The organism is Micromonospora sp. NPDC049903 (assembly GCF_044460945.1).
Lineage (GTDB): Bacteria > Actinomycetota > Actinomycetes > Mycobacteriales > Micromonosporaceae > Micromonospora.
In genome coordinates this window covers 70,410-128,080 of the sequence record NZ_JBITKL010000003.1, presented here as the reverse complement: position 1 = coordinate 128,080, position 57,671 = coordinate 70,410, and the positions used below count along the sequence as shown (strand labels likewise).

The following is a 57,671-nucleotide window of genomic DNA, read 5'->3' as shown; positions in this document are numbered from 1 at the left end:
GGATCAGGTAGGCCACCCGGGGGCGTACCTGCCGGAGCGAGCCGAGCATCAGGTCGGCGTCCCAGCCGGTGGCGTCGGCGGCCAGGCCGTGGGTGGTGATCCGGGCCCGTCGGGCGGCCAGCGCGGCCAGCGCGTTGGGGTAGCTCGGTGACTCGACCAGCACCCCGCCGCCCGGCGCCAGGGCCAGCCGGAGCACCAGGTCAAGGGCGTGCTGGGTGCCGTTGGTGACCATGATCTGGTCGGGTGAGGTGGGCAGTCCCCGGTCGGTGTAGCCCTGGGCCACCGCCTCCCGCAGCTCGATGATGCCGGTCGGGTGGTAGCCGGCCCCGCCGAGGTAGCGGGGCAGGTCCTCGGTCGCGGCCTGGGCCGCCGGCAGCAGCTCCGGTGGGGCGGCCAGCGCCGCCACCCCCAGGTCGATCATGTCCCGGTCGTCGAGCGGGATCCAGAGCCCGTTGGGCGCCACCCGGTGCGTGCCGGGCAGCCGGGTCCAGCTTCCCGCACCCCGGCGGCTGGAGAGGTGCCCACTGTCGCGCAGTTCTCGGTAGGCGGCGGTGACGGTGGTCCGGCTGATCCGCAGCGCCTCGGCCAGGTCCCGTTCCGCCGGCAGGCGTACGCCCAGCGGCAGTCGTCCGTCGGCGAGCAGGCCGCGTACCGCGCCGGCCAGCGCGGCGTAGTCGGGACTGCGCCGTCGCCCGGGCAGGGCATGCCACTGACCGAGTAGTCGGGCCAATTGCGCCCCACGCACCTGACTCGCCATGGCCACTCCCCGAAAATTGGCTCTATGCGTGCCCAGATTGGCCCCTAGAGTGGCATGCGTGACCCTGATTGGCAACCTCCGCCACCGGCCGGTCCGGCGACTGACCCAACTCCACGTCGGCCTCGTCCTCTACGGCTTCAGCATGGCGCTGATGATCCGTTCCGAGCTGGGCCTGAACCCCTGGGACGTGTTCCACCAGGGGCTCTCCCGGCTGACCGGGCTGACCATGGGCACCACGGTCATCCTGGTGGGCGCCCTGGTGCTGTTGGCCTGGATCCCGCTGCGGCAACGTCCCGGCATCGGCACCGTTGCCAACGTGGTGGTGATCGGCCTGGCCGTCGACGCCACGCTGGCCCTGCTGCCCACCGGCGGGCCGCTGCCGGTGCGGATCGCGCTGCTGGTGGCCGGCATCGTCGGCAACGGCGTCGCCACCGCCCTCTACCTCGGCGCCCGACTCGGGCCGGGGCCCCGCGACGGGCTGATGACCGGCCTCGTCGCCCGCCGGCCCGGCTGGTCGCTACGCCTGGTCCGCACCGCCATCGAGATCGGCGTGCTGGCCGTCGGCTGGCTGCTCGGTGGGACGGTCGGCCTCGGCACCGTCGCGTACGCGCTGACCATCGGCCCGCTCGCCCAGTTCTTCCTGCCGGTCTTCGACACCCCCGAGCCGGGACCCGCACCGGTCGAGACCGCGCCCGCCACCTGACGGCGTCACCGCGCCACCCCGCGTACCGGCAGCACCGCCGACCGACACGCGACATCGACCCTCGGCGATGGTGTCTTGACGCAGAGTCGCAGTGGGTCGGGCGGTGTTTCCTTCCCGCCGCACTGACGGCAGAATCTCCACATGGGGGAGAACGCCTGGCGACGGACCGACGCGTGGATCTTCGTCTCGTTGGTGATCGCCAGCGGCGCGGGGAGGCACCGGCGTTCCCCGACAACCCGCAGGCCCGAGGGCGTACGCCTGGCCGACGTGATCTCCACGGCCGACCACCTCGACCGGACACTCCCCGAACGACACGACATCGAGGGCGCGATCCGCCGACTGCTCGGCGCCGGCCTGGTGGACGTCGCCGACGGCTGGTTCCGGATCACCGCCGACGGGGAGCGGCTCTGGCGTACCCGACCCAGCGCCGGGCTGGCCACCACCGTCGACACCGTGCAGGGCGTGCTCAGCCGACGGCACCCGCCCGGCAACGCGGACTGGCACCTCGACGAGGCCGAGCACACCGCCGCCGTCCAGGAATACCTGGTCCGTTCCGTGCCGATGCCCCGCCGCTCACCCGAGGGCCATTCCGGCCGGGGCTGAGCGCCCGGACAGCGACCGAGGCTGGCCGACGGGTCAGCGGACGGGGTGACCCGCGCCGCGCAACGCGTCCTTGACCTCGGTGACGGTCAGCTCCCCGAAGTGGAAGACGCTCGCCGCGAGGACCGCGTCGGCACCCGCGCCGATCGCCGGAGGGAAGTGCGCCACCTCGCCCGCGCCACCACTGGCCACCACCGGCACGTCGACCACCCGGCGTACCGCGGCGATGAGTTCGAGGTCGAACCCGGCCTTCGTGCCGTCGGCGTCCATCGAGTTCAGCAGGATCTCCCCGGCACCCAGCTCCGCGCCGCGTGCGGCCCACCACACCGCGTCCAGCCCGGTCCCCCGCCGGCCGCCGTGCGTGGTGACCTCGAAACCGCTGTCGGTGGTGCCGGCCGGTGCCCGCCGCACGTCCAGCGAGAGCACCAGCACCTGGCGGCCGAACCGGTCCGCGATCTCGGCGATCAGCTCCGGCCGGGCGATGGCCGCGGTGTTCACCCCGACCTTGTCGGCACCGGCGCGCAGCAGCGTGTCCACGTCCCCCACCGCACGCACGCCACCGCCCACGGTCAGCGGGATGAAGACCGACTCGGCGGTACGCCGCACCACGTCGAGCATGGTGCCCCGGTCACTGGAGGAGGCGGTCACGTCCAGGAAGGTCAGCTCGTCCGCGCCCGCCCGGTCGTACGCCGCCGCCAGCTCGACCGGATCACCGGCGTCCCGCAGGTCGAGGAAGTTGACCCCCTTGACCACCCGACCGGCGTCCACGTCGAGACAGGGGATCACGCGCACCGCCACCGTCATGCCGGAAGCCTATCGCTCGGTGCCGGTGCGCTGACCGGCCGTACCCGGGCCCTCGGCCGGCTGACGTGTTAGCAGGGGACCCTTCCTCTACCGCAGGCGTTAACAAGGTGCCCTTCCTTACCGCTCGGCGAGGGTTTCCAGGGCCTGGGCGACGGTGAACGCGCCCGCGTAGAGCGCCTTGCCGGCGATCACGCCCTCCACGCCGATCGGCTCCAGCGTCGCCAGCGCCCGCAGGTCGTCCAGGGTCGAGACACCCCCGGAGGCGATCACCGGGGCGTCGGTGCGGCCACACACCGCCCGCAGCAGGTCCAGGTTCGGCCCGCGCATGGTGCCGTCCTTGGTGATGTCGGTGACCACGTACCGGGAGGCGCCGGCCTTGTCCAGCCGCTCCAGCACCTCGTACAGGTCACCGCCGTCGCGGGTCCACCCGCGCGCCGCCAGGGTCCGACCCCGCACGTCCAGCCCGATCGCGACCCGGTCGCCGTACTCGCCGCAGATCCGGTCGCACCACTCCGGGTCCTCCAGCGCCGCGGTGCCGATGTTCACCCGCTCGGCGCCGGTGGCCAGGGCGGCCCGCAGGGACGCGTCGTCCCGGATGCCGCCGGACAGTTCGACCCGTACGTCGAGCCGACGCACCACCTCGGCGAGCAGCGCCGCGTTGGAGCCCCGGCCGAACGCCGCGTCGAGGTCGACCAGGTGGATCCACTCGGCACCGTCCTGCTGCCAGGCCAACGCGGCCTCCAGCGGATCGCCGTAGGTGGTCTCGCTACCCGCGGCGCCCTGCACGAGTCGGACGGCCTCGCCGTCGGCGACGTCCACGGCGGGCAACAGGGTGAGGCTCACGAATCTTGGTCCTCTCAGATCAGGAACGGCGGTTCAGGGCGATCACCACGATCACCGGCAGAACGAGCAACAACAACACGATCAACAACAGCCGCAGCCCCAGGTCGGGCACGAGCAGCCAGATCAGGACCAGCGCCGCCAGGGTCAGCGCCACGATCGCGGCACGTTCACCCCGGGAGTACCGGAGCAACCGACCGGTCCGGCCCCGGCGGGCGGTGGGCACGAGCCGGCGGACCAGCGCACGACGCCGGGCCCGGCGGGCCATCGCCCGTTCCCGGACCACCTGACGTCGGGCGGCCTCCGCCTCGCGGACCGCGCGACGGCGGGCCCGTTCCTTGCTCACCGGCGCCTCCGCGTACGCCCGGTCGTCCCCGGCCGCCGGGCCCTGCCCCGGTCAGCCACCGACGGGCACCGTGGCCAGCCAGTTGCGCAGCAGGGCGGCACCGGTGTCGGCGGACTTCTCCGGGTGGAACTGGGCGGCCGACAGCGCACCCCGTTCCACCGCCGCGACGAAGTCACGGTCGTGGTGGGCGGTGGTCACCTTGGCGCCGGCCTCGGTCAGCGCCGCCACGTCACCGGCCGCATACGAGTGCACGAAGTAGAAGCGGCTGTCAGCGGGCAGGCCGGCGAAGAGCACCGAACCCACCGGCGCCTGCACGGTGTTCCAGCCCATGTGCGGCAACCGGGCGGCGGGGAGCCGGGTGACGCCACCCGGCAGCAGACCCAGCCCCTTGGTGACCACCCCGTGCTCGTCACCGGACTCGAAGAGGATCTGCATGCCCACGCAGATGCCCAGCACCGGCCGACCGGCGGCGACCCGCTCGGCGATCACCGGACCCGCGCCGATCTCCTCGATGCCGGCCATGCACGCGGCGAAGGCACCCACCCCGGGCACCACCAGACCGTCGGACTGCGCGGCGGCGGCCAGGTCTCCGGTGACCACCACGTCGGCACCGGCGGCGGCCAGCGCCCGTTCCGCCGAGCGCAGGTTGCCCGACCCGTAGTCGAGCACCACGACCCGGCAACGCGCGTCCTCGGCACCGGCCGGGCGACTGGTCACGTCGGCCACTATCCCTCCCCCGGCAGCAGCCACAGCACACCGGCGACGCTGGCCAGCAGCGCCAGCAGACCGCAGACCACCACCGCACCCCGGGGCGCGCCCTGCCGGTGCAGCGAGAGCGTCCCGCCCACCAGCACCCCGGCGAAGATCAGCAACAGCGTCGGCAGTACCCCGCCCATCAGCGGCACCCCCGCCCGGTCACGCCCCGGCCGGTCACAGCGCGCCCTTGGTGCTCGGGATCGCGCCGGCGGAGCGCGGGTCCAGCGCGGTCGCCTCGCGCAGCGCCCGGGAGACCGCCTTGAACTGCGCCTCCACTACGTGGTGGGCGTCCGGGTGCCCGCCGGGGCGGGCCGCCCGCAGCACGTCCACGTGCAGCGTGATCCGGGCCGCCTGACCGAACGACTCCCAGATGTGCCGGGTCATGCTGGTCGGGTAGACCGGCCCGATGTACGGCGCCAGCGCCGGCTCGTCGTGCACCACGTACGGCCGGCCGGACAGGTCGACGGCGGCCCGGACCAGCACCTCGTCCATCGGGACGACGGCCGAGCCGTACCGCCGGATGCCGGCCTTGTCGCCCAGCGCCTGGTCGAACGCGGCGCCCAGCGCCAACGCGGTGTCCTCCATCGTGTGGTGGGCGTCGATCTCCAGGTCACCCACGGTCTGCACGGTCAGGTCGAAACCGCCGTGCCGGGCGATCTGGTGCAGCATGTGGTCGTAGAAGCCGACCCCGGTGCTGATCTCGACCGCTCCGGTGCCGTCGAGGTCGATCTCCACCAGGACCTTGGTCTCCTTGGTGATCCGCTCCACCCGGGCGGTCCGGCTCATGATGTGGTGCCTTTCGGTCGCGGCGGGGCGGCCTGGCCCTCGCGCTGGGTCTCGTCCACGGCGGCAAGGAAGGCGTCGGTCTCGGCCGGGGTGCCGGCGGTGACCCGCAGCCAGCCCGGCAGGCCGACGTCGCGGACCAGCACCCCCTGCGCCAGCATCGCGCGCCAGGCCACGCCCTGGTCGCCGCCCACCTCGTAGAGCACGAAGTTGGCGTCGCTGTCGGCCACCCGCAGGCCACGCTCCCGCAGCGCGGCGACGATCCGGTCGCGCTGCCGCATGATCTCCGCCACGGTGCCGAGCAGGGCCTCGCGGTGCGCCAGCGCCGCCCGCGCGGCGGCCTGGGTGAGCGCCGACAGGTGGTACGGCAGGCGCACGAGCTGCACCGCCGCCACCACGGCCGGGTCGGCCGCCAGGTAGCCCAGCCGCCCGCCGGCGAACCCGAACGCCTTGCTCATCGTCCGGGTCACCACCAGCCGAGGGTGCCCGGGCAGGACCGCCAGGGCGCTGACCGTCCCCGGCCGGGCGAACTCCGCGTACGCCTCGTCGACCACCACCATGCCCGGCGTTACGTCCAGCACGGCGGTGACCACCGCCGGGTCGAGCGCGGTGCCGGTGGGGTTGTTCGGCGAGCAGAGGAAGACCACGTCGGGCCGGTGCTCGCGGATCTGGGCCACCGCCTCGTCGGCGGTCAACCCGAAGTCGACGCCGCGCCGGGCCGGCACCCACCGGGTGCCGGTGCCCAACGCCAGCAGCGGATGCATCGAGTACGCCGGGGTGAAGCCGAGCGCGGTCCGCCCCGGCCCCCCGAACGCCTGGAGGAGCTGCTGCTGGATCTCGTTGGAGCCGTTGGCCGCCCACACCCCGTCGGCGGTGAGCCCGTGGCCGACGTACTCGGCCAGGTCGGCGCGGAGCGCCACCGCGTCACGGTCCGGGTACCGGTTGAGGTCCCGCAGCTCGGCGGCGACGGCCTTGCCGATCGCCTCCACCACCGGCTCCGGCACCGGGTAGGAGTTCTCGTTGGTGTTCAGCCGCACCGGCACGTCGAGCTGCGGCGCGCCGTACGGCGACAGCCCGCGCAGATCGTCCCGGATCGGCAGGTCGGACAGCTCGGTCATGAGGGGTCCTGAGGGAATCGGGCCGACACCGCCTGGCCGTGCGCGGGCAGGTCCTCCGCGGTGGCCAGCGCCACCACGTGCGGGGCCACCTCCCGCAGCGCCTCCTCGGTGTACTCCACCAGGTGGATACCGCGCAGGAAGGACTGCACCGAGAGCCCGGAGGAGTGCCGGGCACAGCCGCCGGTGGGCAGCACGTGGTTGGAACCGGCGCAGTAGTCGCCCAGCGACACCGGCGAGTACGCGCCCACGAAGATCGCCCCGGCGTTGCGTACCCGCATCGCCCACTCCCGGGCGTCGACGGTCTGGATCTCCAGGTGCTCCGCCGCGTACGCGTCGACCACCCGCAGCCCGGCGGCCAGGTCGTCGACGAGCACGACGCCGCTCTGCTCCCCGCCCAGCGCGGTGGCCACCCGGTCGGCGTGCTTGGTGGTCGGCACCTGCCGGGCCAGTTCGCGGTCCACCGCGTCGGCCAGCGCCACCGAGGGGGTGACCAGCACGCTCGCCGCCAGCGGGTCGTGCTCGGCCTGGCTGATCAGGTCGGCGGCGACGTGCGCCGGGTCGGCGGTGTCGTCGGCGAGGATGGCGATCTCGGTCGGACCGGCCTCGGCGTCGATGCCCACCACGCCCCGCAGCAGCCGCTTGGCGGCGGTGACCCAGATGTTGCCCGGCCCGGTGATCATGTCGACCGGAGCGCAGTGCGCGCTGCCGGCGGCGTCCACCGCGCAGCCGTACGCCAACATGGCCACCGCCTGCGCCCCGCCGACGGCGTAGACCTCGTCGACGCCGAGCAACGCGCAGGCCGCCAGCACCCGGGCGTCCGGCAGCCCGCCGTTCTCCTTCTGCGGCGGCGAGGCCACCACCAGCGACCGGACTCCGGCCGCCTGGGCGGGCACCACGTTCATCACCACGGTCGACGGGTACATCGCCAGGCCGCCGGGAACGTAGAGACCGACCCGGTCGACCGGCACCCAGCGCTCGGTGACCGTGCCGCCCGGCACGACCTGGGTGGTGTGGTCGGTGCGCCGCTGGTCGTCGTGCACCTTGCGGGTCCGGCTGATCGACTCCAGCAGCGCGGCGCGGACCTGCGGGTCGAGGGTGTCCTCCGCCGCGGCGATCGCCTCGACCGGCACCCGCAGCACGTCCGGGGAGATCCCGTCGAACCGCTCACTGGCCTCGCGGACCGCCGGGTAACCATGCTCACGGACCGCCTCCACGATCGGGCGGATGCGCTCGACGGCCACCGACACGTCGAGTTGGGCACGGGGCAGCAGGTGGCGTGGGTCGGGCTCGCCACCGCGCAGGTCGATCCGGTTCAACACCCCTGCGAGTCTAGGCGGCCCGCCGACGGGCCGACCGACGCCGCCCGCTGTCCGGGACGGTGAGCCGGGACACTCCGGTGGCGCCGAGTGGGGCTACGCTCGATCACGTGACCGCACGGCTGCCGGTGTTCCCGCTCACCACGGTGCTCTTCCCCGGTTTGGTGCTGCCGCTGCACATCTTCGAGGAGCGCTACCGCGCGCTGGTCCGCCACCTGGTCGACCTGCCACCGGGTACGCCCCGCGAGTTCGGTGTGGTGGCCATCCGCAGCGGCTGGGAGGTGGCCCCCGGCCCCGGCCGGGTCACCCCGGGCACCGGCGAGGTGACGCTGCACGAGGTGGGCTGTACCGCCGAGCTGCGGGAGGTCGCCGAGTTGCCCGACGGCGGGTTCGACATCGTCACGGTGGGCAAGCGACGGTTCCGGGTCACCGAGATCGACCCCGCCTCCGCGCCGTACCTGACGGCCGAGGTGCAGTGGCTGCCCGAGCCGAGTGGCCCGGACGAGGCCGCCTCGTTGCTCGCGGCCCGGGTCACCGCCGTGTTCCGGCAGTACCTCGGGCTGATGCGGGCCGAGCCCGAGCAGCTCAGCGAGCAGTTGCCCGAGGACCCGACGGTGCTCTCCCACCTGGTGGCCGCGACCGCCGCGTTGACCCTGGCCGACCGGCAGCGGCTGCTGGCGATCGACGACACCGCCGCCCGGCTGCGCGCCGAGCTGACGCTGCTCAACCGCGAGGCGGCTCTGCTGCGCCAGGTGCGGGCGGTGCCGGTGCCGCTGGCGGAGCTGGCCACGACGCCGCCGGCTCCGAACTGACCGGCGGCGGCACCGGCCCGCCCGGGTAGCCGACCGGCGGTGGCACGGTCCCGCCGGGATAGCCGACCGGCGGCCGTTGGGCGCCGTCCGGGTAATCGAGCGGCGGTGGCACGGTCCCGCCCGGGTAGCCGAGCGGCGGTGGCACGGTCCCGTCCGGGTGACCGGCCGGCGGGACGAACCAGGCCGGGTCGGGCTCCGGCTCGGGACGCAGCGACGGCCACCGGGACCAGCCGGCCAGCAGGGTGTACGCCACCGCGGCCCCGAACGCCGGCAGCAGCAGGTTGCCGTGCGGCACCGGCAGCACGCCGAGCACCATCTCGATGCCGCCGGCCCGCAGGTCGGCGGGTTTGGCCAGCCGGGCGCCGTCCGGCGCGCTCTCCAGCAGCCGCTCGTAGCCGCCCAACCCGATGCGCCGCCCCACCTGCCAGGCGACCAGAGCGGCGGCGAGGCCACCGGTCACCACGACGACCAGGCCGACCGGCCCCCGGTAGCGCCGCAGCACCAGCCAGACGACGAGCGCGGCGAGCACCCCGAAACCGAGACCGAGCAGGCTGAACCAACCGTCGGCGGCGATCGGCTGCTCCGGCTGCGCCTGACCGTAGACGGCCCGACCGGGAGCACTCTTGACCACCGGGGTGGCCGGGGCGAGCACCGCCCAGAGCAGCCCCAGCGGGACACCCAGCAGACCCATCACGAGCGCGGTCAGAGCACCGACCCGCAGCGTACGGGCGGGACGGCGCGGCGGTCCGGTCGGCGGCTGCGGGACGGCCGGCGGTACCGGTGCGGGCGGTTCGGCGGCGGGGGTCTCCGGGCTCACCCGTTGATCCTCGCAGTTGCCGTCGGACACCGTGCACGGTGTCGCCACTCCGTCACCACGGTCGGTGGTGAGCTGCCCGGACGCGTCACCGACCGAAGGGCTCCAGCATCGCCGCCGCCGCCCGCAGCCACGCCTGCCGGGTCTCGCCCTGGAGTTGGTGGTACTCGATCGAGGAACCGGTCTCCAGCGCCGGGTCGTACGGCACCACGGTCACCGCCCGGGTCCGGGTCGCGAAGTGCCGCTCCAGGTCACCCTGTAACGGCAGCCGGCCCGGCGTCGGGCAGGAGATCAGCGTGACCGCGTTGTCGGCCAGCTCTCCCATCCCCTCCTCGTGCAGCAGGTCGAGCATCCAGTCGGCACTGAACGCGGCGTCCTCGCGCGGCACGGTGGTGACCACGAGCTGGTCGGCGGCCTGCATGACGGTACGCCAGTTCGGACTCTCCACGTTGTTGCCGGTGTCCACGCAGATCACGTCGTGGGTGCGGCGCAGCAGTTCGAGCACCCGCTTGACGGTGAACTGGTCCAGCCGTTGGGCGAACCGGGGGCTCTCCTCACCGGCCAGCACGTCGTACGAGCCGTCGGAGGCGTGCCGCAGGTAGTCGTCGAGGATCTCCAGCAGCTCCGGTCCCTCGCGGATCTCGATCTGCACCAGGTCGGAAACGAGGTGCCGGATCGTCCGGGCGTGCCGGGCGCTGCCGGCGCGCAGCCCGAGGGTGCCCCGCAACTCGTTGTCGTCCCAGGCCAGCACGCCCCGCCCGCGTACGCTGCCGACGGTCGCCGCGGCCAGCACGGTCGCGGTGGTCTTGTGCACGCCGCCCTTGGGGTTGGCGAAGGCGACCACCCGAGGGGTGCCCAGGTCCCGCCGCAGCACGGCGGCGGCCCGTTCCAGGTCGCCACCGGAGTTCTGCGCCCGCCACTCGAAGCGTCCCGGGCGACCGCCGACCGCGCCCGGTGGCGCCGCCGGGGGCGCCTGGGCCGGCGGCCCGGGCGGTGCCGTCGGCGGCGCGGGTGCCGGCGGGGCGGGCGGCTGATAACCGCCGTTGTCCAGCAACGCGTACCGCGACTCCACCGGCGGGGCGGCGTGCCGGTAGCCGTTGTCCAGCAGCGTGTACCGCGACTCGCTCGGGTCGGCACCCCGCTGGTCGGGGCGGCGCGGCTCAGGACGACGCTCGGGACGACGTTGCTCGGGCACCGGCGGATATCCCGGATCGCCCGGATAGCCGGGCTCCGGCGGGTGGCTCCCGGGCGGCCCGGGGTACGTCGGGGCGGGACGCGGCGGCTCGACCCGGTAGCTCGCCTCGGCCCGGTAACCGGGCTCCACACCGTACGGCTGTCGGTGGGGCGGCGGAGGTCCCATCGGCGGAGGTCCGACCGGCGGGGGTCCCATCGGTGACTGCCCGACCGGAGGCGGTCCGACTGGCGCCACCCGCCCGGAGTAGCCAGGACCCGGCCCTCGGCGCGGCAGCGGATCGGGCAACGGTGGCGGCTGATCCTCGTCGGCCTGCCGCTCGGCGGGCTGGTCGCCGCCGCGACCGCCCAGGCGGGCTCGATCCAGCAGCGCCCGCCAACGCGGTGCCGGTTCGGCGGGCCGTCCCCAACCGGTCTCGCTGCCGTCCACGGCTCGCCCTCCCAGCGCTTTGGTTTCCGTCTGACAGGCTACGAACGAAACCCTATTCAGGCCACACCGGGCGACGTACCGATGTGTCCGCAACCGTCACGGTGTCGGGCTCGCTTCACTCTCCTCGGCGCTGTCCACCGAGGTGGAGGCCGTCTCGCGCGGGACGACGGGGGGTACCGACGAGGGAACCGCCGGTGATGGTGACGAATCCGTCACCTCCGGCGAAGCCGACGCGTCGCGCTCCGGAGTCGACGTCGGCGCCGGCGAACCCGTCGCGGCGGTCGGCATCGGGGACGCGGTGTGACCGTGGTCGATCGGCGGCCGGACGACGTCCTGCTGCTCGGGCAGCGGCGGGGTGAAGACGGTGCGCTCCAACCGCCGTACCTCCGGGGCGGGGTCGACCACCCGCACCCCCGGCCGGGCGGCCACGCCGCGCAACTGCGCCGGTGCGGCCCGGACCACCAGCGCATAGAGGCAGGCACAGCCGGACCGGTACGCGGTGGCCTCCGCCGCCGCCACCTGCGCGCCACTCTCGTAGAGCTCGCGCAGCTCGCGCTGCTGCGGTCCACCGCCGCCGAGCGCGGCGGCCCGGGCCCGGTAGTCGGTCGCCTCCTGCTCCTTGCGCTCGGCCAGCCGGGTCATCCCGGCGGTCACGTCCTCCGGCAGCCGCTGGGCGGGGATCCGGACGATCTCGGTCTGCCGGTCCGGCAGCGGCACCCGGCCGAAGACCACCGCCACGCCGACGTCGCCGACGACCGCCGCGAGCGACTGCGGCGTGCGGTACTCGGTCAACGAGACCAGCGCGTACGTGCCGTCGGTGCGGGACGCGCCGCCCAGCGCGGCCAGGTCCGCCGCGGCGGTGCGCTCGTAGCCGGGGATGGAGTCACCATCGGAGACCCCCACCCGGGTCACCTCACCGACGGTGCGGTCCGGCACCGGTGGGCCGTTGGTGGCGAGCACGGCGGTGGTCAGCACGGCGGCGCAGGACAGCACCGCCACCCAGCCGAGCAGCGGGACCCGGGTCGGCCCGTGGCCGAGCCGGGTCAACGCGGCGGCGAGACGGGGCAGCAGCCGCTGGTCCAACTGCCGCAGCAGGTCGCCGGCACGCACGGGCAGCCCCCTCGTCGGGTCGGTCTCCACGGGTGGGGCGCGTCAGTCGCGGAGGAGTTCCAGCGCACGTCCCAGGTCGTCAGGGTAGTCGCTGACGAAGCGGACCTCGTCCCCCGTACGGGGGTGCTGGAAGCTCAACTCTCTGGCGTGCAACCACTGCCGATCCAGTTTGAGCCGGGCGGCGAGCGTCGGGTCCGCGCCGTACGTCAGGTCACCGACGCAGGGGTGCCGCAGGGTGGAGAAGTGCACCCGGATCTGGTGGGTGCGACCGGTCTCCAACCGGACGTCGACCAGACTGGCCGACGGGAACGCCTCGATGGTGTCGTAGTGGGTGATGCTGGGCTTGCCGCCGGAGACCACCGCCCAGCGGTAGTCGTGGTGCGGGTGCCGGTCGATCGGGGCGTCCACGGTGCCGCGCAGCGGGTCCAGGTGGCCCTGCACCACCGCGTGGTACCGCTTCTCCACCTCGCGGTACTTGAAGGCCCGCTTCAGCACGCTGTACGCCTGCTCGCTCTTGGCCACCACCATCACGCCGGTGGTGCCGACGTCGAGCCGGTGCACCACGCCCTGGCGCTCGGCCGCGCCGCTGGTGGCGATGGTGTGCCCGATCGCGGCCAGCCCGCCGATCACCGTCGGGCCGGTCCAACCCGGGCTCGGGTGCGCCGCCACGCCGACCGGCTTGTCCACCACCACGATGTCGTCGTCGGCGTGGACCACCCGCAGTCCCGGCACCGCCTGCGGCACCACCATCGGCGCGGTGGCCGGCGGCGGCAGCGTCACCTCCAGCCAGGAGCCCGCCCGGACCTTGTGCGAGTTGGGCCGTACCGCGCCGTCGACCAGCGCCGCGCCGTCGTCGACGAGCGCGGCGGCGGCGGTACGGGAGAGGCCGAACAGTCGGGCCACGGCCTGGTCCAGCCGCATCCCGTCGAGGCCGTCGGGGACGGGCAGGCTGCGGTGGTCGCCGCCGGCGGCGAAGGTGGCCGTCATGCCCGCTCCCGCCGTCCGTCGTCGGTCGTCGGTCGCTCGGCCCGGGGACCCGGACCGGCGTCGTCGCCGGGCGGCGTCGCGTCGTCGGTCCCGGCCGCCGGTGCGGGCGGCTCCTCGCCGACGGCCCGGGTGCCGTCACGCTGCCGGCCGGTGAACTCCAGGCCGACGGCGAGCACGACACCGCAGACCAGGGCGCTGTCCGCGATGTTGAAGATCGGGAAGACCCGGCCGTACGGGTCGAAGACGCTGATCATGTCGACCACGTGCCCGACGAACCAGCCCGGTGCCCGGAAGATCCGGTCGATCAGGTTGCCGGTCACACCGCCGACCACCAGGCCGAGCGAGATCGCCCACGGCACCGAGCGCAGCGTCCGCGCCATCCAGGCGATCCAGCCCAGGACACCGAGCCCGATCACCGGGAAGATGAAGGTGTAGTCCGAACCCATGCTCCACGCGGCCCCGCTGTTGCGGGTCAGCGAGAAGTACAGCGCGCCGCCGAGCAGGCGTACCGGCTCCCGGTCGCTCAGTTCCTGCAAGGCCAGGTGCTTGGTGAACAGGTCGACCGCCACCGCGAACAGCGCGAGGCTGAGCAGGATCGTGACCGGCCGGCGCCGCGACTTCGTGGCGGCGCCCGGCTCGGCGGTGCCGGGCCCCGCGGGCGGTGCTGCGCTCATTCGCTCCCCATCGACGATCGCGGCGGTGCTGTCGCACCGCCGCGCACCAGTGCCGGGGAGACAGCCGTCAGCGCCGCTCCTCCAGCTGCTTGCAGGTCACGCAGAGCGTGGCCGACGGGAACGCGGCCAGGCGCTCCACCGGGATGGGGTTGCCGCACCGCGCGCACCAGCCGTAACCACCTTCGTCGAGCCGCTCCAGCGCGCGCTCGACCTGCGTGATCCGTTCCAGGATGCTGTTGGCGAGGGAGATCTCCTGCTCCCGCTCGAGCGTCTTGGTCCCGGTGTCGGCCTGGTCGTCCCCGGCCGAGTCGGTCAGGCGGTCGCGCTGCAGCTCGGTGATCTCGCTCAGCGTCTGATCGTACTCGGCGCGCAACTCGTCATGGCGGGCCGCCAGCGCGGCACGGATCTTCTCGGTCTCCGCGGCACTGCGGGTGGACTTCGGCGCCGGCTTACGGCCTGCGGTCCTGGTGTCGGCTGGCTTGGCCATAGTCGCTCCCTCGGCCACGGAGCCGCGGGAAATCCGCGGCGCCTGGACAGGGGCCGCCGGCATCGGCTGCCCCAGGTACAAAACGGGCGCGCGGCGAACTGGCCGCGCACTCCGGAGGTTGGCAAGGATACGGAACGTACAGGCGTCCGACAATCTGCCGCACCGAAACGCCCTATCCGCCCCGATTCATGCCATTACCGGGGCAGGGGGAACGCTAGCAGATCGCGACCACGTCGCCGGTCGGTTCGCCGTCCTCGTCCCCCGGTCCACCGTCGACGATGGAGGCTGTCAGCGGGAGGTTCGTGGCTCGCGGCTCGGGTGGCGGATGCCGGTCAGCCGGGCGGATCCGCCCCGTCGCGCAGCCGGGACAACCGCGACACCGGATCCGGCCCGGCGTCGGCGACCAGGAAGAGTTTGTCGCGGCTGGCCGCGCCCGCCCGCAGCGACACGGCCGCCGGCCGCACACCGAGCGCCTCGGCCAACGCACGGCGCGCCGCCTCGGTGGCGCGTCCGTCCACGGCCCGGGCGTTGACGGCGATCACCAGGGCGGGACCGTGCGGACCGTCGAACCGGCCACCCACCCGGGCACGGGACGCCCCGGGCTTCACCCGTACGGCGACGGTGAGCACCTCGGCCACGGCTCAGCGGCGGCCGGACTCGGAGAGTAGGACGGTGCCGGGGGTGCAGAGCCCGCACGGCGTGAAGCCGAGTTCCGCCGCCTCGGCGGCGGGCAGCGGCTCGTGGTCGCGCCCGACCAGATGCACGCACTCGGCCAGGTGATAGCGGGGTCGCCCGTCGACCACCCGGACCTCGTCCGGCAGCCGGGCCAGCCGTGCGGCCTGCTCCGGCGTGATCTGCTGGGCGGCCGGCTCGTCGTCGTACCCGTCGACCACCGCACCCTCGACCGGGGCCTCCGCCTCGACCGTCACCGGCGAACCGGGTGGTTGCCGCCACCCGGAGTCGCCGGTGTCGACGGTCGGCGGGACGTGCTGCGTCGGGATGCCCGACGGACTTTCCTGGACGCCCGGTCCGGTGGCGTCGTCCGGTGCCTGGTCACCACGGGCCGCCGCGCGACCGGTGGCGGCCTGACGGGCGCCGGTGACCAGGGCGACGGCGGCCAGCAGGCTGGCACCGATCGAGACGACCAACAGCGGGCTGGAGCCGCCGGCCAGACCGAGCACCAGCAGCACCACGGCGACGAGGATGAGCGCGAGACTGACGACTATCACCGCTCACCCCCGCCGCGTCGTACCGATGAGGCAGGGCGGGCGACCGCCGTGTCGACGACGGCCACCGGCCCGAATCAGCGACCGGCCTCGAGAGCGCCGGAGCGACCGCCACCGTAGGAACCGGCGAGCCCGGCGGCGGCCAGGCCGTTGCCGGCGGCCCGGGTGCCGTCCCCGCGGGTCATCTCGGCCTCCAGGCCCTGACCGCGACCGTCGAGGTCCCGCAGCTGGCTCTCCAGGTACGCCTTGAGCCGGGTGCGGTACTCGCGCTCGAACTGCTTGAGCTCCTCGATGTGCTTCTGCAGCGCGGTGCGCTTGGCGTCCAGGCCGCCCATGGCCTCCTGGTGCCGCTGGCGGGCGTCCCGCTCCAGCGCGTCGGCCTTGGCCCGCGCCTCACGGGTGACCTCCTCGGCCTTGGAACGGGCCTCGGAGAGCAGCTGGTCGGCCTCGCGGCGCGCGTCGGAGACGTGGTCGTCCGCCGTGCGCTGGGCCATCATCAGCACCCGCAGCGCCTGCTGCTCGCCGTCACCGCCCGGCACCGCACCACCGGCGGAGCGGGTCTGCTCCAGCTCGGCCTGCATCGCGCGGGCGGCCTGCTCGGCGGCGGCCTTGTCCCGCTGCACGCGGTCGAGCTGAGCCTTGACGTCGTTGAGCTCGGCGGCGAGGCGGGCGTCGCCACCGGGACCGGCCGGGGCGCCGCCCCGACCGCCGCGCTCCACCTGGGCGCGCAGCTCGTTGTTCTCCTCGATCAGACGGGCGAGTTCGCGCTCGACCTCGTCCAGGAAGGCGTCGACCTCCTCCTCGTCGTAGCCCCGCTTGCCGATCGGCGGCTTCTTGAAGGCGACGTTATGGACGTCGGCCGGGGTCAGCGGCATCGAAACTCCTCGGGTCAGTTGCGGCCGCGATAGCGCGTCGGTCATCAGGCGGTCCTGATGATCGCCGGCTCTAACACAAACCTCATCAGCACGAACAGGATAACCAGGAGCACAAGGGAGGCCAGGTCGATGCTCACGGTACCAATTCGCAGCGGAGGGATCACACGCCTCAACGCCCAGAGCGGGGGATCAGTGACGCTCCACACGGATTCCAGTCCGGCCGATGCTCCGCGACCAGGTTGCCAACGCCGCCCGTACTGCAGGACGGCGCTCAACACGAATCGGGCCAAAAGAACGATCAGAAAGACATACGTGATCAGGTAGAGAACCTGTAGCAAGATCGACAACACGGCTTGTGGCGTCCCTCGGGTCGGGCGGGTCAACTCAGGCTGAAGAACCCACCCTCAGCGATCTTGGCCTTGTCCTCCGCGGTGACCTGGACGTTGGCCGGCGAGAGTAGGAACACCCGGTTGGTCACGCGCTCGATCGTACCGCGCAGTCCGAACGCCAACCCGGCGGCGAAGTCCACCAGACGGCGGGCATCCGCCTCGTCCATCTCGGTGAGGTTGATGATCACGGGTACGCCGTCCCGGAAGTGCTCGCCGATGGTCCGCGCCTCCCGATAGGTGGTCGGGTGCAGCGTGGTGATCTGGTAGCGCTGCTCCTCCTCGGGCATCACCCGCTCACGCGGCTGCACCTGCGGCGCCAGGGCCAGGTTGTCCCGGGTGTGGTAGCTGTTCGCACCGGACGACTCGGCGGACGCCCGGGTGATCGACCGCACGCTGGACCGCTCGGCCCGCTCCGGCCGCTCGGACTCCAGCCGCTCGGAGTCGCCGAGGCGACTGCCGGCACGCTCGCTCAGCCGCCCCCGGTCTCCGAGCCGCGGCCGGGGCGCGGGCGCCTCCTCCACCTCGTCGTCGTCATCGTCGGCGAACTCCTCGGCGTACCGACTCTGCCGGTAACGCGACTCGCGGTAGCCACCCTTGTCGTAGCCACCGTCGTCGTAGGCCCGCTCCTCGTCCTCTTCGACCAGTCCGAGCCAGACCCCCGCCTTGCGCAGTGCACCCATCCCCGCGCCCTTCCCGTCCGCCGTGCGGCACACGCCCCCGCCGTGTCGCCTGTCGCGAGTGGGCCGTTCCTGCCCACTGGACCGGAACGGCAATCCTCCGACGCGCAATTCGCGTTGCACGTCACGCCCCCCGTGGCGAGGAAGACCGTTCCCGCAAACAACACTGATGTAATTTGCTTCTCTCGCGGCCAGGCTACCGCAGCGTGGGACGCATTCCGAGCAACGCGCTACCGACGCGGACATGTGTCGCGCCGTGGGCGATCGCCGCCTCCAGGTCGCCGCTCATGCCCGCCGAGAGCACCGTGGCGCCCGGATGCGCGGCGCGCACCTGCGCGGCGAGGTCGGCCAGTCGGGCGAACGCCCGCTCCGGCTCCCAGCCGAGCGGCGCCACCGCCATCAGACCGGCCAGCCGCAGGCCCTCGGCGGCGGCCACCGCCTCGGTGACCGGACCGAGCCCCAGATCCGGGTCGGCGCAGGACGGCACCGCCCCGCCCCGGGACGGGTCGCCGTCGATGCTGACCTGCACCAACACCTCCAACGGGCGGTCCCGTCCGCCGGCCGCGGCGGCCACCGTGGACGCCAGCCGGACGCTGTCGACGGACTGGACCATGTCGGCGTACCGGAGCACCGACTTCACCTTGTTACGTTGCAGCCGGCCGACGAAGTGCCAGCGGGGCGCCACCCCGGCCGCAGCGACCTCGGCGGCCTTCGGAGCCGCCTCCTGGTCGCGGTTCTCCCCCACGTCGGTCACGCCGAGCCCGGCCAGCGCGACCACGTCCGCGGCCGGGTAGGTCTTGGTCACCGCGATCATCGTCACGTCGGCGCGGTCCCGGCCCGCGGCGGCACAGGCATCGGCGATGCGGGCGCGCACCCGGGCCAGCCCGGCGGCCAGTTCGGCACGCCGGTCGGGTCGCACCAGTGCGGGGCTGTCGGTCATCGGCGCCGCTCAGGACCCGTTCTTGAGGAAGTCGGGCACGTCGACGTCGTCGAACAGCACCCGACGCGGCGACTGCGTCGGCGCCGGCACGGCGGGCGACGACACGACCGGGGTGCTCGGCTGCGCCGGCTGGTTCTGGTTGGTCTTGCGCGTCGGCTCGGCCGCCTTGTACGCCGGAGTACCACCGTCGAAGCCGGCGGCGATCACGGTCACCCGCACCTCGTCACCGAGGGCGTCGTCGATCACCGCACCGAAGATGATGTTGGCGTCCGGGTGCGCCGCGTCGGTGACCAGCTGAGCGGCGTCGTTGATCTCGAACAGCCCCAGGTCGGAGCCGCCCGCGATGGAGAGCAGCACACCGCGCGCGCCGTCCATGCTCTGCTCCAGCAGCGGGCTGGAGATGGCCGCCTCGGCGGCCTCCACGGCGCGGTTCTCGCCGCGCGCGCTGCCGATGCCCATCAGCGCGCTGCCGGCACCGCTCATCACGCTCTTGACGTCCGCGAAGTCCAGGTTGATCAGACCCGGCGTGGTGATCAGGTCGGTGATGCCCTGGACACCGGAGAGCAGCACCTGGTCGGCGGTGCGGAACGCGTCCATCATGCTGATGTTGCGGTCGCCGAGGGCCAGCAGCCGGTCGTTGGGGATGACGATCAGGGTGTCGCACTGGTTGCGCAGCTCGTCGATGCCGGCCTCTGCCTGCACCTGACGACGCTTGCCCTCGAAGGAGAACGGACGGGTCACCACACCGATGGTCAGCGCGCCCAGCTTGCGGGCGATGTTCGCCACCACCGGAGCGCCACCGGTGCCGGTGCCACCGCCCTCGCCGCAGGTCACGAAGACCATGTCGGCGCCCTTGAGCACCTCCTCGATCTCGTCGCGGTGGTCCTCGGCGGCGTTCTTGCCGACGTCCGGGTTGGCCCCGGCGCCGAGGCCCCGGGTCAGTTCGCGACCGACGTCGAGCTTCACGTCGGCGTCGCTCATCAGCAACGCCTGCGCGTCCGTGTTGATCGCGATGAACTCGACGCCCTTGAGCCCAACCTCGATCATCCGGTTGACGGCGTTGACGCCGCCGCCCCCGATGCCGACGACCTTGATGACCGCCAGGTAGTTGTGCGGAGGTGTCATCTCCGGTCCTTTCCCTTCGAGATTGGCTGCTCCCCGACCGGCTTCGGCGTGGCCAGACCTGCGGTCGACTCAGCTGTCACCCAGCGAGGGCGCGAGGCAAACCCTCACCCTCTACTAGAGGGTTACAGTTATGTCAACCACTGATCCTCTTCCGGGCAACGTAAGCGCAGCCGAGCGATGTGCCAAGGACCTTTCCGGCGTGTCGCCGGTGGAGCGGGACGCTTCACAGCCTGATCGGCCACTCACCGGAAGGTCACCACGTCCGGCGCGCTGACGTCGATCCGGTCGGCCTCCTCGCCGAGCAACGCGGTGGCGACCCGGGCCTTGTCCGCCCCGCGTGTCGCGTCACCCCAGAAGACCGTGCGGTCGTCGCGCAGCAGCACGCTGATCCGGGCCAGCCCCTCGACCCGGACCTCCGCCAGCTCACCGCGCAACTGCGGAGTGAGCTCGCCGAGCACCGTCAGCCCCGCCCGGGTGTCCGGATCGTCCGGCCCGGCGGCGGCCAGGCGCAGCAGCGGCAGCCCGTCCGGCCGCTGCGGCAGCGTCCGGAACGCCACCCCGGCCGCGTCGATCACGTCGAACTGCTGCTCGCGCGGCACCACCGCCACGCCGGTCCGCTCCGTCAGCCGCACCACCAGCCCGTCCGGCCAGTCCCGGTGCACGGTGGCCCGCTCCACCGGCGGCAGCGTGCCGATCCGGGCGGCCAGCTCGGCCAGGTCGACCCGGGCCAGCGGCGCGCCGTCGGACACCCCGGCCGCCTCCCGCACCTGCACGGCCGTGACCAGCTCGGCGCCCTCCACCCGCATCTCGCGTACTCCGAACAGGCCGGTGCCGAGCAGCGTCCACGCGACCAGACCGGCGAGGGCCAGCACGCCACCGGCCACCGCCCAGGGCAGCGCGGCGCGCATCCGCCGACGCCGGGCCCGGGCCATGAACCGCCGGGTGGAGGCGGGCACCGCGTCCCGGCCGGCCCGGACCAGTTGCCACCGCCGGGTGGGACGGCGACCTCCACCGCCGTCCACACCGGTGCTGCGCCCGCGCGCCGGGCCGGGACTCATTCCGCCGTACGGTCCACGCCGAGCGCCGTGCCGCCACCGGCCGCCACCTGCGCACCGGCGGCCCGCGCGGTCAGCGCGACCAGCAGCTCGTCACCCATCAGCGAGATCGGCGGGGCGCCCATGGTCACCACCACGTCACCGGGGCGGGCCCGACGGGCCACCTCCACCGGCGCGTCCTCCCACGAGTCGACGAAGACCTTCTGCTCCGACGGCAGCTCCACCGCCGCGATCAGCGCCGCCGACCCCTCGCCCGGGCCGCGCAGCTCACCTGGGCCGAAGACCTCCAGCAGCACCAGCTCGTCGGCGATCGCGAGCGCCTCGGCGATCTCCGCCTGCAGGTCGCGGGTGCGGTAGAGCCGGTAGGGCTGGAAGACGACGATCACCCGCCCCTCCCCGGCCACCTCCCGCAGCGTCCGCAGGGCCAGCGTCATCGAGGTGGGGTGGTAGGCGTACTCGTCGTAGACGAGCACCCCGTCCACCACGCCCTTGCGCTCGAACCGTCGGCGGACGCCGGGGAAGGCCGCCAGCGCGGCCTCGGCCGCCGTCAGCGGCAGCTCCAGCAGGTACGTCGCCAGCACCGCCGAGGCGCTGTTCAGCCCCATGTGCCGGCCCGGCACCGGCAGCCGGAACTCACCCAGCGACCGACCGTCGATGTGGGCCCGGTAGCGCACCCCCTGGGCCGACGACACGATGTCGCTCAGCCGCAGGTCGGCGTCGTCGGCCTCGCCGTAGGTGTAGACCCGACGCCCCTCGGCGCGCAGCGTGGCCGCCAGCCGCCGACCGCCCGGGTCGTCGGCGCAGGTGATGACGTAACCCGCCGGGTCGGTGAGCCGGGCGAACTCAGCGAAGGCCGCCTCCAGGGTGGCCAGGTCGCCGTAGGTGTTCAGGTGGTCGGCCTCGACGTTCGTGATGATCGAGACGAACGGCCGGTAGATGAGGAACGAGCGGTCGCTCTCGTCCGCCTCGACCACGAAGTGCTCACCGGTGCCGTGGTGCGCGCCGGAGCCGCCCTCGGAGATCTCCCCGCCGATCACGAAGGACGGATCGGTGCCGGCCCGCTGGAGCACCATGGTCACCATGGAGGTGGTGGTGGTCTTGCCGTGCGTACCGGCCACCGCCACCGTGCGCCGGCCGGTCATCGCCGCCGCGAGCGCCTCCGACCGGTGCAGCACCCGCAGGCCGCGCTCCCGCGCCTCGACCATCTCCAGGTGGTCGGCGGGAATGGCCGAGGAGTAGACGACGGTGTCCACACCCTCCAGGTTGGTCGCCTCGTGGGTCATGTGGATCGTCCCGCCGAGCGCCCGCAGACCGGCCAGGGACGGCCACTCCCGCAACTCGCTGCCGGAGACCGGCAACCCCCGGGTGAGGAAGAGCCGGGCCAGACCGCTCATCCCGACGCCACCCACCCCGATCAGGTGGATGTGGCCCAGGTCCTCGGCGGTCAGCGTGCCGGCCGGGCTGAACGTGGTCATCTGCGCCAACCTTTCGTTCGCGACTGCGGGGCTCGCAACCCCGGCTCACTCCTCGCGCTCACCGGGACCAACCTTTCGTTCGAGAGTCCGGTCCGGTCACCGGTTCACCGCCTCGTAGACGAAGTTCAGCAGCGCCTCGTCGCCGTCGCGCCGACCGTACGCGGCGGCGGCGTCACCCATGGCGTGCAGCCGCTGCGGGTCGCGGACCAGCGGGATCACCGTCCGCTCCAGCCAGTCCGGGGTCAGCTCGGCATCGTCGACCAGCAGCCCGCCACCGGCCTCCACCACCGGCAGCGCGTTGCGCTTCTGCTCCTGGTTGCTGTGCGGGTAGGGCACGTAGATGGTCGGCAGGCCGATCGCGGCCACCTCGGCACAGGTCATCGCCCCGCCCCGGCCCAGCATCAGGTCCGCGGCGGCGTACCCGGCGTCCATGTCGGACAGGTACGGCAGGGTCACGTACGGCACCGGCAGGTCGGTCGGGACCGGCACCGGCTCGTTGCGGGCCCCCATCACGTGCAGCACCTGGATGCCGTTGCGGGCCAACTCCTTGGCCGCACCGGCCACCGCGAGGTTGATCGACCGGGCGCCCTGGGAACCACCGGCGACGAAGAGCACCGGCAGGTCGGGGCGGAGCCCGAAGTGGGCGCGGGCGGCGTTGCGCACGGCCGCCCGGTCAAGCCCGGCGATGGCCCGGCGCAGCGGCACCCCGACCACCCGGGCGTCGCGCAGCGACTCGGCCTGGGCCGGCTGGTGCGGGAAGCCGACCGCCACGTGCTTGGTGAACTTCATGCCCAGCCGGTTGGCCACCCCCGGCGGCACGTTCACCTCGTGGATCACGATGGGCAGTTCCCGCCGCCACGCGGCCAGGTACGCCGGCACCGACACGTACCCGCCGAAGCCGACCACCGCGTCGGCGCGCACCTCGTCGATCACCTTGCCGGCGGCGCGGGCCGCGGTCCACATCCGGCCCGGGGTGCGGACCAGGTTCAGGTTGACCGACCGGGGCAACTGGTAGGCCGGGATGTTGCGCAGGTCGTAGCCGGCCGGCGGGATCAGCTCGTTCTCCAGGCCCTTGGGTGTGCCGAGGCAGGTGATCCGGACGCCGGGGTCGTGTCGGCGAAGGCAGTCGGCGAAGGCGAGCAGCGGGTAGATGTGCCCCCCGGTGCCACCTCCTGCGAGCACCACCGAACGCAGCGGACCCATCAACGTCTCCTCTCGTCCGCCGACCCGCCACGGCCCCGGCCCTCCCGGGTGCCACGCGGTGCGGCCTGGTCGTCCCTGCGCCGCTTGCGTGCCTGGGGTACGGACCCACGGGCAGCCGTCGGCGGCGCCGCGCGGCGGCGCCGGCCGGGAAGCGGCGGCAACGGAGCCCACACTAGTCGGACCCACCGGGCCGGCGGACGGGCATGCAGTGCCCGGGCCGCATCGGGTTCCGCCCGGGCGAAAGAGGCCAGCATGCCGACCGCCGCGAGCGTGACGACCAGTGCGCTGCCCCCGTCGGAGATGAACGGCAGCGGCACGCCGGTCAGCGGCAGCAGGCCGATCACGCCGCCCATGTTGATGAACGCCTGGCCGACCAGCCACGCGGTGGCCCCGGCGGCGGCCAGGCGGCGGAACGGGTCGTCCACCCGGCGGGCGATCCGCAGGCCGGTGTAGGCGAGCACGGCGAACAGCACCACCACCACCGCGCAGCCGACCACGCCGAGTTCCTCGGCGATGACCGCGAAGATGAAGTCGTTCTCGGCCGCCGGCAGCCAGGCCCACTTGGTACGCCCCTGGCCCAGCCCGGTGCCGAACCAGCCGCCGTTGACGATGGCGTAGCGGGCCTGGACCATCTGGTAGCAGAGCTCGTTGCGGCAGTCGTCCAGCGGCGGCGGGTTGAAGAAGACGGTGAGCCGGGCCAGCCGGTAGTTCTCCTCACCGCGTACGCCGGACCCGGCACCGAGCGAGGCCACCGCGACCAGCAGGCCGATGCCGGCCAGACCGATCGCGCTGAGCGCGGCGAAGATCCGCAATCGCACCCCGGCCGCCCAGAGCAGGCCGACCACCAGGGCCAGCAGACACAGCATGCTGCCCAGGTCGTTGTAGCCGACCAGGACGAACATCAGGGCCACCACCGGGAACAGCGGGGTGGCCAGTTCCCGCCACCAGCCCAGCGCCGCGCCCTTGCGGGCCAGCACGTACGCCCCCCACAGCACCAGGGCGAACTTCGCCAGCTCGGAGGGTTGCAGGCCGAACCCGAACACGTACAGCCAGAGCAGGTCGGCCTCCAGCGGGCCGATCCGGGGCTCGCCGTCGGTCAGCCGCCCGTACGCCTCCAGGAGGTTCAGCAGCACCAGCAGCCCCACCGAGACGGCCAGCGCCGGGCGACCCAGCGACCGGTAGGTGCTGGCGGGCAGCCGCTGGCAGGCCCAGAACACCACGATGCCGATCACCGCGAAGATCGCCTGCCTGGTCAGCGACGTCGAGGCGCTCCCGCCCTGCGCGTAGTCGCGCACGCTGGTGGCCGAGAAGACCATGGTCAGGCCGATCAGCAGCAGCAGTCCGGCGCTGGCGAGCAGCAGGTGGTAGGAGGCCAGCGGCCGGGACAACAGACCACGCAGCGCGGCCAACCCGCCCACCGCGTCGAGGCCCCGCCACGGCCCACCGCCCGGTGCCGCGCCGGCCGCACCCGATCCGCCGGTACGACCCGTACCCGCGCCGGTTGTCGTGGCCCCGGCTTTTGCGGCCCCGGCCCCGCGCGTGCCGCCGGGTCGCGCCGTGTCCTCGGTCCCGACCGCCACGGACGATCCCTCGGCGGGCCCTGTCCGGGACGACCGCCGGGTCGGCCGCGCGCCGTCGTCTTCTCGCACCTCCCCCACAGCGCCATCATCGCTGCTCCGGGGACCTGACACCGGCGGTACCGGCCGGTCGGCGTGTCGAACTTGCGTTGCGCCACATTCCGCCACAGGCCGGCCACTCTCCGCCACCCGTCTCACCCACCCCGCTCTCCCCACGCCCCGCCGCCCCCACGCGCCCCACCCCCGCGATCATGGAGCTGTGGTCGACTTTTCGTCCGGCATGTCCGCATTTGTCCATGCCACAACTCCACGATCGCGAGCGTGGGGCGTCGGGGCGTCGGGGGTGGGTGGGGGGTCAGCCCATGTTGGCCAGGAAGTCGCTGTAGAACAGGCCCAGGGCGATGGCGACACCGATGCCGGCGATGATCCAGAAGCGGACCACGATGTTGACCTCGCTCCAGCCCGCGAGCTCGAAGTGGTGCTGGAGCGGCGACATCCGGAACACCCGCTTGCCGGTGGTCTTGAAGGAGATGATCTGGATCACCACGGACATCGTGATGATCACGAACAGGCCACCGATGATCGGGAGCAGCAGCACCGTGCGGGTGGACATCGCCATGCCGGCGATCAGGCCGCCCAGACCGAGTGCGCCGGTGTCGCCCATGAAGATCCGGGCCGGTGAGGTGTTCCACCAGAGGAAGCCGACACAGGCACCGGCGGCGGCGCCGGCGATCAGCGCGATCTCCAGCGGATCCCGGACCGCGTAGCAGTAGTTGTTCGGGTTGGCGGTGTACGACGGGTCGGCGCACCAGTGCCGGTACTGCCAGAACGCGATCACCGCGTACGCGCCGAGCACCATTACCGAGGCACCGGTGGCCAGGCCGTCGAGGCCGTCGGTGAGGTTGACGCCGTTGGTCGCCGCCATCACCACGAAGATGAAGATGACCACCGCACCGATCTTGGTCACGTCCAGCGCCGGGATGTCCCGGATGAAGCTGAGCGTCGTGCTGCCGACGGTCTCGGTGTTGGTCACCTCCCCGCTGGCGTCGGTCATGGTGGACGGGAAGTAGAGCGCCACGACCCCGAACAGCGCACCGACCAGGATCTGGCCGAGCAGCTTGCCCCGGGCGCTCAACCCGCCGCTGTGCCGCTTACGCACCTTGAGGAAGTCGTCGACGAAGCCGACCGCGCCGGAGAAGACCATCAGGCCCAGCAGCACCAGCGCGGTGATGGTCGGCTCGACCTGGGCGATCTGCGCGTCCGGCAGCGTGGTCAGGGCCAGGTGACCGGCCACGTACGCGATCACGGTGGCGAGGATGAACACCACCCCGCCCATGGTCGGGGTGCCCTTCTTGCCCTGGTGCATCTGCGGGCCCTCGGCCCGGATCGGCTGACCCGCCTTCAGCCGGGTAAACACCTTGATCGCGATCGGGGTGCAGAACAGTGAGACGAGGAAGGCCACCCCGATGGCCACGATGACCGCTCTCACGAAGCGTCACCCTCGCCGTCTGCGGCCGCGTCGACGCGCAGCGCGTCGGCCACCTCCCAGGTCCGGTAACGGGAGCCCTTCACCAGGACGACATCGCCCGGTCGTAGCTCGCTACGCAGCACCTCGACGGCCGCCGCCTGATCGGTGAGCAACACCGACTCTCCTCCCCAGTCACCTACCGATGTCGCCCCGTGGTGAATCGGCGCCGCGGCCTCACCGACCACCAGCAGCCGGGCGACGCCCAGCTCGGCCGCGAGACGGCCCATGTCGGCGTGCCCCTGCGTCTCGAAGTCACCCAGCTCGGCCATGTAGCCGAGCACCGCGACGGTACGCCTCCCGCTGCCGATGCCGGCGAGCGCACGCAGCGCCACCGCCATCGACGCCGGGTTGGCGTTGTACGAGTCGTCGATCACGGTCACCCCGTCGGTGCGTTCGAAGACGTCCATCCGACGGGTGGAGACCAGTCCGAGCGCGCCCAGCGCGACGGCCAGCTCGGTCAGCGGCATGCCCAGTTCCCGAGCCACCGCCGCGGCGGCCAGGCTGTTGGAGACCTGGTGCCGCCCGGTGAGCCCGAGCCGCACCGGCGCGGTGCCCTCCGGCGTCACCAGGGTGTACGCCGGCCGACCGCGCTCGTCCAGCGTCACGTCCTCGGCCCGGATGTCGGCGTGCGCCGCCTCGCCGTAGCGGACCACGCGGGCCACCGTACGGGTCGCCATCGCGTCGACCAGCGGGTCGTCGGCGTTGAGCACCGCCAGGCCGTCGGCCGGCAGCGCCTCCACCAGCTCGCCCTTGGCGACGGCGATGTTCTCCTGGGAGCCGAACTCCCCGATGTGCGACACCCCGACGTTGAGCACCACGGAGATGCCCGGCGGCGCCACCTCGCAGAGGTAGCGCACGTGCCCGATGCCCCGCGCGCCCTTCTCCATCACCAGGTAGCGCGTCGTCGGCCCGGCCTGCAACGCCGTGTACGGGTGGCCCAGCTCGTTGTTGAACGAGCCGGGTGGTGCCACCGTCTCGCCGAGGCGGGCGGTGAGCTGGGCGATCAGGTCCTTGGTGGTGGTCTTGCCGGAGGAACCGGTCAGCCCGATCACGGTCAGCTCGGGCAGCCGGTCCACCACCGCCCGGGCCAGCCGACCCATCGCGGTCAGCGCGTCGGTGACCACGATCATCGGCACCCCGGGCACCTCGCGGGTGCCCAGCACCGCCACCGCACCGTCGGCCACGGCCGCCGCCGCGTAGTCGTGCCCGTCGACCTTCTCGCCGTCGAACGCGACGAAGAGCCCACCGGCGCGGACCTTGCGCGAGTCGAACTCGACGCCGCCGGTCACCTGTGCGGCGGGGTCGGCGTCGACCAGCCGCCCGTCGACGGCCGAGGCGACCTCGGCCAGGCTGAGCGCGATCACCGCTGACCCGCCAGGTCCCCGAAGCGGGCCCGCAGCGCGTCGGCGAGCTCCGTCCGGTCGTCGAACGGGTACGTCTCGCCGGCGATCTCCTGGCCGCGTTCGTGGCCCTTGCCCAACAGCGCCACCACGTCCTGCGGTTCGGCCAGCCGGACCGCCTCGTCGATCGCCGCGCGCCGCCCGGCCACCTCGATGATCCGGGCCGCCGTACCGGCCTGGTAGGCACCGGCGAGCACCTCGGCGCGGATCGCCGACGGCTCCTCGGTACGCGGGTTGTCGTCGGTCACCACGACCACGTCGGCTCCCTCCGCGGCAGCGGCACCCATCAGGGGGCGCTTGCCCCGATCCCGGTCGCCGCCCGCACCGATCACACAGATCAGCCGGCCGGCGCTGAGTTCGCGCAGTGCGGCCAACGCGGCCACCACGGCGTCGGTCTTGTGCGCGTAGTCGACCACCCCGCGTACCCCGCCGGCCACGCCCACCGACTCCAGACGCCCGGGCACGCCACCGCAGGCGGCCACCCCCTCGGCGGCCGTCACCGGGTCGACTCCGGCGGCGACCAGGGTGGCGATGGCCAGCAGGGCGTTCGCCACGTTGTGTCGGCCGGGCAGCGCCACCCCGGCGGGCAGCGTCAGCCCGTCCGGGCCGTGCGCGGTGAAGCGCTGGGCGTATCCGTCGCCGTCGATCGTGTCGGCCCACCAGGTGGCAGCCGGGTCGCCGGCCGCCGAGTAGCTGACCGTGGCCGGCCGGAAGAGGGGTTCCAACGCCGGGTCGTCGCGGTTGAGCACCTCCACCGCGCAGCGGCCGTCGAACAGGCGCGCCTTGGCCGCGAAGTAGTCCTCGGCGTCGGCGTGGAAGTCCAGGTGGTCGGAGCCGAAGTTGGTCCAGCCACCCACGCTGAACCGCACCCCGCCGACCCGCCCCATCGCCAGGGCGTGGCTGGAGACCTCCATGACCACCGCGGTGACGCCGCGCTCCCGGGCGGCGGCGAGCATCGCGTGCAGGTCGGTGGCCTCCGGCGTGGTCCGTACGCTCTCCACCACCAGGTCACCCAGGCGCGTCTCCACGGTGCCGATCAGGCCGGTGGTGTGGCCGGCGGCGCGCAGCCCGGACTCCACGAGGTAGGCGGTGGAGGTCTTCCCGGCGGTGCCGGTCACCCCGATCGTCAGTAGGTGCGCGGTCGGGTCGCCGTAGATCGTCGAGGCGACCGGGCCCAACACCGCGCGTGGGTCGTCGACCACCAGCACCGGCAGCCCGGTGCCGGCGGCCGACTCGGCACCGGCCGGGTCGGTCAGCACGGCGACCGCGCCGGCCTGCGCCGCACCGGCGGCGAACTCCGCGCCGTGTCGGCGCGCGCCGGGCAGGGCCGCGTACAGGTCGCCGGGTCGGATCTCCTGACTGGCGTGGGTCACCCCGGTCACCAACGGATCGGCGCTGGTGGAGGGCGCCACGGTGAGCAGGGCGGCTAGGTCACCGAGCCGGATTCCGGTCACGGTACGGGGACGAGGATTGCCGCGCACGGCGTCAGACCCTACCCGGTCGCCCGGGTCCGGCCGCACGGCGCGCCTGAATCTCCGCCGCACGAAGTCGAACCGCAGGTCGCGGCCGGTGCACGCGCCGGGCGTACGCCCGGCGGCACGGACGGACACCCGACACCCGGGTGCCTCGGCGACCACCCGCCTCCGCAGGGGAGGTGATTCCGGGTGGCTTCCGCCACCGACGACCATTCACGCCGAGGCGATACGAAGAGACGACGCACCCGGGCACGGTCACCGCGAAAAGACCGAAAACACACCGACGGATGTGCGTACGTCAATTCCTCGGGTCGCCGGTGGCGGCGCCGGGCGATCCGAGGAATTGACGATGACGACAGTTACGGGAATACGGTGAACTTCGGAGCCGGGTCGCCCGACGGCGGCACCCGGAAATGCCGCAACGCGAAGGTCATCATTTCCTTGAACGCCGGCGCTGCGACCCGGCCGCCGCCGCCACTCGGGCTGTGCACGAACACCGCGATCACGTACTTCGGGTTGTCCGCCGGCGCCATCCCGATGAACGAGGCGACCTCGCCGGGCTGTTTCTTCCCCTCGACCAGCCGCCACCCGGTGCCGGTCTTGCCCGCCACCCGGTAGCCGGGTACCGCCGCCGCGAGTCCGGTGGCGTTGTCCACGGTGGTGACCGCCTCCAGGATCGTGCGCAACTCGGCGGCATTCTTCGGGCTGAGCACCTGGCGGGTCACCGGCTCCTCGGCCGGCGTCGTCGTCCCGTCCGGACCGATCGTCTCCTTGACCAGCCTCGGCTGCACGTACGTGCCGTCGTTGGCGATGGCGGCGTACGCGGCGGCCATCTGCAACGGGGTGGCGTCCACGCTGTGCCCGATCGGCACCGAGCCGTGCGACGACTCGCTCCACTCCTGCACCGGCAGCAGGCGACCGCCCGCCTCACCAGGCATCCCCACGCCGGTCGGCTTGCCGAGCCCGAACCGCTGCTGGTAGTCGAGCAGCCGCTCCGGGCCGAGCTGGTCGGCGATCTGGATGGTGCCGACGTTGGAGGAGTGGGCCATCATCCCGGCCACGCTCATCCGCTTCCCATCCGCCGGGAACGTGTCCCGGAACCAGGTGTCGCCCTTGCGGATTCCGTTGGCGACCGGGAAGACGGTGTCCGCGGTGATCACACCTTCCTGCAACGCCGCCCCGAACGTGATCGCCTTGTGCACCGAACCCGGGTCGACGACGAAGCTGGTGGCCGCGTCCTCCCGGTCGGTGGGGTCACTCGCCTGCGGTTTCGCCGCGTTGTAGGTGGGATGGCTGGCCTGGGCCAGCACCTCACCGGTCCGCGCGTCGAGCACCACCGCGGCACCCGTGCTGCCCTGCACCGCCGCCATCTGCTCGCTGAGGATCCGCTGCACCGTGTACTGCAGGTCCCGGTCGATGGTGAGCACGATCGAGCTGCCCGGCTTGGCCTTGGTGGTGCGGCTGTAGCCACCGGGGATGGGCGCGGCCAACGCACCCAGGCCGATCTCGAAGACACGCTGACCGTCCTCGCCGTGCAGCAGGTCGTCGTAGCGCGCCTCCAGACCCTCCAACCCGACCATGTCCAGGCTGGTGAAACCGATCAGGTTGGCGGCCAGGTCGCCGCCGGGGACCTCACGACGCTCGTCCCGATGGGCGGCGATTCCCGGCAGTTTCAGCGCCATGATCTCCCGGGCCCGGCCGACGTCCACACCTCGGGCCAGGTACTCGAACTGCGAGTCGACGCCGCTGATCCGCTTGCGCGGCTTCATCCTCTCGGCCAGCTCCGAGGCGGGCATGCCGAGCAGCGGGGAGAGCGTCTGCGCGGTCGCGGCGATGTCCTCGATCTTGGTCGGGTCGGCGTAGACGTACCGGGCCTCGACGCTGTGCGCCAGGGCGGCGCCGTCGCGGTCCAGGATCGCTCCGCGCGGCGCGGGCAACGGCACGGTACGCAGCCGCTCGGCCATGCCGCCGTCGGCGTACGCCGGAGTGTCGACGGCCTGGAGCACGACGAGCCGCACGCCGATGGCGACGAAGAGGGCCAGCGCCAGCGCGGTGCCCAGCCGCAGCCGACGTCCCGGGTCGGCGAGCCGGGGCGGACGCGGCGCCTTGCGGGCCGGTCGACGCCCGGCCGGACGGTCGCCCCGGCGCGGATCCCGGCCGCCGACGCGACGCCGGGGCGTGCCGGCCGGCGCCTCACCCCGTGGGGTGCGGTCGGTGACCGTACGGACCACGGTGGTCCGGCCGGCGGTGGCCTCCCGCCGGGGTGCGGCACCCGCCCGGGCACCACCACGGGTCGCGGCGGACCGTCCACCGTCGAGCACCTGCAACGCCGGCCGGAACGGGTCCTGGGTTCGGCTGGTGCGCGGGTTGCGCCGCTGCTCGGTGCGACCGCCGCCGTCCCGGACGGTACGACCCCGGGGGGTGTACGCGCGGGCGTCGGAGATGCCGCCGACACCCGGCTCACCACCGCGCTCGCCCGACACGCCCCCGTTACGGGAAGAACCGCGCCGGGAGCCTGTGGCGTCCCGGCGCGGTTCGTCTGATCTCGAGGGCACGGCCTACCCCTCCGAGCCCTGCTGGCTGGTGATCGACACCTGCCCGCCGGCCGGCTGCGGCACGCCGATCATCTTGCCGTCCGGCAGCCGGATGTATGCCAGCTCACCCGACTCGACCAGTCCCAGGCGGCGGGCCTGGGCGGCCAGGTTGCCCGGCGACTCCGACTCGGCGATCTGCTTCTTCAGCTGCTGCTGCTCCACGTCGAGCTTGGCCTGCTGCTGCTGGAGTTCGTCGAGCCGGAACGCGTTCTCGTTGATCTTCGTGTTGACGGCCAGGATGCCGAGCACCCCACCGACGACGAGCACCACCACGAGCGCCGCGAACGGCGCCCGGGGCACCCGCACCGGCGGCGGCGGGGCGACCCGCAGCCGTGGCGACTCGGCCCGCTCCGGCTTGCCGGCAGTGGCCCGCTCCACCGGTCGCAGTGCGGCGCTGCCCTGGACGGGAAACTCGCGCGCCCCCCGGGCGCGAGTGTCGTCCAGCCGGCTCACCCGGTCCTGCCGCCGGGTGTCGGTCCCGGCTGCTCGGGTCCGCTCCGCCGCGATCCGGCCCCCCGACCGCGGTGTGCGCTGCCCGACGCCGGCGACGTCCCGGCGCTTGCTCACATTCATATTCCCTCCCCCTCTTCGTCCGTGTCCCCCGGCGTCCGCCGCGGTCCCCCTCCGGTTTCCGCGGTCGACCCCGTCCCCGGTTGGTGCATCGCCTTGACCCGGCGCCGGTACCGTTCGCGGTCGGTACGCCCCTGGTGCCGGGCCTGCGGGTCGATCCGTTCCGCCGCCCGTAGCCGCACCGATGCGGCTCGCGGGTTGGCGGCGACCTCCCTCTCCCCGGGCAGCTCCGCGCCCCGGCTGAGCAGCCGGAACGTCGGCTCCGACCCGGGCAGTTCGACCGGGAGGTCGACCGGGCCCGTACTGCGGACCCGGCCGGCGAGCGCCTGCTTGGTGAGCCTGTCCTCCAACGAGTGATAGGACAGGACCACCATGCGACCGCCGACGGAAAGCTTGTCCAGAGCGGCCGGCAGCGCCGTCTCCAGCGCTGCCAGTTCTCTGTTTACCTCGATCCGTAAAGCCTGAAACGTTCTCTTTGCCGGGTGTCCCCCGGTTCGCCGGGCCGGCGCCGGGATCGACTCCCGCACCAGCTCGGCCAGTCGCGCCGACGAGGTGATCCGGGCCCGGTCCCGTTCCCGGATGATCGCCGAGGCGATCCGCCCGGCGAACTTCTCCTCGCCGTACACCCGCAGCACCCGGGCCAGATCCGGATGCGGGTAGGTGTTGACCACCTCCTCGGCGGTCACCCCCCGGGTCTGGTCCATCCGCATGTCCAGTGGCGCGTCCTGTGCGTACGCGAACCCGCGGTCGGGTGCGTCGAGTTGCAGCGAGGAGACACCGAGGTCGAACAGCACACCGTCCACGGACGAGTAACCCAACCGGTCCAGCACCTCGGGCAGCTCGTCGTAGACCGCGTGTTCCAGATGGACGCGATCGGCGAACCGGGCCAGGCGTACCCGAGCGTGTGCGAGCGCCTCGGTGTCCCGGTCCAGGCCCACCAGGATCGTCTCCGGATGCGCCTGCAACACCGCCTCGGCGTGCCCGGCCAGGCCGAGCGTCGCGTCGACGTGGACCGTACGGCCGCCTCGACCCAGCGCGGGGGCGAGCAGCTCGAGACACCGCTCGAGCAGCACCGGCACGTGCGTGCCGCGTAGCTCCCCCATGTCGACCCCCACTGGTTGAACCGGTCTCGTGTACGCGTTCTGTTCGTCGGACGACGCCGTGCCGTCGTACCGCCAGATCCCCATCCGCTCTCGATCCCTCCGCCGGACCGTGGTCCTGCGTGCGGATCGTGTGCCTGGCACCGGGGAAGGGATGCCAGGAGCTCGAAAGCGGCTGGAGATCTCGCAGTACGCCGGGCGTCGCCACGCCCTACAGACCGCCTGGCAGCACCCCCTCCTCGATGTCGGCGAAGTCGTCTTCGCTCTCGGCGAGGTAGGTCTCCCAGGCGACCTTGTCCCAGATCTCCACCCGGGTACTCGCGCCGATGACCACCAGGTCCCGGTCGAGCCCCGCGTAGCTGCGCAGGTGTGCCGGGATGGTCACCCGGCCCTGCTTGTCGGGTATCTCGTCGTGCGCGCTGGCGAAGAAGACACGGCTGTAGGCCCGGGCCGCCTTGTGCGTCATCGGCTGCGCGCGCAACTGATCCGCGATGCGCTGGAACTCAGGTGTCGGAAAGACGTAGAGGCAGCGCTCCTGCCCTTTGGTGATCACGACACCCCCCGCCAGCTCATCCCGGAACTTCGCCGGAAGGATCAACCGGCCCTTGTCATCCAGGCGCGGAGTGTGGGTGCCGAGAAACATCGGCCCAACCCCCTCGCCCTTAACGGCGTTCGCGCGCCGTTGACCCCCCGGGCCGGTGGGCCCCTCCCGGCCCCACCAATGCGCCCCACTCTACTCCACTTCCCTCCACCCGCAACCAGAATCGACCGCGCGGCGCGCCGTTGCGCGCCGCAAAACCGCACGTCAGCCGGGGTGGAGCGGAGTGGAGGGCGGCGGGGCGCCGGAGGGGGTCCGCTATCCGACATAGATCGACTCGGGCCGGGCCGGACGCCTGCGGTCGCACTCACCGACGAAGTGGACAGAACGGAACACCGTCGGCGGCGATCTGAGGGGTGGTCTGGTCCGGTAACCTCGCTCGCGTGACGGACGCGAAGATGCCCCTACGGGCGAAGGTGGCCAGCTCCGTGTCACGGACCGCCGCAGCCCTGTCGCGGGCTGCGGGCCGTGGCGACGGCTCGGTGATCGGTGGCTGGATCGGCCTCAAGATCGACCCGGACCTGCTGGCACACCTCTCCGCCGGACGGGCCATCGCGCTGGTCTCCGGCACCAACGGCAAGACCACCACCACCCGGCTGGCCGCCGCGGCCGTCGGCGTGCTCGGCCGGGTCGCCACCAACTCCTTCGGCGCCAACATGCCCACCGGGCACACCTCCGCCCTGGCCAAGGCGGGCAGCACACCGTACGCGGTGCTGGAGGTCGACGAGCACTACCTCGCGCAGGTGATCGAGGCGACCGAGCCGCACGTGGTGGCGCTGCTCAACCTCTCCCGCGACCAGCTCGACCGGGCCAAGGAGGTCGCCATGATGGCGCAGCTCTGGCGCGCGGCCCTGGTCCGGCACCCGGACATCCGGATCGTGGCCAACGCCGACGACCCGATGGTGGTCTGGGCGGCCACCCCGCCGGCCGCCCACGACCATCGGATCACCCCGCCGCACGTCACCTGGTTCTCCGCCGGTCAGCGCTGGCACGACGACTCGTGGGTCTGCCCCGAGTGCGGCTCGACCATCCAGCGCTCCGGCGAGCAGTGGTGGTGCAGCGGCTGCCCGCTGCGCCGGCCGCAGCCGCAGTGGACGGTCGACGACGAAGGGGTCCTGGACCCCACCGGCGCCTGGTACAAGGTGAAGCTCCAGCTCCCCGGCAAGGTCAACATCGGCAACGCGGCCACCGCCCTGGCCCTGGCCGCCGAGTTCGGCGTACGCCCGTTCGACGCGGTCCCCCGCCTCGGCGACGTCACCTCGGTCGCCGGGCGGTACGCCCAGGTCGAGCGGGACGGTCGGCTGGTCCGACTGCTGCTGGCGAAGAACCCGGCCAGTTGGCTGGAGGCGTTCGACATGGCCGAGCACGCCCCGACACTGCTGTCCATCAACGCCCGTGACCCCGACGGGATGGACACCTCCTGGCTCTTCGACGTCGACTTCGCCCCGCTGCGCGGACGTCAGGTGCTGATCACCGGCGACCGGGCGTACGACCTGGCGGTCCGGCTGGACGTCAACGGCGTGCCGTTCCAGCACGTACGCACGTTCGACGACGCCCTCCGGGCGGTGCCGCCGGGGCGGCTGGAGGTCATCGCGAACTACACCGCCTTCCAGGACATCCGAGCGGAGTTGGACCGTGTCAACTGAGACCCTGCGCATCGTCTGGATCTACCCCGACCTGCTGTCCACCTACGGCGACCGGGGCAACATGCTGATCCTGGCCCGCCGGGCGCAGCAGCGCGGCTTCCCGATCGAGGTGCTGGAGGTCCGCTCCGACCAGCAGATGCCCACCACCGCCGACATCTATCTCATCGGCGGCGGCGAGGACGGGCCGCAGGCGCTCGGCGCCCAGCGACTGCTCGCCGACGGCGGCCTGCACCGGGCCGTCGCCCAGGGTTCGGTGGTGTTCGGCGTCTGCGCCGGATACCAACTGCTCGGCACCTCGTTCTTCGCCAAGGGCACCCAGTACCGCGGTCTCGAACTGCTCGACCTCTCCTCCGACCGGGGCGAGACCCGTGCCGTCGGCGAGCTGGCCGGTGACATCGACGCCCGGCTGGGTCTGCCCCCGCTGACCGGCTTCGAGAACCACGGCGGTCGTACCCGTCTCGGCGCCGAGGTCTCCCCGCTGGCCCGGGTCACCGCCGGGATCGGCAACGACGGCGCCACCGAGGGGGCGTGGCGCGGCAAACTGCTCGGCACGTACTCGCACGGTCCCGCGCTGGCCCGCAACCCGGCCCTGGCCGACCTGCTGCTGCGCTGGGCCACCGGCGCGCAGCAGCTCCCGCCGCTCGACGACACCTGGGCCGACCGGCTGCGGGCCGAACGTCGGGCCGCGGTGGCCGCCGCCCGGGCATGACCCCGGCCGGCCGGCGGCTCGCGCGGTACTGGCGATCGGTACGACCGGTCGCCACCACACCGTCAGTCGTCCGGTTCGGCCTGCTGCTGCTCCTGATCGCCGGGTTCGGGGTGACCCTGGTGCTGGTGCCCCACCCCGACCCGACGGCACTGCCGCAGTTCGGCGACCGGCTGGGCGGCCTCGCCCCGATCGCCGGGGTCCTCGGCGGCGCGCTGCTGCTGGTGGCCCTGGTCCCCCGCACGTTCATCACGCTCGCGGCGGGCGCGGTCTTCGGCGCTCTGGAGGGTGCCGCGTACGCGCTGGGCGCCGCCCTGCTGGCGGCGGCGATCGGCTTCACCGTCGGTCGGGTGCTCGGGCGGGAGTTCGTCGCCGAACGCGTCCGGGGCCGGCTGGCCCGGCTGGACCGCTGGTTCACCCGGCAGAGCGTGCTTGGGGTGATCACCGTACGGCTGCTGCCGATCTCCGGCTTCGGCCTGGTCAGCTACGGCTACGGCACCACCGGCGCGCGGATCCTGCCGTTCCTCGTCGGCAGCGTGATCGCCTCCGCGCCGACGGCGTTCGGCTACGCCGCGGTCGGCGCTGCCGTCACCAGCCCCGGCGAGGTCAACTGGCTCGCCGCCACCCCCGCCGCGCTCGGCTTCATCGCCAGCGCGGTGCTCCTCGTCCGCTGGTGGCGCGCCGAACGCCGACACCGCACCGCCCAGACGTAAGGAGGGGTCCCCTGCTATCGCCTGGTGCATAGCAAGGGACCCCTGCTAACAACTCAGCAAGCGCGGTCGTGCCGCGCCCCCGAATCCCCGGCTGAGGCCGACCAACGTGGCCAGGCGCGCCACGCCGGCCGGTGCGCGCCGTCCCCGGCGATCTCGGCGAGGAGGGTACGCCCCGACGGCCGCACCCGGACCTCAGCCGGTGCCACACCGTCCGCGCTCACCAGCATTCGCCCCGCCCCGGCCAGGTCACCGGCCGACAGGCACGCGCGCGAAGTCCGGCAGATACGCATCCCGATACTCGGCAGGCAGCCGTCGCCATCCCTCCCGTCGCATCACCACCTCGTGCCGACCGATCGCCTCCGCCGCGTCGCCAGCCTCGACCGCCACCACCACTCGCGCCAGCTCCACCGCCACCGGCCCGAAGCACGTCCGGTACGGATCGTCGCCGAGGTCGAGCCGGTCCGCGTACTGCCGCGCCCGGTTCGTCATATCGCCGGCGTGGCGTACCTCGTCAGACGTGGCTGCGGCCAGGGCAGCCGGAGCAACAGTGTCCGGACCACCTCCGGTTCTGCTGTCGAGCAGTCCGGCGCAAGCCGATCGGCAGCCGCTCTCACCACATCGCCCCGCTCTCACCGCATCGCGCTGCATGATCACGCTCGATCCTGGATCGAGTGGCCTCGGTGACACCACGAGACCACTCGATCCCGGATCGAGCACGACCTTGCGAGGAGTCGCCGCACCCCGGGTCATCGGGTGAGGCCGACAAGCGCGCCACGGCATCCTCGCCGTGCTCGGTGAGATCCGTGTTTCTGCTCAGGAACTCGAAGACGCCGCCTTCGTACCACCGGAGCGTGCGGCACGTCTTCTTCCCGCCAACGTGGCCGCACGGGTGCCCGCCGCAGCACGGGATCGCACCGCACACGCGCCGGCATACCTTGCACCGGTGGGTTCGGCCGCCGAGCCGAGCACGGCGCTCGAATGTTAGGAGGGGTCCCCTGCTATGCACGAGGCGTTAGCAGGGGACCCCTCCTTACACCAACCGCGTCAGGCGACGACGGACACCATCCGGCCGGGGATCACGATGACCTTGCGCGGCTCCTTGCCGGCCAGCGCACCCGCCACCGCCGCCATCGCGGCGGACCGGACGTCGTCCTCGGCGGCGTCGGCCGGCACCTCGACCCGGCCCCGGACCTTGCCGTTGACCTGCACCGGGTAGGTGACGGTCTCGGCGACCAGCAGCGCCGGGTCGGCGACCGGGAAGTCCGCGTACGTCAGGGAGGTCTGGTGGCCCAGCCGCTGCCACAGTTCCTCGGCGATGTGCGGGGCCAGCGGCGCCACCATCAGCACCAGCGGTTCGGCCACCTCGCGCGGGGTGCTCGCCAGCTTGGTCACCGCGTTGGTCAGCTCGATCAGCTTGGCGATCGCGGTGTTGAACCGGATGCCCTCCATGTCGCCCCGGACGCCGTCGATGACCCGGTGCAGCAGTTGGCGGGTCTCCTCGTCGGCCGGTGCGTCGGTGACCCGCGACTCACCGGTCTGCTCGTCGACGACCGCCCGCCAGACCCGCTGCAGGAACCGGTACGAGCCGACCACCGCCCGGGTCTCCCACGGGCGGGACACCTCCAGCGGTCCCATCGACATCTCGTAGACCCGGAACGTGTCGGCGCCGTACGCGGCGCACATCTCGTCCGGGGTGACGATGTTCTTCAGGGACTTGCCCATCTTGCCGTACTCGCGGTTGACCTGGACGTCGCCCAGGAACCAGCCGCCGTCGCGCTCGACGACCTCTTCGGCCGGCACGTACGCGCCCCGGTCGTCGGTGTACGCGTACGCCTGGATGTAGCCCTGGTTGAACAGCTTGCGGAACGGCTCGAACGACGACACGTGCCCCAGGTCGAACAGCACCTTGTGCCAGAACCGGGCGTACAGCAGGTGCAGCACCGCGTGCTCGGCGCCGCCGACGTACAGGTCGACGCCACCGCAGTCGCCCTCGCCGCGCGGTCCCATCCAATACCGCTCGTTGTCCGCGTCGACGAACCGCCCGCCGTTGGTCGGGTCCAGGTAGCGCAGCTCGTACCAGCAGGAGCCGGCCCACTGCGGCATCACGTTGGTCTCCCGGGTGTACCGCTTCGGCCCGCCACCCAGGTCCAGCTCGACCTCGACCCAGTCGCGGCGGCGCGACAGCGGCGTCTCCGGGTCGCTGTCGGCGTCGTTCGCGTCGAAGGTGCGCGGCGAGAAGTCGTCCACCTCGGGCAGTTCGACCGGCAGCATCTCCTCCGGCAGCGCGATTGCGGCGCCGTCGGCGTCGTAGACGATCGGGAACGGCTCGCCCCAGTACCGCTGCCGGCTGAACAGCCAGTCCCGCAGCCGGTAGGTCACCGCGCCCTGACCGGCGCCGTCGGCCTCCAGCCAGGCGATGATCCGGGCCTTAGCGTCGGCCACCCCCAGTCCGTTCAGGTCCAGGCCGCGGTCGGGAGCGGCGCTGTTGATCGCCGGCCCCTCCCCGGTGTACGCCTTGCCGTCGAAGCCCTCCGGCGGCTGCACGGTACGCACGATCGGCAGCTCGAATACCTCGGCGAACTCCCAGTCCCGCTCGTCCTGTGCGGGTACTGCCATGATCGCGCCGGTGCCGTAGCCGGCCAGCACGTAGTCCGCAATGAAGATCGGCACCTGCCCGCCGGTGACCGGGTTGGTGGCGTACGCGCCGATGAAGACGCCGGTCTTCTCCTTGGTGTCGGCCTGCCGCTCGACGTCGGTCTTGGCCGCGGCCGACTTCCGGTACGCCTCGACGGCCGCCCGGGGACCGGTGTGCCCACCGGTCCACGCGTCCCGGGTCCCCTCCGGCCAGGCCGCCGGCACCAGCGCGTCGACCAGCTCGTGCTCGGGCGCCAGCACCATGTAGGTGGCCCCGAAGACGGTGTCCGGCCGGGTCGTGAACACCCGGATCGGCGCGGTGGGGGTCGGGAAGTCGATGTGTGCACCGGTGGACCGGCCGATCCAGTTGCGCTGCATCAGCTTGATCGGCTCGGGCCAGTCCAGCTTGTCCAGGTCGTCCAGCAGCCGGTCACCGTACGCGGTGATCCGCATCATCCACTGCTTCAGGTTGCGCTTGAAGACCGGGAAGTTGCCGCGCTCGGAGCGGCCGTCGGCGGTGACCTCCTCGTTGGCCAGCACCGTGCCCAGACCGGGGCACCAGTTCACCGGCGCCTGCGACACGTACGCCAGGCGGTGGTCGTCGACGATGGCGCGACGCTCGTCGGACGACAGCTCGGCCCACGGCCGACCGTCCGGGGTACGCCGGGTACCCCCGGCGAACTCGGCGATCAGCTCGCTGATCGGGCGGGCGCGACCGGCCTCGCGGTCGTACCAGGAGTTGAAGATCTGCAGGAAGATCCACTGCGTCCAGCGGTAGAAGTCGGTGTCGATGGTGGCCACCGAGCGCCGCTGGTCGTGGGCCAGCCCCAGCCGCCGCAACTGCTCCCGGTACCGCTCGATGTTGGCCTCGGTGGTCGTCCGGGGGTGGGTGCCGGTCTGCACCGCGTACTGCTCGGCGGGCAGGCCGAAGGCGTCGAAGCCCATCGCGTGCAGCACGTTGCGCCCGGCCATCCGCTGGTAGCGGGCGTAACAGTCGGTGCCGATGTAGCCCAGCGGGTGCCCGACGTGCAGCCCCGCGCCGGATGGGTACGGGAACATGTCCAGCACGTACAGCTTCTCCGCGCCGGAGCGCGGATGGGCCGGGTCGGCCAGCGGGCCGGACGGGTTCGGCGCGTGGAAGCTGCCCTCGCGTTCCCAGTGATCCTGCCAGCGGCGTTCGATCTCGTCGGCCAGCACGGCGGTGTACCGGAACGGTGGGGTGTCGTTGGTAGCTGCCTCGGTCATGGCCTTCTCCTCGCGTCGACCGGTGGGGTCTTCTCCGTGCTGGCTGGTCTCGTGTCCGTGCTCGGCGGCCCGCCCCGGGCCCCGGCGGGCACGAAAAAGCCCCTCGCACAGGAGGGGCCGCCGTGCTGTCGCGCCTGTCAGCGCGTCAGCACGGCTCGGTAAGAAGCAGGAAGACTCCGGCCATGACCGGCAGTGTACCGCGACCGTCACGGCGGTCCGCGTCTGGTCGCGTACGTCCCTCCCCCGCACGGGATCGGAACGTCCGCCGCCGCTTACCCGGCAGAACCGACGACATGCGCTGTGTGAACGACAAATAGCCCTCTAAGCACCCAAACACCTGCGCCGGTCGGCGTTGGCGAGAAACATGGTTAGCCTGAGAGGCCAGTGAGATTGCTGCGGCAGACGAGGCTCGCACGTCGCGAACCCAACGGCGGGTCCAGGTGCTCTGTACAGAGCTGCCGTGACAGCGACGAGGAGGAGGCCCGTGACACAACAGACCTGGGACGAAGTTGGCGGACTGCTGCCGCACGACGAGTTCCGCGCAGCGAGCGACGCCATCGTGGCCAACATCGAACAGGTCATCGAGGGCAAGACCGCCACCGTGCGGCTCGCTCTGGCCGTCCTGCTCGCCGAGGGTCATCTGCTCATCGAGGATGTGCCCGGCGTCGGCAAGACCAAGCTGGCCAAGGCCCTCGCCCGCTCCATCGACTGCTCCGTGCGCCGCATCCAGTTCACCCCCGACCTGCTGCCCAGCGACGTGACCGGCGTCAGCGTCTACAACCAGGAGACGCACGACTTCGAGTTCCGGCCGGGTGCCGTCTTCGCCAACCTGGTCGTCGGCGACGAGATCAACCGGGCCTCGCCGAAGACCCAGTCCGCGCTGCTGGAGTGCATGGAGGAGCGGCAGGTCACCGTCGACGGGGTGACATACCAGTTGCAGACCCCGTTCATGGTGATCGCCACCCAGAACCCGATCGAGATGGAGGGCACGTACCCGCTGCCGGAGGCGCAGCGGGACCGCTTCACCGCCCGGATCGCGATGGGTTACCCCGACCCGAACGCCGAGCTGGCCATGCTCGACGGCCACGGCGCGGTGGACCCGCTGCCGGCACTGCGCCCGGTCTCCGACGCCGACACCGTGCGCCGGCTGATCGGTCACGTCCGGCAGGTGCACGTCGCCGACGCGGTCAAGCAGTACGCGATCGACCTGGTCACCGCCACCCGGGAGGCACCCGACCTGCGGCTCGGCGCGTCCCCGCGGTGCACCCTGCAACTGCTGCGCACCGCCCGCGCGGTGGCCGCCCTCGACGGGCGTGACTACGTCCTGCCCGACGATCTCCAGGTACTCGCCGTACCGGTCCTGGCGCACCGGCTCATCCCCACCGCCGACGCCCAGCTCGCCCGGCGTACCACCGACGCGATCGTGGCGGACCTGGTGCACCGGCTGCCGCTGCCGCACGACCGCCAGCGCTCGCCGTACGACACCCGGCCGCCGGCCGGCAACGGCAACGGTCGGGCCCCGTTCGAACCCCGGAGGCCGTGACGTGCGTGACGGCCTCCGCGGCCTGACCACCCGCGGTCGATCCTTTCTGGCCGCCGCGCTGGCGGCCGCCGTCTCCGCCGGCATCCTCGGCGAGAAGGACCTGCTGCGGGTGGCCGTGCTGCTGGCCGTCCTCCCGCTGCTCGCCGCGCTCTACGTCGGCCGCAGCCGCTACAAGCTGGCCTGTCACCGCTCGCTGGACCCACACCGGGTGCCGGTCGGCGCCACCGCCCGGATGGTGTTGCGGTTGCAGAACCTGTCCCGGTTGCCCACCGGCACCCTGCTGCTGGAGGACCGACTGCCGTACGCGCTCGGCAGCCGGCCCCGGGTGGTGCTGGAACGGCTCGGCGCGCACCAGGCCAGCTCGGTGGCGTACACCGTGCGGGCCGACGTGCGCGGCCGGTACGAGGTGGGGCCGCTGGTGGTCCGGATGACCGACCCGTTCGGTCTGTGCGAACTGAGCCGGGCCTTCCCGGGCACCGACTCGCTGACCGTGGTGCCGCAGGTGGTGCCGCTGCCGGCGGTGCGGCTGCCCGGTGAGTACGCCGGCAGCGGCGAGAGCCGGGCCCGCTCGGTGGCCGTGCACGGCGAGGACGACGCGGCGACCCGCGAGTACCGGCGCGGCGACGACCTGCGCCGGGTGCACTGGAAGTCGACCGCGCGCACCGGGGAGCTGATGGTGCGCCGGGAGGAACAGCCCTGGGAGAGCCGGGCGACCGTCCTGCTGGACACCCGCGCGTACGGCCACCAGGGCGACGGCCCGACGGCCAGTTTCGAGTGGGCCGTCTCGGCCGCCGCCAGCATCGCCGTGCACCTGCGTCAGGCCGGCTACAAGCTGCGCCTGGTCACCGGCTCCGGCGCGGACGTGAACGCGACCGAGGGTGCCGGTGACGGCCTGCTGCTCGACCAACTCGCGGAGGTCCGGCTGGACCAACGCGTCGAGATCACCACCCTGGTGCAACACGTCCGGCAGCGCTCCGACGGCGGCCTGATCATCGGCGTCTTCGGGTCGCTGAGCACCGCCGAGGCGGAACTGCTGTCCGGGCTGCGGGCCAACGGTGCCACCTGCGTCTGCTTCCTGCTGGACAGCTCCGCCTGGCTGAACCTGCCGGCGCCGGCCCGGGCCGAGGCCGACCAGGCACACGACACCGCCGCGCTGGCGCTGATGCAGTCCGGCTGGCGGGTGATCGGCGTCGACCACGGCGGCCGGTTGCCGGCGCTCTGGCCGCAGGCCGGCCGGGGCTCGCAGGGGTTCGCCCTGCGGGCCGCGATGGCCGAGACGGTGGCCGGCGGCGTGCGATGAACGGAAGGTCCCCCTCATGATCGCCCATCGGAACCTGGGTCTGGTGGCCGCCGCCGCGACCCTGCTCGCCGCCGCGCCCCTGTCGGCCATCTTCGAACGGTGGACCTGGCTGGTGCAGGCCGTCATCGCGGTGGCCGCGGTGGCCGCCGCGGCGGCCCTGGCCCGGCTCGGCCGGACCCCGCTGTGGGCCCAGATCCTGGCCATGGTCGCCGGCCTCACCCTGGCCCTGACCTGGCTCTTCCCCAGCGGCGAGGAACTACTCGCGGTGCTGCCCACGCCGGCCACCTTCGGGCACTTCGCCGAGCTGCTCAGCACCTCGGTCGACGACATGCGCTCGCACGGCGTGAAGGTGCCCGACACCGACCCGCTGCTGTTCATCACGGTGCTCGGCGTCGGCGGGGTCGCGGTGCTGGTGGACGTGCTCTGTGTCGGGCTGCGCCGGCCCGCCCTGGCCGGTCTGCCGATGCTGGCCATCTACTCGGTGCCGGTGGCGGTCTACGTGGACAGCGTCCCGCCGCTGCCGTTCGCCATCGGAGCCGCCGGCTTCCTCTGGCTGCTGGTCACCGACAACGTCGACCGGGTCCGGCGGTTCGGCCGCCGGTTCACCGGCGACGGCCGCGACGTCGACATCTGGGAGGCGTCCCCACTGGCCGCCGCCGGACGACGGCTGGCGGTGGTGGGCCTGGCGCTGGCCGTCCTGGTGCCGCTGGCCATACCGGGCATGACCTCCGGTCTGATGAGCAACCTGAACTCCGGTGTCGGCAACGGTCTGGGCGGGCAGGGTTTCGGCGGCTCCCCCGGCCGCGTCGACCTGTTCGCCGCGCTCAGCGGCACGCTCAACCAGTCCGAGACCACCGACCTGGTGACGGTAACCACCACCGAGGAGGATCCGTTCTACCTGCGCTTCGGCGTCGCCGACGAGCTGCGCGGCGACGGCTTCCGGGTACGCGGTCCGAACGGCGGCCGGGTCACCGGTGAGCTGCCCGACCCGTCGGGCCAGCAGGTACGAGGGGTCGAGCGGACCCGGCACCGGGCCACCGTGGAGGTGACCCGGGCCCTGGCCATGCCGCTGCTGCCGGTGTACGCCGAGCCGGTCGACTTCACCGACCTGGACCGGAACTGGTTCTACGACCAGGACCTGCAAGTGGTCTTCTCGAACCGGGAGAACTCCCGGGAGAAGTCGTACTCGTTCGACTACGTCCGCTCGACGTACACGCCGCAGGCCCTGCGCTCGGCCCGGGCGCTGTCCGCCGACGATCCCCGGCGGGTCCAGCAGACCGTCACCCCCGACGTGCCCGAGGTGCGGGCCCTGGTGGCCGACCTGATCCGGGGCCAGCGCACCGAGTACGACAAGGTGCGCGCGATCTACGACTACTTCTCCGAGGACAACGGCTTCACCTACCAGCTCAGCACCGAGCAGGGCACCAGCGGGCAGGAGATCCTCGACTTCCTGGAGAACAAGGCCGGCTACTGCCAGCAGTACGCGGCGGCGCTGGCCTGGATGGTCCGCGACGCCGGCATCCCCGCCCGGGTGGCCTTCGGGTTCACCAACGGCAGCCGGCGTACCGCTGACACGCTCACCCTGACCAACCGGAACCTGCACGCCTGGACCGAGGTGTACTTCGACCAGATCGGGTGGGTGCCCTTCGACGCCACCCCGACCTACGGCGTGCCGGGCTCGGCCCGCTCCGCCTGGGCGCCGGACGTCGACGCCCCGGAGGACAACACCCCGCAGACCGACCCGACGGCCGCGCCCGACGCGGACGACCCGTCGGCCGGACCGGACGCCGGACCGGACCAGTTCCAGGAGGGCGACGACCCGGCCCTCGGCGCCGCCCCGGGCGCGCCCACCCAGCAGGCGCCGCGCTGGCCCTGGCTACTCGCCGTGGGCGTACTCGCCCTGCTGGCCCTGCTCGCCGTGCCGGCGCTGCGCCGACTCGCGCTGCGCCACCGGCGAGGTCGGCCCGCGCCGGTGATCCGGACGGTCGACGCGTCGGAGGCGACCGCCACCGGGGAGCACCGACCGGCGATGACGGTCGGCGCCGACCCGGACCGGGCACGGGCGGACGCACACGCCGCCTGGGACGAACTGCTCGACACCCTGGTCGACTACCGGATCCGGGTGGACCGGACGGAGACCCCCCGGGCGACCGCCGACCGGCTGGTCCGGGAGGCCCTCGCACCGGACACCGGGGCCGGTACGGCGGTCCGCCTGCTCGGCCGCGCCGAGGAGCGGGCCCGGTACGCGCGCGACCCGCTGACCGGCGAGCCGCTGCCCACGGCCCTGCGGACGGTACGCGGTGCGCTGGCCGAGCGGGCCGACCGACGTACCCGACTGATGGCGACCGTGTTGCCGCCGTCGGTGCTGCAACGCTGGCGCACCACCGTCGCGGACACCTCGTCGCGGCTGGTGAACTCCGGCGGTCAGGTACGCCACCGGCTGCTGCGGTTCAGTCCGCGTCGGCTGATCGCGAACCGCGCGAGTCGCTGACCCGCCCGGACCGGGGCACGACGACACGGGCCGGGTACCGGTGGACATCCACCCGTACCCGGCCCGTCGTGGTTCTTCCCTCGCGGACATGGCCTTACAACGCCGCGTGGCCTTCTGCCGCCGCCAGTCTTTCCACGCCGCGTGGCCTTCTGTCGTCGCCCGCCGGGCAGCGATCAGCGCGCCACGTCGCAGCCCTCGCCCTGGGCACCCCGAAGGGGCACCCGGACGACACACGTCCGTCGCACGCCGGAACGCCCCGGACCGGTCAGGCCCGGGACGGATGTCCCGCCGTCAGGAACAGCGGGTCAGCGGTGCCCCTCCGGGCGCTGACGCCACCGGTCCTCCATCCGGTCGAGGAAACCCCCCGACCGGCGGCCGGACCGTCCCCGGGACCGGCGACGACTCGCCGTGCCTCCGACGACGTGCAGGTCCGGTGACTGCGCCCGACGGTGCGACTGCACCGCGAACGCGGCCGAGGCCAGCATGACAACGAATCCCGCCACTGCCAACGGCGGAGTCTTGATCACCGCGCCATAGACCAACAACGCCAGGCCAGCGACGATCACGCCGGCAGCGACGAGCAGGCGACGCCGCGCGTGGAAACGCGGGTCGCTGGCGCGCACGGCCGAGGCGAACTTGGGGTCCTCGGCAAGCGACCGCTCGATCTGCTCGAACAGCCGCTGCTCGTGCTCCGAGAGCGGCACGGCACTCCTCCCCGGTCACGTTGGTCGGTCCGGTCGGACCGACAGACCGTGGCAGCCAACCGGCTGCTTACCCGCAAGTCTACGAGGGCCCTCGCGCGTCGGAAAGCGGGACGACCTACGGCCGCGTCGGATTTTCATTTCGTCGGGGATCACGCCCACCGAGAAGACTGGCCGGTCCTATGACGGACCGCCCGAATCGGGCAGCCGCGGCGTCCGCCGCGACCTCCGCCTCGCGCCAGCCCCGCTCGGGCGCACCGAGCGCGAGCTGCCGGGGTGTCTCGTCCGCCGCGGTCAGACCCTCCGCCCGTACGCCGACGAGGCGAATCCGCTCACCCGGTGCCAGAGCGGTGTAGAGCGACCAGACCGTGTCGAACATCTCCCGGGCCACGTCGGTGGGCACGTCGAGGGTGCGCGACCGGCTCACCGTGCGGAAATCGGCCATCCGCACCTTGAGTGACACGGTGCGTCCCACCTGCCCGGCTGCGCGCAGCCGGGCGCCGACCTTCTCGGCGAGCCCCAGCAGCGTACGCCGGATCTCGGTCGGATCTCGGACATCGACGTCGAAGGTGACCTCCGCGCCGATCGACTTCTCCGCGTGCTCCGGGCTGACCCGACGCGGATCGCGTCCCCACGCCAACTCGTGCAGGTGCGCGGCCGCCGCCGCGCCGACGGCGGTCCGCAGCATCCCCGGCGGTGCCTGGGCCAGGTCGCCCACCGTCCGCAGCCCGAGCCGCAGCAGGCTCTGCTCGGCCCGCTCCCCTACTCCCCACAGGGCGGCCACCGGCAACGGATGGAGGAAGTCGAGGACCTGCGCGGCCGGGACCACGAGCAGGCCGTCCGGCTTGGCCCGGGTCGACCCGAGCTTGGCCACGAACTTGCTCGACGCCACCCCCACCGAACAGGTCAGCTCCTGCTCGGCGGCGACCCGCTCGCGGATCCGGCGGGCGATCGCGGCCGGCGGGCCGAACAGTCGCCGGGCCCCCGCGACGTCCAGGAACGCCTCGTCCAGGGAGAGCGGCTCGACCAGCGGCGTGACGTCCCGGAAGATCTGCATGACCGCCCGCGAGGCGGCCGAGTAGCGGCTGAAGTCCGGTGGCAGGAACACCGCGTGGGGGCAGAGCGCCCGGGCCCGCATCGTCGGCATCGCGCTGCGGACGCCGTACCGCCGGGCCTCGTAGCTGGCGGAACTGACCACGCCGCGCGGACCGACCCCGCCGACCACGACGGCCTTTCCGCGCAACTCCGGCCGGTGCCGCACCTCCACCGAGGCGAAGAAGGCGTCCATGTCGACGTGCAGGATCGAGCAGCCGGCGTCGTCGGAGTCCGGCCCGAACCGGGGATCGCCGCCCCGGGGCAACGACTGGCTGCGTCCCACCCCGGCAGGTTAACCCGGGGGTGGGACGCAGACGGCCGGTCAGCCCCGCAGCACCAGCAGCGGAATCGTCATCTCGGCCGCGGTGTCCGCGCCGTGGAAGGCCACCAGCCGGGACACCATCGGGCTCTCCGACCGGCTGGCCAGCACGGCGTACGTGTCGTTGCAGACCACCACCACGTCGCCGACCCGCTCCAGGTGCGCCTCGGGCACCGGCCCGAACCAGCCGGTGGCCACCGCCTCGTCCCGCACCATCACCCGGGCGGCGTCGCCGAGCACGGCCGACCAGGCCGCCACCACGTCGGCGGTGGCACCCGGCGCGGTGTGCAGGTACCGCACCCGGGGCTCGCCCGCGACCACCCGCACCCCGTCGGTCAGCCGGGGGTCGGTGTCCAGGTCGAACCGGTGCTCCGCGGGCACGTCGAGCTGGCCGTGGTCGGCGGTGACCAGCAGCGCCCCGTCCGGCGGCAACCCGTCCACCAACCGGGCCAGCAGCCCGTCCACCTCGGCCACCGACGCCCGCCAGGGCGCCGAGTCGACGCCGCTGAGGTGCCCGTCGCGGTCCACGTCCGGGTGGTAGCCGGAGACCAGGGTGGGGCCGCGTCCGGCGGTCAGCGCGGTCAGCATCGTGGCGGCCACCGCGTCGACCCCGGCCGCGCCCCGGTAGTCCCCGCCCCGGTTCGCGGCCAGAGTCAGCCCACTGCCGCCGAACTCCGGCCGACTGACCACGGTCACCGCCACCCCGGCGGCCCGGGCCCGCTGCAACTGGGTGGCGACCGGCTGCCAGCGCAGCGGCGACGGGTCGCCGGACCACTCGATGTGGTTGAGCACCCGCTCGGTGCCGGGCACCCGCAGCGTGAAGCCGAGCACCCCGTGCGCGCCGGGTGCCGCCCCGGTGCCCAGGGTGACCAGGCTGACCGGGGTGGTGGAGGGGAAGCCGCAGGTGAGTGGCCGACCGGCCGCCGCGGTCAGCCCGGCCAGGGTCGGCGCGTACGGCGCGGCGGTCGGGATCTGGTACCAGCCGAGCCCGTCGACCAGCAGCACCGCGATCCGGCGTACGCCGGGCAGGTCGACGCCGAGGCCGAGCAGGTCGGCGGCACCGGGCACGCCGAGCACCGCGAGCGCGCTGGGCAGCACGTCGGCGAGGCTCCCCCCGCCGTACTCCGGCGCGACGGGTGTAAGGAAGGGCACCTTGTTAACGCCTGGTGCATAGGAGGGGACCCCTCCTAACACCGAGGGCTCCAACGCCGACCCGCCCGGGCCGGTCATGCCGGACGGCGGGCGAACAGGTGCAGTTGCGCCGCCAGGTCCCGCCAGGGCGGCCGGGCGGCCAACGCCCGTTCCAGCTCCAGCAGGGCGCCCGGCTGGCCGTCCGCCACGGCCGCGGGCAGCAGGTCGGCGAGTACGCGTACTCCGTGGATCTCCTCGACGGCGAGCCCGGCGGCGGCCAGCAGCGCGGTGGCACCGTCGGCGTCGAAGCGTCGACGCAGCGTGTCCCGGGGGCCGGCGCTGCCGTCGGGGTCGGCGGCGAGCGCCGTCGCCACGTCCAGGTGGCCGTTCATCGCCCGACCGAGCACCGCCGCCGCCCGCCCGGCGACCAGCACGCTGGCCGCACCGCCCGGCCGCAGCGCCCCGGCCAGCGCGGCCACCACCGGCGCCGGGTCGTCGACGACCTCCAGGACGGCGTGGCAGAGCACCAGGTCCACACTGGCCGGCTCGACCAGGCCGGCGAGGGCGTCGCCGTCGCCCTGCACCGCGCGTACCCGCTGCGCCACCCCGGCCTCGGCGGCCCGGCGGCTGAGCGCGGCCAGCGCGTCGGGGCTGGCGTCGACCACGGTGACCCGGTGCCCGGCCCGGGCCAGCGGCACGGCGAAGCCACCGGTGCCGCCGCCGACGTCGAGCACGGTCAGCTCGGCGGCGGGCCGACGGTCCAACTCGGCGCGGAGCACCGACCAGACCACGGCGGTACGGGGGGTGAGCGGCGGCCCGGCCGGATTCGGGGTCTGTTCCACCCGGTCGAGCCTAGGGCCTGCCCGGCCGATCATGTACGGCGAGGCACGCCGTCCGGGGCAGCAGGCGGGCCACTGCAAGGCACGCCGTCGGGACATCAGGTGGGCGCACGGCGAACCACACCGCCGGCGACAGGCCGGTCAGCGGCCGGGTCGAGGCGACGGCGGGCCCACTCGACCGTCCGGGCCGAGGCGGCGGGCCGGTCAGCGGAAGTCGCGGGACGCGGGGCTGACCGGCGGCTCGATCGCGTCCAGCCGGTCGGCGACCAGGTTGACCACTCCCTCGTGCCGCTGCAACAACCCGCGCACCACCAGCGCGGCGCTGGTCCGGGCCACCCGCCGGTGCCGCTGCCACAGCCCCGGCGAGCAGGTGACGTTGAGCATGCCGGTCTCGTCCTCCAGGTTGAGGAAGGTGACCCCGCCTGCGGTCGCCGGGCGCTGCCGGTGGGTGACGATCCCGCCGACCCGGATCCGTCGGCCCGGCTCCACCCGCCCCAGCCGGTCGATCGGCACCGCGCCCAGGGCGTCCAGCCGGGGGCGGATGAACCGGGCCGGGTGGTGTTCCGGGGACAATCCGGTGGCCCACACGTCGGCGACCAGCCGGTCCACCTCCTCCATGCCGGGCAGGGTGGGTGCCGTCGCGCCGGTCACCGTGCCGGGCAGGCGGTCCGGCCGGTCCTGCGCCGCCGCGCCGGCCGCCCAGAGCGCCTGCCGTCGGCTCAGCCCGAAACAGGCGAAGGCGTCCGCGGTGGCCAGCGCCTCCAGGTGGGCCGCGGTCAGACCCACCCGCCGGGCCAGATCCGGCATGTCGCGGTACGGCCCGTTCGCCGTCCGTTCCGCCTCGATCCGCTCGGCCACCGGATCGCCGAGGGTACGCACGCTGGACAGCCCCAGCCGTACGGCCGGACCGCCCAGCCCCCAGGCGTGCGGCGGCTCGCCGGGCCGGCTGCCCCAGCGGGTCTGCGGGGTGGACTCCAGCACCGGCTTCGCGCCGCTGGCGTTGACGTCCGGGCGGCGTACCTCCACGCCGTGCCGGCGAGCGTCGTCGACCAGGGTCTGCGGCGAGTAGAAGCCCATCGGCTGGGCGCTGAGCAGCGCGGCCAGGAACGGGCCCGGGTGGTAGCGCTTGAGCCAGGAACTGGCGTAGACCAGGTAGGCGAAGCTCATCGCGTGGCTCTCCGGGAAGCCGTAGCTGGCGAACGCGGTGAGCTTGCGGTAGACGTCGTCGGCCAGCTCGCCGGTGATGCCGCGCTCGGCCATGCCCTGATAGAGCCGGTCGGCGATCTTCGCCATCCGCTCCACCGACCGTTTGGCCCCCATCGCCCGGCGCAACTCGTCGGCCCCGGCCGCGTCGAACCCGGCCAGGTCGATGGCGAGCTGCATCAGCTGCTCCTGGAACAGCGGTACGCCCAGCGTCTTCTCCAACGCGTTGCGCATCAGCGGGTGCGGGAAGGTCACCTCCTCCTGCCCGCTCTTGCGCCGGATGTACGGGTGCACCGAGCCGCCCTGGATCGGGCCGGGCCGGATCAGCGCCACCTCGACCACCAGGTCGTAGAACGTCCGGGGGCGCAGCCGGGGCAGGGTGGCCATCTGGGCACGGCTCTCCACCTGGAACACCCCGACCGAGTCGGCCCGGCAGAGCATGTCGTAGACCTCCGGGTCCTCCAGCGACATGTCGCCGAGGTCCAGGCTCATCCCGATCATGTCGTACCCGTAGTGCAGCGCGGAGAGCATGCCCAGGCCGAGCAGGTCGAACTTGACCAGGCCGACGGCGGCGCAGTCGTCCTTGTCCCACTGGAGCACGCTGCGGCCGGGCATCCGGCCCCACTCCACCGGACAGACCTCGATCACCGGCCGGTCGCAGATCACCATGCCGCCGGAGTGGATGCCCAGATGCCGGGGGAAGCCCGCCCACCTCCCCGAGCCACCAGTCAGTTCGTTGGCGTACGCGATCACCTGCTCGGGGATCTCCGGCACGTCCACCGTGGCCACGTCGCCCCACCGGTCGATCTGCTTGCTCCACGCGTCCTGCTGACCCGGCGAGAAACCGAACGCCTTGGCCACGTCCCGCACCGCCGACCGGGGCCGATAGGAGATCACGTTGGCCACCTGGGCGGTGTGCTCCCGCCCGTACCGGGCGTAGACGTGCTGGATGACCTCCTCCCGGCGGTCGGACTCGATGTCCACGTCGATGTCGGGCGGGCCGTCGCGCTCCGGGGCCAGGAAGCGCTCGAACAGCAGCCGGTGCCGGACCGCGTCCACGTTGGTGATCCGCAACGCGTAGCAGACCGCCGAGTTCGCCGCCGAGCCCCGGCCCTGGCAGTAGATGTCCGCCCGCCGGCAGAAGTCGACGATGTCGTAGACCACCAGGAAGTAGCCGGGGAAGCCCAGCTCCTCGATCATGTTCAGTTCGTGGTCGAGCTGCGCGTACGCCTGCGGATGCGCCTCGCGCGGGCCGTAGCGTTCCCGCGCCCCCTCGTCGGTGAGGTGCCGCAGCCAGCTCATCTCGGTGTGCCCCGGCGGCACCGGGTACGCCGGCAGCCGGGGCGCGACGAGCTGGAGGTCGAAGGCGAGTTCCGCGCCGAACTCGGCGGCCCGGGCCACCGCCCCCGGGTACGCGGCGAAGCGCGCCGCCATCTCGGCACCACTGCGCAGGTGGGCGGTGCCCGCGGCGGGCAGCCAACCGTCGATCTCGTCCAGGCTGCGCCGGGCCCGCACGGCGGCAACGGTGGTGGCCAGCCGACGCCGGCCGGGGGTGGCGTAGTGCACGTTGTTCGTGGCGACCGTGGGCAGCCCGGCGGCAGCGGCCAGCTCGGCCAGCGCGTCGTTGCGGTCGCCGTCGACCGGGTGCCCGTGGTCGGTCAGCTCCACCGCCACCGTCTCCGCGCCGAACAGCTCGGTGAGCCGGTCCAGCTCCCGGGCCGCCGCGTCCACCCCCTCGGTGAGCAGGGCGGACGGCACGTGCCCCTTGCGGCAGCCGGTCAACACCAGCACGTGGTCGCGCAGGTCGGCGGCCACCTCCTCCAGCTCGCCGTAGACCGGGCGACCCTTCTCCCCGCCGCGCAACTGGGCCCGGGCGATGGTCGTGGCCAGCCGCGCGTACCCCTCGTGGCCGTGCGCCAGCACCAGCAGGTGGTTGCCGTGCGGGTCGGGTACGCCCTGCTGCGGGCCGGGCAGGCCGAGGGACAGCTCCGCCCCGAAGATCGTCGGCAGGTCCAGCGCGCGGGCCGCCTCGGCGAAACGCACCACGCCGTAGAAGCCGTCGTGGTCGGTGACGGCGAGCGCGGTCAACCCCAGCCGGACCGCCTCCTCGGCCAGTTCCTCGGGATGGCTGGCCCCGTCGAGGAAGCTGAAGTTGGTGTGCGCGTGCAGCTCGGCGTACGGCACCACACCGTCCGGGCGGGCCAGCTCGGGCGGATGGTACTGCTCCCGGCTCCGGCTCCAGGCCGGCGAGTCGCCGCCGTCGGCGTCGACCGCGAGGGGATCCACCACCCGCAGGTGCCGTTCACCCTCCCCGGTACGCCCGGAGAGCACCCGCTCCAGCTCCGACCAGGGCAGCCGAGGATTGTGGAAACTCACCGTCCCACCCCACCCACCGAGATCTTGGTACGTTCCGGCCCTCCCGGGGGACGGAACGCACCAAGATTCACTTCCGCCTCAGTCATAGACCGCCTCCAGGAGCCACCGGCCGGATTCGACGGCGAGCAGCAGGGCGCTGCCGTCGGCCAGGCTGACCTGGAAACGGGCCCGCCGACACGCCTCGACCGGGTCCCACCACCGCTCGTCGACCGGCCACGGGCCGGCCCAACCGACGATCTCGACCGGCACACCACCCCGGCCGACGGCTCCGTCCGCCGGACCACCCGCACCGGCAGTCCCCGCCGGTGCGCTGCGCCGGGTGACCTGGGCGCCGGCCTCCACCTCGATGATCAACTGGGCCGGTGGGGCGCTCACCGTCAATCGCGCGCTCACCACGACCGGTGCGCCGGTGGCGTCCAGCACGCTCGCGGTGAGCGGGGTGGGCAGCACCACGGCCGGCGAAGGCGGCGGCAGCCGCCCTGGCCAGGACGGTACGGCCGAACCGGCGCCGGGACGGGCCGGTAACCGCTCGTCGCCCCAGGGCACCATTCGCGTCTGGTCGGCCGGCGACCGGCCCCCACCGAGTACGGCGGTGACCACCGCCTCCGGGCCGAGCAGGCCCTGTACCCGGCTCAGCGCCCGGTGTGCCCGCTCGCGTTCCGCACCGGTCTCGCCCCACAGCCCCGGTTGCAGACCGGCCTGGGCCAGCACCCCGTCCGGTACCAGCCGCAGCCGGACGATCCCTGCGGTGGGCCGGGGCGGCCGGTCACCGCCCCGTCGGCCACCACCGGAGAGCCAACCGTCCAGTTGCCAGCGGACCCGGTCGGCGATCGCCGCCGCGCTGAGCAGACCGTCGTGCCGCCAGACCCGGTGCAACTCCTGGCCGTGCGCGGTCACCGCCTCGATGCCGAGCCGGGTGCAGGCCAGCCCGTGCCCGGCGAGCCGCTCGTGCAGCCGCTCGGCCAGCGTCCGCGCCGCGAACGCCGCCACGTCGACGCGCTCGATGGGCTCGTCCAGGTCGGCGGTGACCGTCAGGTCCACAGGCGGACGTCGGACCGCCAGCGGCCGGTCGTCGCCACCGATGGCCAACCGGTGGGCCAGCGCCCCGTCGAACCCGAACCGGGCCAGCACGTCACCGGCGGCCAGCGCGGCGAAGTCGCCGAGCGTACGCACCCCGAGCCGGCGCAACAGGTCGGCCAGGGCGGGTCGCCCGAGTGCCTCGACCGGCTGGACGGCCAGGAACGCCGGCGTCGCACCGGGCGACACGATCCGCCCCTCCCGCGCGGCCAGCCCGGCGGCGAACACCCCGTCGGCGATGCCGACCTGGCTCTCCACCGCGCAACTCTGCGCAACGTGCTCGACGATCCGCTCGGCCGCCGCCTCCTCACCGCCGAAGTACCGGACCGGTCCCCGGGCAGCCAGCGCACAGGCCCCTGGACGGACCACCTCGACCCCGACCGCCACCTCCTCGACCGCGGCCACCACCGGCTCGAACGCCCGGGCGTCCCGACCCGGATCGTGGTCGACGACGGTGAGTCCCGGACAGCGCCCCTGCGCCTCCCTGCGGCGCAGCCCCCGACGCACCCCCTCGGCACGGGCCTGCTCGGAGCAGGCGACCACCCGGTTGGCGTGCAGCACCGCGACCGGCCCGGTGGCGGGCACCCCGTCGACGATCTCGGCGGCGAGCACCGGCCAGTCCGGGCACCAGAGCAGCAGCGTCCGAGCCGACGTGCTCATGTCGGCGCTCCGCGCCGCCATGAGGCACCACAGAGCTGACGACTCACTCGCTGACGCTCGCTCATAACGACGCTCCGCGCCGCCATGAGGCACCACAGAGCTGACGACTCACTCGCTGACGCTCGCTCATGTCGCGCGCTCCGCGATGTGTGGGGAGGTCAGCACGCGGAACCGGGCGGGGTGTGACCGGGCGGCGGTGGTGGGGCGGGGGATGACGCGGGTCAGCTCGTCGCCGGGCAACCACACCGTGAGCTCCTTGGCGCGGGCGGCCGCGCCCCGCCCGTGTGCCGAGATGGTCACCTCCCGGCGGCGCAGCCGTCCCCGCCCCGCCCCGAGTCCCTCCCAGGCGCCCCGGACCACCTGGAGTGTCAGGTCCGCCCCGTCCCACCGGCCGAACGGCACGAGCACGCTGCCGCGTTGACGGGCCCGGGCTGCCAACCGGGCGGTGACCGAGGTGGAGACGGTGGCGGGTACCGCAGTCACCACCACGTCGACCCCGTCGATGAGCGCGGCGACGACGGTGGGCCACTCGGGGCCTGGCTGCGACACCAGGGCGAGCCGGTCCAGGGCGATCCCGGCCTCGGCCGCCGCACCGGCGCCGAAGGTCGGCATCCCGACCACGGCACACCAGGAACCAGCCCGGGACGCCTCGGCGAGCAGGGCGAGCAGCAGCGAGGTGGTGCCGCTGTGCCGGGACTGCCCGACGCCGACCGCGATGGTGCTGCCCCGTCGCAGTCCACGACCGGGCAGCAGCCCGGTCAGCTCGGGACGGACAGGGAGTATCCGGTGGCCGCCTGCCGGGTGGGGTGCGCTGGCCGGACGCACCAACCCGGCCAGCGCGGCGGAACCGACCACCATGCGGCCCGCCATCGGACCTACCCCCCGTCGTGTCGCCACCGGTGCCCGCCGGTGGGTGGTGCTGGTCAGGCGACGAGACCGTCGATCGCCGGCTGATGTGCCAGGCCGAGCGCGGCCTCCACCACCGTCACGAACTCTTCGGCGGCGCGGAGCAGGTCGTCGGCCTCCCGGGCGGTGACCACCCGGGGTATGCCGGCCTCGGCGGCGGCGCGCTTGCCGGCGCCGAGGGCGAAGTAGGCGGCCCACTCGTCGAGCTCGGGGGCGACGACCGCGAGCAGCACCCAGACGCTGGTGATCCGGTTGCGTCGGGTGGGTGCGGGACGGGCGCGGGCGGCGAGCACCGCGGCGGCGGCGCGCAGCGCCGCGAGGTGGGCGGCGGCGTACCGGAGGCCGTCGGGGCCGGTCCGGACGGCCTCGGCGAGGCCCTGCCGGGCCACGGTGAGCAGTTGGGCGGGAGTGCGGTGCGGCAGCACGTGCGCGGGCACCGTCGGCGCCTGGGCCGGACTGGTCGGCATGGTCTCCTCCACGTGGGCCGGAGCGGGGCGGTCGCGCGACGGGTGGACCCGTCGGCGCGGTACGCGCCCGCGGCGGGCGGTGCGGAGGAAGACGCACCAGGTAGGTGGCCGGCCGGGTGCGGAGCTTCCCCACACCCCACCCGGCCGGCGTTACCGGCGGGTCCGTCGGGCGCCGCCCCGGGGGGGGGGGGGGGGGGCCCCCGCCCGCCCGGCGGGGGCGGGCGCGCGCCTGGCCCGCGCCCCGGTGCGGTACCCGGCCCCCCACCGGTCGGGGGACGGGGGCG

At 73.3% G+C, this 57,671-nt stretch carries 51 protein-coding genes and 1 pseudogene (1 of these 52 only partly in view); 9 read left to right on the top strand and 43 right to left on the bottom strand.

Annotation, left to right across the window (positions count from 1 at the left end; translation table 11 throughout):
- Nucleotides 1-757: the 5' portion of a PLP-dependent aminotransferase family protein gene (locus tag ACIBO1_RS08370; RefSeq protein ID WP_396742664.1), read on the bottom strand. It extends 701 nt beyond the left edge of the window; the window shows 757 of its 1,458 coding nt (coding positions 1-757); the start codon lies at nt 755-757; its stop codon lies beyond the left edge, outside the window.
- A gap of 58 nt (nt 758-815) precedes the next feature.
- Between ACIBO1_RS08370 and ACIBO1_RS08365 the strand changes: the two genes are divergently transcribed.
- Both ACIBO1_RS08365 and ACIBO1_RS08360 read left to right on the top strand, forming a co-directional pair.
- Nucleotides 816-1,460, top strand: coding sequence for a YitT family protein (locus ACIBO1_RS08365; RefSeq protein ID WP_396742661.1), 645 nt, complete (start codon nt 816-818; stop codon nt 1,458-1,460).
- 141 nt (nt 1,461-1,601) lie between these two features.
- Entirely contained in the window at nt 1,602-2,063 is a 462-nt protein-coding gene (locus ACIBO1_RS08360; RefSeq protein WP_350696402.1) for a hypothetical protein, read from the top strand.
- A gap of 33 nt (nt 2,064-2,096) precedes the next feature.
- Here the strand turns inward: ACIBO1_RS08360 and hisF are convergent, their stop codons facing one another.
- From hisF to hisD, 8 genes are all read right to left on the bottom strand, one after another.
- On the bottom strand, nt 2,097-2,864 hold the full coding sequence (hisF, locus tag ACIBO1_RS08355; RefSeq protein ID WP_396742658.1) for an imidazole glycerol phosphate synthase subunit HisF: 768 nt from the start codon (nt 2,862-2,864) through the stop codon (nt 2,097-2,099).
- Between the two features lie 117 nt (nt 2,865-2,981).
- Nucleotides 2,982-3,707, bottom strand: coding sequence for a bifunctional 1-(5-phosphoribosyl)-5-((5-phosphoribosylamino)methylideneamino)imidazole-4-carboxamide isomerase/phosphoribosylanthranilate isomerase PriA (gene priA, locus ACIBO1_RS08350; protein ID WP_350696399.1), 726 nt, complete (start codon nt 3,705-3,707; stop codon nt 2,982-2,984).
- A 19-nt stretch (nt 3,708-3,726) separates the two neighbouring features.
- Nucleotides 3,727-4,050: a hypothetical protein gene (locus ACIBO1_RS08345; protein ID WP_396742656.1), complete on the bottom strand. Its 324-nt coding sequence runs from the start codon at nt 4,048-4,050 to the stop codon at nt 3,727-3,729.
- 51 nt (nt 4,051-4,101) lie between these two features.
- Nucleotides 4,102-4,767 (bottom strand): imidazole glycerol phosphate synthase subunit HisH, encoded by a 666-nt coding sequence (gene hisH, locus ACIBO1_RS08340; RefSeq protein WP_396742654.1) that lies wholly within the window; start codon nt 4,765-4,767, stop codon nt 4,102-4,104.
- A gap of 8 nt (nt 4,768-4,775) precedes the next feature.
- On the bottom strand, nt 4,776-4,946 hold the full coding sequence (locus tag ACIBO1_RS08335; protein WP_396742652.1) for a hypothetical protein: 171 nt from the start codon (nt 4,944-4,946) through the stop codon (nt 4,776-4,778).
- A 34-nt stretch (nt 4,947-4,980) separates the two neighbouring features.
- Entirely contained in the window at nt 4,981-5,592 is a 612-nt protein-coding gene (gene hisB / locus ACIBO1_RS08330) for an imidazoleglycerol-phosphate dehydratase HisB (protein ID WP_396693010.1), read from the bottom strand.
- Entirely contained in the window at nt 5,589-6,707 is a 1,119-nt protein-coding gene (locus ACIBO1_RS08325; RefSeq protein WP_396742650.1) for a histidinol-phosphate transaminase, read from the bottom strand. The genes hisB and ACIBO1_RS08325 overlap by 4 nt, the downstream gene beginning before the upstream one ends.
- On the bottom strand, nt 6,704-8,026 hold the full coding sequence (gene hisD / locus ACIBO1_RS08320; protein ID WP_396742648.1) for a histidinol dehydrogenase: 1,323 nt from the start codon (nt 8,024-8,026) through the stop codon (nt 6,704-6,706). Before hisD ends, ACIBO1_RS08325 begins: the two co-directional genes overlap by 4 nt.
- A gap of 107 nt (nt 8,027-8,133) precedes the next feature.
- On the opposite strand from hisD, the gene ACIBO1_RS08315 reads away from it, so the two are divergent.
- Nucleotides 8,134-8,835 carry an LON peptidase substrate-binding domain-containing protein gene (locus tag ACIBO1_RS08315; protein ID WP_396742646.1) on the top strand — a complete coding sequence of 234 codons (702 nt, stop codon included), beginning with the start codon at nt 8,134-8,136 and terminating at the stop codon, nt 8,833-8,835.
- Nucleotides 8,836-9,031: 196 nt separating this feature from the next.
- Here the strand turns inward: ACIBO1_RS08315 and ACIBO1_RS08310 are convergent.
- The 24 genes and pseudogenes from ACIBO1_RS08310 to mraZ all read right to left on the bottom strand — a co-directional run.
- A pseudogene (locus ACIBO1_RS08310) lies at nt 9,032-9,652 on the bottom strand (DUF2567 domain-containing protein); the annotation flags it as partial.
- Between the two features lie 85 nt (nt 9,653-9,737).
- Nucleotides 9,738-11,270 (bottom strand): MinD/ParA family protein, encoded by a 1,533-nt coding sequence (locus ACIBO1_RS08305; RefSeq protein ID WP_396742644.1) that lies wholly within the window; start codon nt 11,268-11,270, stop codon nt 9,738-9,740.
- A gap of 96 nt (nt 11,271-11,366) precedes the next feature.
- Nucleotides 11,367-12,380: a hypothetical protein gene (locus ACIBO1_RS08300; RefSeq protein ID WP_396742642.1), complete on the bottom strand. Its 1,014-nt coding sequence runs from the start codon at nt 12,378-12,380 to the stop codon at nt 11,367-11,369.
- A 42-nt stretch (nt 12,381-12,422) separates the two neighbouring features.
- Nucleotides 12,423-13,367, bottom strand: coding sequence for an RluA family pseudouridine synthase (locus tag ACIBO1_RS08295; protein WP_396742640.1), 945 nt, complete (start codon nt 13,365-13,367; stop codon nt 12,423-12,425).
- Nucleotides 13,364-14,041: a signal peptidase II gene (locus tag ACIBO1_RS08290; RefSeq protein ID WP_350696382.1), complete on the bottom strand. Its 678-nt coding sequence runs from the start codon at nt 14,039-14,041 to the stop codon at nt 13,364-13,366. Before ACIBO1_RS08290 ends, ACIBO1_RS08295 begins: the two co-directional genes overlap by 4 nt.
- Nucleotides 14,042-14,108: 67 nt before the next feature.
- On the bottom strand, nt 14,109-14,528 hold the full coding sequence (locus tag ACIBO1_RS08285) for a TraR/DksA C4-type zinc finger protein (protein WP_117227075.1): 420 nt from the start codon (nt 14,526-14,528) through the stop codon (nt 14,109-14,111).
- Nucleotides 14,529-14,860: 332 nt separating this feature from the next.
- The gene (locus ACIBO1_RS08280; protein ID WP_396742637.1) at nt 14,861-15,166 is read right to left on the bottom strand and encodes a DUF167 domain-containing protein; all 306 of its coding nucleotides are present in this window, start codon (nt 15,164-15,166) and stop codon (nt 14,861-14,863) included.
- A gap of 3 nt (nt 15,167-15,169) precedes the next feature.
- Nucleotides 15,170-15,757 carry a hypothetical protein gene (locus ACIBO1_RS08275; protein ID WP_396742635.1) on the bottom strand — a complete coding sequence of 196 codons (588 nt, stop codon included), beginning with the start codon at nt 15,755-15,757 and terminating at the stop codon, nt 15,170-15,172.
- 74 nt (nt 15,758-15,831) lie between these two features.
- Nucleotides 15,832-16,629 (bottom strand): DivIVA domain-containing protein, encoded by a 798-nt coding sequence (locus tag ACIBO1_RS08270; RefSeq protein WP_117227072.1) that lies wholly within the window; start codon nt 16,627-16,629, stop codon nt 15,832-15,834.
- Nucleotides 16,630-16,673: 44 nt separating this feature from the next.
- Nucleotides 16,674-16,979: a YggT family protein gene (locus ACIBO1_RS08265; protein WP_111212523.1), complete on the bottom strand. Its 306-nt coding sequence runs from the start codon at nt 16,977-16,979 to the stop codon at nt 16,674-16,676.
- A gap of 29 nt (nt 16,980-17,008) precedes the next feature.
- The gene (locus ACIBO1_RS08260) at nt 17,009-17,698 is read right to left on the bottom strand and encodes a cell division protein SepF (RefSeq protein ID WP_396742633.1); all 690 of its coding nucleotides are present in this window, start codon (nt 17,696-17,698) and stop codon (nt 17,009-17,011) included.
- Nucleotides 17,699-17,891: 193 nt separating this feature from the next.
- Nucleotides 17,892-18,635 (bottom strand): YggS family pyridoxal phosphate-dependent enzyme, encoded by a 744-nt coding sequence (locus ACIBO1_RS08255; RefSeq protein ID WP_396742631.1) that lies wholly within the window; start codon nt 18,633-18,635, stop codon nt 17,892-17,894.
- Between the two features lie 9 nt (nt 18,636-18,644).
- Entirely contained in the window at nt 18,645-19,760 is a 1,116-nt protein-coding gene (gene ftsZ, locus ACIBO1_RS08250; RefSeq protein ID WP_396742629.1) for a cell division protein FtsZ, read from the bottom strand.
- A 242-nt stretch (nt 19,761-20,002) separates the two neighbouring features.
- Nucleotides 20,003-20,782 carry a cell division protein FtsQ/DivIB gene (locus tag ACIBO1_RS08245; RefSeq protein WP_396743280.1) on the bottom strand — a complete coding sequence of 260 codons (780 nt, stop codon included), beginning with the start codon at nt 20,780-20,782 and terminating at the stop codon, nt 20,003-20,005.
- A gap of 32 nt (nt 20,783-20,814) precedes the next feature.
- Nucleotides 20,815-22,290, bottom strand: a complete 1,476-nt coding sequence (gene murC / locus ACIBO1_RS08240; RefSeq protein ID WP_396742627.1) for a UDP-N-acetylmuramate--L-alanine ligase — start codon at nt 22,288-22,290, stop codon at nt 20,815-20,817.
- Between the two features lie 96 nt (nt 22,291-22,386).
- On the bottom strand, nt 22,387-23,493 hold the full coding sequence (gene murG / locus ACIBO1_RS08235) for an undecaprenyldiphospho-muramoylpentapeptide beta-N-acetylglucosaminyltransferase (protein ID WP_396742625.1): 1,107 nt from the start codon (nt 23,491-23,493) through the stop codon (nt 22,387-22,389).
- Nucleotides 23,493-24,902, bottom strand: coding sequence for an FtsW/RodA/SpoVE family cell cycle protein (locus ACIBO1_RS08230; RefSeq protein WP_396742623.1), 1,410 nt, complete (start codon nt 24,900-24,902; stop codon nt 23,493-23,495). The genes murG and ACIBO1_RS08230 overlap by 1 nt, the downstream gene beginning before the upstream one ends.
- Nucleotides 24,903-25,425: 523 nt before the next feature.
- Nucleotides 25,426-26,559: a phospho-N-acetylmuramoyl-pentapeptide-transferase gene (mraY, locus tag ACIBO1_RS08225; protein WP_396742621.1), complete on the bottom strand. Its 1,134-nt coding sequence runs from the start codon at nt 26,557-26,559 to the stop codon at nt 25,426-25,428.
- Nucleotides 26,556-27,962, bottom strand: a complete 1,407-nt coding sequence (gene murF / locus ACIBO1_RS08220) for a UDP-N-acetylmuramoyl-tripeptide--D-alanyl-D-alanine ligase (RefSeq protein ID WP_396742619.1) — start codon at nt 27,960-27,962, stop codon at nt 26,556-26,558. Before murF ends, mraY begins: the two co-directional genes overlap by 4 nt.
- Complete coding sequence (locus ACIBO1_RS08215) at nt 27,959-29,518, bottom strand: UDP-N-acetylmuramoyl-L-alanyl-D-glutamate--2,6-diaminopimelate ligase (RefSeq protein WP_396743277.1); 1,560 nt, start codon at nt 29,516-29,518, stop codon at nt 27,959-27,961. Before ACIBO1_RS08215 ends, murF begins: the two co-directional genes overlap by 4 nt.
- Before the next feature lie 314 nt (nt 29,519-29,832).
- Nucleotides 29,833-32,028, bottom strand: coding sequence for a penicillin-binding transpeptidase domain-containing protein (locus tag ACIBO1_RS08210; RefSeq protein ID WP_396742617.1), 2,196 nt, complete (start codon nt 32,026-32,028; stop codon nt 29,833-29,835).
- 3 nt (nt 32,029-32,031) lie between these two features.
- On the bottom strand, nt 32,032-32,640 hold the full coding sequence (locus ACIBO1_RS08205) for a septum formation initiator family protein (protein WP_350696360.1): 609 nt from the start codon (nt 32,638-32,640) through the stop codon (nt 32,032-32,034).
- On the bottom strand, nt 32,637-33,740 hold the full coding sequence (rsmH, locus tag ACIBO1_RS08200; RefSeq protein ID WP_396743274.1) for a 16S rRNA (cytosine(1402)-N(4))-methyltransferase RsmH: 1,104 nt from the start codon (nt 33,738-33,740) through the stop codon (nt 32,637-32,639). Before rsmH ends, ACIBO1_RS08205 begins: the two co-directional genes overlap by 4 nt.
- 208 nt (nt 33,741-33,948) lie before the next feature.
- Nucleotides 33,949-34,380, bottom strand: a complete 432-nt coding sequence (gene mraZ / locus ACIBO1_RS08195; protein ID WP_396742614.1) for a division/cell wall cluster transcriptional repressor MraZ — start codon at nt 34,378-34,380, stop codon at nt 33,949-33,951.
- A 353-nt stretch (nt 34,381-34,733) separates the two neighbouring features.
- On the opposite strand from mraZ, the gene ACIBO1_RS08190 reads away from it, so the two are divergent.
- From ACIBO1_RS08190 to ACIBO1_RS08180, 3 genes are read left to right on the top strand one after another with little or no spacing between them, the layout of a single operon-like run.
- Nucleotides 34,734-35,981, top strand: a complete 1,248-nt coding sequence (locus ACIBO1_RS08190; protein WP_396743271.1) for a MurT ligase domain-containing protein — start codon at nt 34,734-34,736, stop codon at nt 35,979-35,981.
- Nucleotides 35,971-36,690, top strand: a complete 720-nt coding sequence (locus ACIBO1_RS08185) for a type 1 glutamine amidotransferase (protein ID WP_396742612.1) — start codon at nt 35,971-35,973, stop codon at nt 36,688-36,690. The genes ACIBO1_RS08190 and ACIBO1_RS08185 overlap by 11 nt, the downstream gene beginning before the upstream one ends.
- Nucleotides 36,633-37,400 carry a TVP38/TMEM64 family protein gene (locus ACIBO1_RS08180; RefSeq protein ID WP_396743268.1) on the top strand — a complete coding sequence of 256 codons (768 nt, stop codon included), beginning with the start codon at nt 36,633-36,635 and terminating at the stop codon, nt 37,398-37,400. The genes ACIBO1_RS08185 and ACIBO1_RS08180 overlap by 58 nt, the downstream gene beginning before the upstream one ends.
- Nucleotides 37,401-37,646: 246 nt before the next feature.
- Here the strand turns inward: ACIBO1_RS08180 and ACIBO1_RS08175 are convergent, their stop codons facing one another.
- Both ACIBO1_RS08175 and leuS read right to left on the bottom strand, forming a co-directional pair.
- The gene (locus tag ACIBO1_RS08175; protein WP_396742610.1) at nt 37,647-38,054 is read right to left on the bottom strand and encodes a hypothetical protein; all 408 of its coding nucleotides are present in this window, start codon (nt 38,052-38,054) and stop codon (nt 37,647-37,649) included.
- Nucleotides 38,055-38,444: 390 nt separating this feature from the next.
- Nucleotides 38,445-41,279, bottom strand: a complete 2,835-nt coding sequence (gene leuS, locus ACIBO1_RS08170; protein WP_396742608.1) for a leucine--tRNA ligase — start codon at nt 41,277-41,279, stop codon at nt 38,445-38,447.
- Between the two features lie 484 nt (nt 41,280-41,763).
- Here leuS and ACIBO1_RS08165 point away from each other — a divergent pair, with 484 nt between their 5' ends.
- The 3 genes from ACIBO1_RS08165 to ACIBO1_RS08155 are packed head-to-tail and all read left to right on the top strand — an operon-like array spanning nt 41,764 to nt 46,613.
- The gene (locus tag ACIBO1_RS08165; protein WP_396742606.1) at nt 41,764-42,822 is read left to right on the top strand and encodes an AAA family ATPase; all 1,059 of its coding nucleotides are present in this window, start codon (nt 41,764-41,766) and stop codon (nt 42,820-42,822) included.
- Between the two features lies 1 nt (nt 42,823).
- On the top strand, nt 42,824-44,122 hold the full coding sequence (locus ACIBO1_RS08160) for a DUF58 domain-containing protein (protein WP_396742604.1): 1,299 nt from the start codon (nt 42,824-42,826) through the stop codon (nt 44,120-44,122).
- Between the two features lie 16 nt (nt 44,123-44,138).
- Nucleotides 44,139-46,613: a DUF3488 and DUF4129 domain-containing transglutaminase family protein gene (locus ACIBO1_RS08155; protein ID WP_396742602.1), complete on the top strand. Its 2,475-nt coding sequence runs from the start codon at nt 44,139-44,141 to the stop codon at nt 46,611-46,613.
- Nucleotides 46,614-46,918: 305 nt separating this feature from the next.
- On the opposite strand, the gene ACIBO1_RS08150 is transcribed toward ACIBO1_RS08155, so the two are convergent.
- The 8 genes from ACIBO1_RS08150 to ACIBO1_RS08115 all read right to left on the bottom strand — a co-directional run bounded on the left by ACIBO1_RS08150 (nt 46,919) and on the right by ACIBO1_RS08115 (nt 57,387).
- Entirely contained in the window at nt 46,919-47,317 is a 399-nt protein-coding gene (locus tag ACIBO1_RS08150) for a DUF3040 domain-containing protein (RefSeq protein WP_131056765.1), read from the bottom strand.
- A 115-nt stretch (nt 47,318-47,432) separates the two neighbouring features.
- The gene (locus ACIBO1_RS08145; RefSeq protein WP_396742600.1) at nt 47,433-48,692 is read right to left on the bottom strand and encodes a DNA polymerase IV; all 1,260 of its coding nucleotides are present in this window, start codon (nt 48,690-48,692) and stop codon (nt 47,433-47,435) included.
- 39 nt (nt 48,693-48,731) lie between these two features.
- Nucleotides 48,732-49,958: an alkaline phosphatase family protein gene (locus tag ACIBO1_RS08140; RefSeq protein WP_396742598.1), complete on the bottom strand. Its 1,227-nt coding sequence runs from the start codon at nt 49,956-49,958 to the stop codon at nt 48,732-48,734.
- Nucleotides 49,955-50,734 carry a methyltransferase domain-containing protein gene (locus tag ACIBO1_RS08135; RefSeq protein WP_350696340.1) on the bottom strand — a complete coding sequence of 260 codons (780 nt, stop codon included), beginning with the start codon at nt 50,732-50,734 and terminating at the stop codon, nt 49,955-49,957. The genes ACIBO1_RS08140 and ACIBO1_RS08135 overlap by 4 nt, the downstream gene beginning before the upstream one ends.
- 168 nt (nt 50,735-50,902) lie before the next feature.
- Nucleotides 50,903-54,277 (bottom strand): error-prone DNA polymerase, encoded by a 3,375-nt coding sequence (locus ACIBO1_RS08130; RefSeq protein WP_396742596.1) that lies wholly within the window; start codon nt 54,275-54,277, stop codon nt 50,903-50,905.
- Between the two features lie 78 nt (nt 54,278-54,355).
- On the bottom strand, nt 54,356-56,014 hold the full coding sequence (locus ACIBO1_RS08125; RefSeq protein WP_396742594.1) for a DNA polymerase Y family protein: 1,659 nt from the start codon (nt 56,012-56,014) through the stop codon (nt 54,356-54,358).
- Between the two features lie 126 nt (nt 56,015-56,140).
- Nucleotides 56,141-56,884 carry a hypothetical protein gene (locus ACIBO1_RS08120; RefSeq protein WP_396742592.1) on the bottom strand — a complete coding sequence of 248 codons (744 nt, stop codon included), beginning with the start codon at nt 56,882-56,884 and terminating at the stop codon, nt 56,141-56,143.
- Between the two features lie 53 nt (nt 56,885-56,937).
- Nucleotides 56,938-57,387, bottom strand: coding sequence for an SAV_6107 family HEPN domain-containing protein (locus ACIBO1_RS08115; protein ID WP_396742590.1), 450 nt, complete (start codon nt 57,385-57,387; stop codon nt 56,938-56,940).
- Nucleotides 57,388-57,671: the final 284 nt, after the last annotated feature.

Bases quoted from the DNA above. Each gene is read 5' to 3' on its own strand.
- ACIBO1_RS08360 (WP_350696402.1), top strand. From the start codon at position 1,602: ATGGGGGAGAACGCCTGGCGACGGACCGACGCGTGGATCTTCGTCTCG.
- hisF (WP_396742658.1), bottom strand. From the start codon at position 2,864: ATGACGGTGGCGGTGCGCGTGATCCCCTGTCTCGACGTGGACGCCGGT.
- ACIBO1_RS08335 (WP_396742652.1), bottom strand. From the start codon at position 4,946: ATGGGCGGGGTACTGCCGACGCTGTTGCTGATCTTCGCCGGGGTGCTG.
- hisB (WP_396693010.1), bottom strand. From the start codon at position 5,592: ATGAGCCGGACCGCCCGGGTGGAGCGGATCACCAAGGAGACCAAGGTC.
- ACIBO1_RS08325 (WP_396742650.1), bottom strand. From the start codon at position 6,707: ATGACCGAGCTGTCCGACCTGCCGATCCGGGACGATCTGCGCGGGCTG.
- ACIBO1_RS08295 (WP_396742640.1), bottom strand. From the start codon at position 13,367: ATGACGGCCACCTTCGCCGCCGGCGGCGACCACCGCAGCCTGCCCGTC.
- ACIBO1_RS08290 (WP_350696382.1), bottom strand. From the start codon at position 14,041: ATGAGCGCAGCACCGCCCGCGGGGCCCGGCACCGCCGAGCCGGGCGCC.
- ACIBO1_RS08285 (WP_117227075.1), bottom strand. From the start codon at position 14,528: ATGGCCAAGCCAGCCGACACCAGGACCGCAGGCCGTAAGCCGGCGCCG.
- ACIBO1_RS08270 (WP_117227072.1), bottom strand. From the start codon at position 16,629: ATGCCGCTGACCCCGGCCGACGTCCATAACGTCGCCTTCAAGAAGCCG.
- ACIBO1_RS08260 (WP_396742633.1), bottom strand. From the start codon at position 17,698: ATGGGTGCACTGCGCAAGGCGGGGGTCTGGCTCGGACTGGTCGAAGAG.
- ACIBO1_RS08255 (WP_396742631.1), bottom strand. From the start codon at position 18,635: ATGACCGACAGCCCCGCACTGGTGCGACCCGACCGGCGTGCCGAACTG.
- ftsZ (WP_396742629.1), bottom strand. From the start codon at position 19,760: ATGACACCTCCGCACAACTACCTGGCGGTCATCAAGGTCGTCGGCATC.
- murC (WP_396742627.1), bottom strand. From the start codon at position 22,290: ATGACCACGTTCAGCCCGGCCGGCACGCTGACCGCCGAGGACCTGGGC.
- murG (WP_396742625.1), bottom strand. From the start codon at position 23,493: ATGGGTCCGCTGCGTTCGGTGGTGCTCGCAGGAGGTGGCACCGGGGGG.
- ACIBO1_RS08205 (WP_350696360.1), bottom strand. From the start codon at position 32,640: ATGAATGTGAGCAAGCGCCGGGACGTCGCCGGCGTCGGGCAGCGCACA.
- rsmH (WP_396743274.1), bottom strand. From the start codon at position 33,740: ATGGGGGAGCTACGCGGCACGCACGTGCCGGTGCTGCTCGAGCGGTGT.
- mraZ (WP_396742614.1), bottom strand. From the start codon at position 34,380: ATGTTTCTCGGCACCCACACTCCGCGCCTGGATGACAAGGGCCGGTTG.
- ACIBO1_RS08190 (WP_396743271.1), top strand. From the start codon at position 34,734: ATGCCCCTACGGGCGAAGGTGGCCAGCTCCGTGTCACGGACCGCCGCA.
- leuS (WP_396742608.1), bottom strand. From the start codon at position 41,279: ATGACCGAGGCAGCTACCAACGACACCCCACCGTTCCGGTACACCGCC.
- ACIBO1_RS08155 (WP_396742602.1), top strand. From the start codon at position 44,139: ATGATCGCCCATCGGAACCTGGGTCTGGTGGCCGCCGCCGCGACCCTG.
- ACIBO1_RS08140 (WP_396742598.1), bottom strand. From the start codon at position 49,958: ATGACCGGCCCGGGCGGGTCGGCGTTGGAGCCCTCGGTGTTAGGAGGG.
- ACIBO1_RS08135 (WP_350696340.1), bottom strand. From the start codon at position 50,734: ATGATCGGCCGGGCAGGCCCTAGGCTCGACCGGGTGGAACAGACCCCG.
- ACIBO1_RS08125 (WP_396742594.1), bottom strand. From the start codon at position 56,014: ATGAGCACGTCGGCTCGGACGCTGCTGCTCTGGTGCCCGGACTGGCCG.
- ACIBO1_RS08120 (WP_396742592.1), bottom strand. From the start codon at position 56,884: ATGGCGGGCCGCATGGTGGTCGGTTCCGCCGCGCTGGCCGGGTTGGTG.
- ACIBO1_RS08115 (WP_396742590.1), bottom strand. From the start codon at position 57,387: ATGCCGACCAGTCCGGCCCAGGCGCCGACGGTGCCCGCGCACGTGCTG.